At 64.1% G+C, this 55,765-nt stretch carries 52 protein-coding genes, 2 pseudogenes and 1 other annotated feature (2 of these 55 running past the window's edge); of the genes and pseudogenes, 23 read left to right on the plus strand and 31 right to left on the minus strand.

Features of this window, described 5'->3' with window-relative positions; all coding sequences use genetic code 11:
- The 3 genes and pseudogenes from ACPYIS_RS04940 to ACPYIS_RS04950 all read right to left on the minus strand — a co-directional run.
- A protein-coding gene (locus tag ACPYIS_RS04940) for an IS256 family transposase (RefSeq protein WP_425973930.1) crosses the window boundary here: on the minus strand, positions 1–577 show its start. It extends 725 nt beyond the left edge of the window; 577 of the gene's 1,302 nt are visible here — the first part of the coding sequence; its start codon is at positions 575–577; its stop codon lies off the left edge, out of view.
- Positions 578–609: 32 nt separating this feature from the next.
- Positions 610–1,170 carry a helix-turn-helix domain-containing protein gene (locus tag ACPYIS_RS04945; protein WP_425973932.1) on the minus strand — a complete coding sequence of 187 codons (561 nt, stop codon included), beginning with the start codon at positions 1,168–1,170 and terminating at the stop codon, positions 610–612.
- A gap of 264 nt (positions 1,171–1,434) precedes the next feature.
- Positions 1,435–1,710 (minus strand): annotated as a pseudogene (locus tag ACPYIS_RS04950) (transposase); the annotation flags it as partial.
- 186 nt (positions 1,711–1,896) lie between these two features.
- Here ACPYIS_RS04950 and phnC point away from each other — a divergent pair.
- The 7 genes from phnC to ACPYIS_RS04985 all read left to right on the plus strand — a co-directional run bounded on the left by phnC (position 1,897) and on the right by ACPYIS_RS04985 (position 7,417).
- Positions 1,897–2,739 (plus strand): phosphonate ABC transporter ATP-binding protein, encoded by an 843-nt coding sequence (gene phnC / locus ACPYIS_RS04955; RefSeq protein ID WP_424859873.1) that lies wholly within the window; start codon positions 1,897–1,899, stop codon positions 2,737–2,739.
- A complete protein-coding gene (gene phnD / locus ACPYIS_RS04960) occupies positions 2,733–3,611 on the plus strand; it encodes a phosphate/phosphite/phosphonate ABC transporter substrate-binding protein (protein ID WP_424859872.1) in 879 nt (292 codons plus the stop codon). The genes phnC and phnD overlap by 7 nt, the downstream gene beginning before the upstream one ends.
- Positions 3,608–4,408, plus strand: coding sequence for a phosphonate ABC transporter, permease protein PhnE (phnE, locus tag ACPYIS_RS04965; protein WP_424859871.1), 801 nt, complete (start codon positions 3,608–3,610; stop codon positions 4,406–4,408). The genes phnD and phnE overlap by 4 nt, the downstream gene beginning before the upstream one ends.
- A 17-nt stretch (positions 4,409–4,425) precedes the next feature.
- On the plus strand, positions 4,426–5,406 hold the full coding sequence (locus tag ACPYIS_RS04970) for a phosphonate dehydrogenase (RefSeq protein ID WP_424859870.1): 981 nt from the start codon (positions 4,426–4,428) through the stop codon (positions 5,404–5,406).
- A gap of 436 nt (positions 5,407–5,842) precedes the next feature.
- Positions 5,843–6,238, plus strand: a complete 396-nt coding sequence (locus ACPYIS_RS04975) for a lysozyme (RefSeq protein WP_424859869.1) — start codon at positions 5,843–5,845, stop codon at positions 6,236–6,238.
- An 81-nt stretch (positions 6,239–6,319) separates the two neighbouring features.
- Positions 6,320–6,655: a helix-turn-helix domain-containing protein gene (locus ACPYIS_RS04980; protein WP_019562218.1), complete on the plus strand. Its 336-nt coding sequence runs from the start codon at positions 6,320–6,322 to the stop codon at positions 6,653–6,655.
- A gap of 15 nt (positions 6,656–6,670) precedes the next feature.
- The gene (locus tag ACPYIS_RS04985; RefSeq protein ID WP_019562217.1) at positions 6,671–7,417 is read left to right on the plus strand and encodes a DUF5131 family protein; all 747 of its coding nucleotides are present in this window, start codon (positions 6,671–6,673) and stop codon (positions 7,415–7,417) included.
- Here ACPYIS_RS04985 and ACPYIS_RS04990 read toward each other — a convergent pair.
- The 13 genes from ACPYIS_RS04990 to ACPYIS_RS05050 form a co-directional block, all read right to left on the minus strand.
- Complete coding sequence (locus ACPYIS_RS04990; protein ID WP_424859868.1) at positions 7,414–8,241, minus strand: three-Cys-motif partner protein TcmP; 828 nt, start codon at positions 8,239–8,241, stop codon at positions 7,414–7,416. The genes ACPYIS_RS04985 and ACPYIS_RS04990 overlap by 4 nt on opposite strands.
- A 95-nt stretch (positions 8,242–8,336) precedes the next feature.
- Positions 8,337–8,936 (minus strand): hypothetical protein, encoded by a 600-nt coding sequence (locus ACPYIS_RS04995; protein WP_425973937.1) that lies wholly within the window; start codon positions 8,934–8,936, stop codon positions 8,337–8,339.
- 161 nt (positions 8,937–9,097) lie between these two features.
- Positions 9,098–10,111: an IS5 family transposase gene (locus ACPYIS_RS05000; RefSeq protein WP_424895004.1), complete on the minus strand. Its 1,014-nt coding sequence runs from the start codon at positions 10,109–10,111 to the stop codon at positions 9,098–9,100.
- Positions 10,045–13,299: a CusA/CzcA family heavy metal efflux RND transporter gene (locus ACPYIS_RS05005; protein ID WP_424859866.1), complete on the minus strand. Its 3,255-nt coding sequence runs from the start codon at positions 13,297–13,299 to the stop codon at positions 10,045–10,047. The genes ACPYIS_RS05000 and ACPYIS_RS05005 overlap by 67 nt, the downstream gene beginning before the upstream one ends.
- A 16-nt stretch (positions 13,300–13,315) precedes the next feature.
- Positions 13,316–14,914: an efflux RND transporter periplasmic adaptor subunit gene (locus ACPYIS_RS05010; protein WP_424859865.1), complete on the minus strand. Its 1,599-nt coding sequence runs from the start codon at positions 14,912–14,914 to the stop codon at positions 13,316–13,318.
- 2 nt (positions 14,915–14,916) lie between these two features.
- Positions 14,917–16,242 (minus strand): TolC family protein, encoded by a 1,326-nt coding sequence (locus ACPYIS_RS05015; protein WP_424895002.1) that lies wholly within the window; start codon positions 16,240–16,242, stop codon positions 14,917–14,919.
- A 167-nt stretch (positions 16,243–16,409) separates the two neighbouring features.
- Positions 16,410–16,763 carry a hypothetical protein gene (locus ACPYIS_RS05020; RefSeq protein ID WP_424895001.1) on the minus strand — a complete coding sequence of 118 codons (354 nt, stop codon included), beginning with the start codon at positions 16,761–16,763 and terminating at the stop codon, positions 16,410–16,412.
- Positions 16,764–16,954: 191 nt separating this feature from the next.
- Complete coding sequence (locus ACPYIS_RS05025; RefSeq protein WP_424859298.1) at positions 16,955–18,031, minus strand: IS5 family transposase; 1,077 nt, start codon at positions 18,029–18,031, stop codon at positions 16,955–16,957.
- A 252-nt stretch (positions 18,032–18,283) separates the two neighbouring features.
- Complete coding sequence (gene acnA, locus ACPYIS_RS05030; RefSeq protein WP_133599423.1) at positions 18,284–21,037, minus strand: aconitate hydratase AcnA; 2,754 nt, start codon at positions 21,035–21,037, stop codon at positions 18,284–18,286.
- A 127-nt stretch (positions 21,038–21,164) separates the two neighbouring features.
- Positions 21,165–21,764 (minus strand): high frequency lysogenization protein HflD, encoded by a 600-nt coding sequence (gene hflD / locus ACPYIS_RS05035; RefSeq protein ID WP_144326907.1) that lies wholly within the window; start codon positions 21,762–21,764, stop codon positions 21,165–21,167.
- A gap of 26 nt (positions 21,765–21,790) precedes the next feature.
- Positions 21,791–22,909, minus strand: coding sequence for a tRNA 2-thiouridine(34) synthase MnmA (gene mnmA, locus ACPYIS_RS05040; RefSeq protein WP_424894999.1), 1,119 nt, complete (start codon positions 22,907–22,909; stop codon positions 21,791–21,793).
- Positions 22,906–23,382, minus strand: coding sequence for an NUDIX hydrolase (locus tag ACPYIS_RS05045; protein ID WP_146472744.1), 477 nt, complete (start codon positions 23,380–23,382; stop codon positions 22,906–22,908). The genes mnmA and ACPYIS_RS05045 overlap by 4 nt, the downstream gene beginning before the upstream one ends.
- Before the next feature lies 1 nt (position 23,383).
- Entirely contained in the window at positions 23,384–23,860 is a 477-nt protein-coding gene (locus tag ACPYIS_RS05050) for a hypothetical protein (RefSeq protein ID WP_144326904.1), read from the minus strand.
- Positions 23,861–23,965: 105 nt separating this feature from the next.
- Between ACPYIS_RS05050 and clpS the strand changes: the two genes are divergently transcribed.
- Positions 23,966–24,286 carry an ATP-dependent Clp protease adapter ClpS gene (gene clpS, locus ACPYIS_RS05055; RefSeq protein WP_144326903.1) on the plus strand — a complete coding sequence of 107 codons (321 nt, stop codon included), beginning with the start codon at positions 23,966–23,968 and terminating at the stop codon, positions 24,284–24,286.
- Positions 24,287–24,359: 73 nt separating this feature from the next.
- On the opposite strand, the pseudogene ACPYIS_RS05060 reads toward clpS, so the two are convergent.
- From ACPYIS_RS05060 to ACPYIS_RS05075, 4 genes and pseudogenes are all read right to left on the minus strand, one after another.
- A pseudogene (locus ACPYIS_RS05060) lies at positions 24,360–25,117 on the minus strand (IS5 family transposase).
- A gap of 33 nt (positions 25,118–25,150) precedes the next feature.
- The gene (locus ACPYIS_RS05065) at positions 25,151–26,701 is read right to left on the minus strand and encodes an ATP-binding protein (protein WP_144326966.1); all 1,551 of its coding nucleotides are present in this window, start codon (positions 26,699–26,701) and stop codon (positions 25,151–25,153) included.
- Between the two features lie 810 nt (positions 26,702–27,511).
- A complete protein-coding gene (locus tag ACPYIS_RS05070) occupies positions 27,512–27,709 on the minus strand; it encodes a helix-turn-helix domain-containing protein (RefSeq protein WP_424859856.1) in 198 nt (65 codons plus the stop codon).
- 159 nt (positions 27,710–27,868) lie between these two features.
- Positions 27,869–29,040 (minus strand): IS3 family transposase gene (locus tag ACPYIS_RS05075; protein WP_424859250.1). Its coding sequence is split into 2 segments (ribosomal slippage): positions 27,869–28,785 and positions 28,785–29,040, totalling 1,173 coding nucleotides; the frame shifts between segments, so codons are not numbered across the junction.
- Between the two features lie 261 nt (positions 29,041–29,301).
- Between ACPYIS_RS05075 and ACPYIS_RS05080 the strand changes: the two genes are divergently transcribed.
- The 3 genes from ACPYIS_RS05080 to ACPYIS_RS05090 all read left to right on the plus strand — a co-directional run bounded on the left by ACPYIS_RS05080 (position 29,302) and on the right by ACPYIS_RS05090 (position 30,292).
- Positions 29,302–29,634 (plus strand): type II toxin-antitoxin system RelE/ParE family toxin, encoded by a 333-nt coding sequence (locus ACPYIS_RS05080; protein WP_424859855.1) that lies wholly within the window; start codon positions 29,302–29,304, stop codon positions 29,632–29,634.
- Entirely contained in the window at positions 29,615–29,935 is a 321-nt protein-coding gene (locus ACPYIS_RS05085) for a helix-turn-helix domain-containing protein (RefSeq protein ID WP_217086332.1), read from the plus strand. The genes ACPYIS_RS05080 and ACPYIS_RS05085 overlap by 20 nt, the downstream gene beginning before the upstream one ends.
- Before the next feature lie 120 nt (positions 29,936–30,055).
- A complete protein-coding gene (locus ACPYIS_RS05090; RefSeq protein ID WP_409786069.1) occupies positions 30,056–30,292 on the plus strand; it encodes a hypothetical protein in 237 nt (78 codons plus the stop codon).
- A gap of 155 nt (positions 30,293–30,447) precedes the next feature.
- Here ACPYIS_RS05090 and ACPYIS_RS05095 read toward each other — a convergent pair whose 3' ends face one another.
- Together ACPYIS_RS05095 and ACPYIS_RS05100 are read right to left on the minus strand one after the other, a co-directional pair.
- Positions 30,448–30,771, minus strand: a complete 324-nt coding sequence (locus ACPYIS_RS05095; RefSeq protein WP_425973942.1) for a PD-(D/E)XK nuclease domain-containing protein — start codon at positions 30,769–30,771, stop codon at positions 30,448–30,450.
- A gap of 11 nt (positions 30,772–30,782) precedes the next feature.
- A protein-coding gene (locus ACPYIS_RS05100) for an IS3 family transposase (protein WP_424859250.1) occupies positions 30,783–31,954 on the minus strand; the annotation gives its coding sequence in 2 pieces (ribosomal slippage) (positions 30,783–31,699 and positions 31,699–31,954; 1,173 coding nt in all).
- Between the two features lie 238 nt (positions 31,955–32,192).
- On the opposite strand from ACPYIS_RS05100, the gene ACPYIS_RS05105 reads away from it, so the two are divergent.
- The 3 genes from ACPYIS_RS05105 to istB all read left to right on the plus strand — a co-directional run bounded on the left by ACPYIS_RS05105 (position 32,193) and on the right by istB (position 35,963).
- Positions 32,193–33,427, plus strand: a protein-coding gene (locus ACPYIS_RS05105; RefSeq protein WP_425973944.1) for an IS3 family transposase whose coding sequence is annotated in 2 segments (ribosomal slippage) — positions 32,193–32,484 and positions 32,484–33,427 — 1,236 coding nt in all. Because the reading frame shifts where the segments join, the coding sequence is not laid out codon by codon here.
- Positions 32,471–32,587 (plus strand) — a sequence feature (AL1L pseudoknot). (Overlaps the previous gene by 117 nt.)
- A 149-nt stretch (positions 33,428–33,576) precedes the next feature.
- Positions 33,577–35,199: an IS21 family transposase gene (gene istA, locus ACPYIS_RS05110; protein WP_425973945.1), complete on the plus strand. Its 1,623-nt coding sequence runs from the start codon at positions 33,577–33,579 to the stop codon at positions 35,197–35,199.
- Complete coding sequence (istB, locus tag ACPYIS_RS05115) at positions 35,196–35,963, plus strand: IS21-like element helper ATPase IstB (RefSeq protein WP_425973946.1); 768 nt, start codon at positions 35,196–35,198, stop codon at positions 35,961–35,963. Before istA ends, istB begins: the two co-directional genes overlap by 4 nt.
- On the opposite strand, the gene ACPYIS_RS05120 is transcribed toward istB, so the two are convergent.
- The gene (locus tag ACPYIS_RS05120) at positions 35,906–36,871 is read right to left on the minus strand and encodes an IS481 family transposase (protein ID WP_424859323.1); all 966 of its coding nucleotides are present in this window, start codon (positions 36,869–36,871) and stop codon (positions 35,906–35,908) included. The genes istB and ACPYIS_RS05120 overlap by 58 nt on opposite strands.
- A 134-nt stretch (positions 36,872–37,005) precedes the next feature.
- Entirely contained in the window at positions 37,006–38,277 is a 1,272-nt protein-coding gene (locus ACPYIS_RS05125) for an AAA family ATPase (RefSeq protein ID WP_425973947.1), read from the minus strand.
- 82 nt (positions 38,278–38,359) lie between these two features.
- Between ACPYIS_RS05125 and ACPYIS_RS05130 the strand changes: the two genes are divergently transcribed.
- From ACPYIS_RS05130 to ltrA (ACPYIS_RS05140), 3 genes are all read left to right on the plus strand, one after another.
- Positions 38,360–39,154, plus strand: a complete 795-nt coding sequence (locus ACPYIS_RS05130; protein ID WP_424859853.1) for an exodeoxyribonuclease III — start codon at positions 38,360–38,362, stop codon at positions 39,152–39,154.
- 211 nt (positions 39,155–39,365) lie between these two features.
- Positions 39,366–40,316: a porin gene (locus tag ACPYIS_RS05135; RefSeq protein ID WP_424859852.1), complete on the plus strand. Its 951-nt coding sequence runs from the start codon at positions 39,366–39,368 to the stop codon at positions 40,314–40,316.
- Between the two features lie 432 nt (positions 40,317–40,748).
- Positions 40,749–42,113, plus strand: coding sequence for a group II intron reverse transcriptase/maturase (ltrA, locus tag ACPYIS_RS05140; protein ID WP_424859842.1), 1,365 nt, complete (start codon positions 40,749–40,751; stop codon positions 42,111–42,113).
- Between the two features lie 192 nt (positions 42,114–42,305).
- Here ltrA (ACPYIS_RS05140) and ACPYIS_RS05145 read toward each other — a convergent pair whose 3' ends face one another.
- The 4 genes from ACPYIS_RS05145 to hppD form a co-directional block, all read right to left on the minus strand.
- The gene (locus ACPYIS_RS05145; protein ID WP_425973949.1) at positions 42,306–43,499 is read right to left on the minus strand and encodes a porin; all 1,194 of its coding nucleotides are present in this window, start codon (positions 43,497–43,499) and stop codon (positions 42,306–42,308) included.
- 276 nt (positions 43,500–43,775) lie between these two features.
- Entirely contained in the window at positions 43,776–44,675 is a 900-nt protein-coding gene (gene phhA / locus ACPYIS_RS05150) for a phenylalanine 4-monooxygenase (protein WP_424894990.1), read from the minus strand.
- Complete coding sequence (locus ACPYIS_RS05155) at positions 44,659–44,976, minus strand: 4a-hydroxytetrahydrobiopterin dehydratase (RefSeq protein ID WP_144326637.1); 318 nt, start codon at positions 44,974–44,976, stop codon at positions 44,659–44,661. The genes phhA and ACPYIS_RS05155 overlap by 17 nt, the downstream gene beginning before the upstream one ends.
- 22 nt (positions 44,977–44,998) lie before the next feature.
- Positions 44,999–46,102, minus strand: a complete 1,104-nt coding sequence (gene hppD / locus ACPYIS_RS05160; protein WP_424894991.1) for a 4-hydroxyphenylpyruvate dioxygenase — start codon at positions 46,100–46,102, stop codon at positions 44,999–45,001.
- A 209-nt stretch (positions 46,103–46,311) separates the two neighbouring features.
- Here hppD and ACPYIS_RS05165 point away from each other — a divergent pair, with 209 nt between their 5' ends.
- Complete coding sequence (locus ACPYIS_RS05165; RefSeq protein ID WP_424859847.1) at positions 46,312–46,794, plus strand: Lrp/AsnC family transcriptional regulator; 483 nt, start codon at positions 46,312–46,314, stop codon at positions 46,792–46,794.
- A 9-nt stretch (positions 46,795–46,803) separates the two neighbouring features.
- Here the strand turns inward: ACPYIS_RS05165 and ACPYIS_RS05170 are convergent, their stop codons facing one another.
- Positions 46,804–47,583, minus strand: coding sequence for an SDR family oxidoreductase (locus ACPYIS_RS05170; protein WP_424859846.1), 780 nt, complete (start codon positions 47,581–47,583; stop codon positions 46,804–46,806).
- 50 nt (positions 47,584–47,633) lie between these two features.
- Between ACPYIS_RS05170 and ACPYIS_RS05175 the strand changes: the two genes are divergently transcribed.
- A complete protein-coding gene (locus tag ACPYIS_RS05175) occupies positions 47,634–48,272 on the plus strand; it encodes an MBL fold metallo-hydrolase (RefSeq protein ID WP_424859845.1) in 639 nt (212 codons plus the stop codon).
- 22 nt (positions 48,273–48,294) lie between these two features.
- Here ACPYIS_RS05175 and ACPYIS_RS05180 read toward each other — a convergent pair whose 3' ends face one another.
- Positions 48,295–49,137, minus strand: coding sequence for a M48 family metallopeptidase (locus ACPYIS_RS05180; protein WP_424859844.1), 843 nt, complete (start codon positions 49,135–49,137; stop codon positions 48,295–48,297).
- Between the two features lie 112 nt (positions 49,138–49,249).
- On the opposite strand from ACPYIS_RS05180, the gene ACPYIS_RS05185 reads away from it, so the two are divergent.
- Both ACPYIS_RS05185 and ltrA (ACPYIS_RS05190) read left to right on the plus strand, forming a co-directional pair.
- Positions 49,250–50,836: an AmpG family muropeptide MFS transporter gene (locus ACPYIS_RS05185; protein ID WP_424859843.1), complete on the plus strand. Its 1,587-nt coding sequence runs from the start codon at positions 49,250–49,252 to the stop codon at positions 50,834–50,836.
- A gap of 635 nt (positions 50,837–51,471) precedes the next feature.
- The gene (gene ltrA / locus ACPYIS_RS05190; RefSeq protein WP_424859842.1) at positions 51,472–52,836 is read left to right on the plus strand and encodes a group II intron reverse transcriptase/maturase; all 1,365 of its coding nucleotides are present in this window, start codon (positions 51,472–51,474) and stop codon (positions 52,834–52,836) included.
- Positions 52,837–52,961: 125 nt separating this feature from the next.
- On the opposite strand, the gene ACPYIS_RS05195 is transcribed toward ltrA (ACPYIS_RS05190), so the two are convergent.
- Positions 52,962–53,405 (minus strand): acyl-CoA thioesterase, encoded by a 444-nt coding sequence (locus tag ACPYIS_RS05195; protein WP_299018663.1) that lies wholly within the window; start codon positions 53,403–53,405, stop codon positions 52,962–52,964.
- Between the two features lie 32 nt (positions 53,406–53,437).
- On the opposite strand from ACPYIS_RS05195, the gene ACPYIS_RS05200 reads away from it, so the two are divergent.
- Both ACPYIS_RS05200 and ACPYIS_RS05205 read left to right on the plus strand, forming a co-directional pair.
- Complete coding sequence (locus ACPYIS_RS05200; RefSeq protein ID WP_424859841.1) at positions 53,438–55,291, plus strand: ABCB family ABC transporter ATP-binding protein/permease; 1,854 nt, start codon at positions 53,438–53,440, stop codon at positions 55,289–55,291.
- 33 nt (positions 55,292–55,324) lie between these two features.
- Positions 55,325–55,765: the 5' end (the start) of a LysR substrate-binding domain-containing protein gene (locus tag ACPYIS_RS05205; protein WP_424859840.1), read on the plus strand. Its footprint extends 477 nt past the window's final position; only the first 441 of its 918 coding nucleotides appear in the window; its start codon is at positions 55,325–55,327; its stop codon lies beyond the right edge, outside the window.

Raw genomic sequence — 55,765 nt, forward strand, 5'->3', positions numbered from 1 at the left:
GATACACCGCCTTGTTGCGCACCACGCCGTCCTCGCGGATCTTCACCCGCAGGGCATCGAAGAACACCACCGGGTACATCGGCTCCAGCGGCCGGGCCTGCCAGGCCCCCACCTCGGCCATCACCGCGTCGGTGACGGCGCTGATGAACTCCGCTGACACCTCGATGGCGTACATCTCGGCCAGATGGCCCTGAATCTCGCGCACCGACATGCCGCGGGCATACATCGAGATGATCCGGTCGTCAAAGCCGGCAAACCGGCGCTCATGCTTCGGGATCAGCTGCGGTTCGAAGCTGCCGGCCCGGTCGCGGGGCACCTCGATCCGCAGCGGCCCGCCGTCGGTCAGCACGGTCTTGCCGCTGCGGCCGTTGCGATGGTTCCCGCAGCCGCCCTCGGGGCTGGCCAAGTGCACGCCCAGCTCAGCCCCCAAGGCGCGCTCGATCACGGCCTTCTTCAGCTTCTGGAACACGGCCTCGACGCCGGCGGCGTCCATCGGTCCGGGGATCAGCTTCTCAAGCAGCTCGTCGGGAAGAATGGCGTCCGGCTTCGCGGCGGGGGTGGTCTTCTTGCGTGGCATGGGGGCTCCTGGAAGTCGTCATGGTAGGCCCCTCACACAAAAATCCTGACACCCTCTCCGCCGAAGTGGGCGAACGCCGCCTCGATGCCAGCGAACCAGGCGCTTTGGCGCTCGTGGCGGAATGCGCAGGCAAACCCCTTGCGTGAGTAGCCCAGTGTGGCCACAAAGAGGAACACCCGTACCGACTCGCCGCCGATCATCACGCGCGTCTGCCCAAAGTCGATCTGCATTTGCTCACCCGGCGCGGTCTCGAAGCGGATCGTCGCACGGCGACTCGCTTCGAGTTCCTGGCGGAACCCTCGGCACGCGCGCTCGACCGTGCGCAGGCTCGTGTCGATCCCAAGCTCCTTGCTCAACTGCTGACGCACCACGTCGCAGTTACCCCGGTGCTGCAGGTAGCGCTCCCGCAGCCATGCTTCATGACCGACCAAAACGCCGGTGCGCTGTGGCCGCTTATACGGCACCGGCCCACCCGCGTTCAGATACCGCCGCACCGTGTTGCGCGCGACGCCCAACGTCCTGGCGATCCGCTTCGCGCCCCACCCCGACTGCCCCAAGCGAACGATCGTCGTGATCGCTTCCGGCTCCAACATCTCCTGCACTCCGCAAACCACACGGCGCACAGGATCTACCTCAATGTGCTTCGTTTCCAACGATGGCCTCCTTGCGAACGAGGGGGTCAGTTCCTCGTGTCGCTAGGGGGTCAATTTACGGTGTCGCCTGACACCTAGGGAAACGCTGATCAAGTTGCAGCAGGGGTAGCGATGCGGGCTGTACGGGCTTGGGCGGCACGATTTTGCTCGCTCTGGCGGCCCCTGCGGGCCCGTTTTCGGGCCACCTGGCCCGCATTGGGCGCACTATGGGCGCACCAACGCCGGCACGCGCCGCGCGGCCATATACAGATTGACCATCGCTAGCGCCGTGAAGACGCGGTTGGCGTTCTTGGCAAGTCCGCGGTAGCGCACCTTGACGAACCCCCACAGGCGCTTGAGCACGTGAAACGGGTGCTCCACGCGCGCCCGAGCGCGGCTCTTGGTGCGGTTGCGCAGCCGCTCGGCCTCGTCCTGCCCGTCGGGCTTGCGCACGCGCCGGTTGGTGAAGTCGCGCGCCTGGGGTGCTGCCGCCTTGATGAGCGTGAGTCCAGACATAGGTGTTATCTATAGATACCCCTATTTTTCGGGGTGCAAGTTTCATATTGATGTCACATTCCACGAATAAACTGCACGCATGCCTAGCCGTATCGAACTTCTTTCTGCGGCAAATGTGCGTCATAAGCGCTCTCGCGCTGCTCGCAGGCAGAAACTTGCAAAGGTAACAACATGAAGTTGGAGAAGGACCGAGACGTCGTTCTGAGTCTCAAGGGAGTTTCCGTCCGCTACGGTGACTCGACCGTGGCCTTGCACCCGACGAGTCTGGATGTGAAGCAGGGAGAGTTTTTGGTGCTTCTGGGCGCCTCGGGCGCAGGGAAGTCCACCTTGTTACGAAGCATCAATGGACTGGTGCTGCCCACAAAAGGCGAGGTATCGATACCTGGCCTGGCAGGTGGGGTAGTCAACGCAAAGACGCTGAGAGAGCACCGCAAGCGCTGTGGGATGGTTTTCCAGCAGCATCATCTGATTGGACGTCAGTCGGTCCTCAGGAATGTTCTGATGGGAAAGCTCGGTGACAGGGGTGCATTCGCTTCGCTATGGCCGTGGAGCAAGAAGGACAAGCTGGAGGCGCTCACAGTGATTGAGCGTGTCGGGCTGCTCGAAAAGGCGCTCTCCCGGGCTGATGCCTTGTCTGGGGGGGAGCAGCAGCGCGTAGGCATAGCTAGGGCGCTAATACAGAAGCCACGAATCCTGCTGGCCGATGAGCCTGTTGCCAGCCTGGACCCGGTAACCGCACATAGCGTGCTCACCTTGTTGCATGAGATCTGCAAGAAGGACCACCTCACCGCAATCGTGAGTCTTCACCAGGTGGAGCTCGCGCGCTCGTTTGCAGACCGAATCATTGGGCTCCGCCAGGGAGCTGTTGTATTCGAGGGTAGGGCAGAGCAGCTGAGTCCTGATGTTGTGCGGAACCTCTATGCAAAGCAGTCCAACGCTTCCAACACGAGTGCGTCCACTGATAGCCCCCGAACTCTTCAATCCAGTCAAACCAAGGAGCTCTTGCCATGCTGAATCGCCGTAACTTCTGTCTTGTTGTCAGCGCAGCTTCTTTTGCTGCACTCCTTCCTCTGTGGGCTCATGCGCAGGGAAAGGATCCATCAAAGCTTCGTGTCGCCCTTCTTCCAGATGAGAACGCTGCCAGCATCATCCAGAACGCGCAGCCTCTTAAGCGCTATCTTGAACAGCGGCTCAAGAAGGATGTTGAGATTGTGGTGACTACCGATTACTCCTCGATGATCGAGGCAATGCGGTTCGGTCGGATTGAGGTAGCGTACTTTGGACCGTTTTCGTACGTTTTGGCCAAATCTAAGGCGCCCGGGATTGAGCCCTTTGCGGTGGGCGTTGAACGTGGGTCGCCCACATACCAGTCGGTCTTCATCGCAACGGCCGGAGGGCCGGTGAAAACGCTTGAAGACGTGCGCGGCAAGCCCTTCGGATTTGGCGACCAGGCGTCCACATCAAGCCACCTTGTACCACGTGCACACCTGCTCAAGAAGTACAAGCTTGATGGTGAGAAGGACTATCGGCCAGTTCACCTTGGGGCACATGACGCGGTCGCACGTGCGGTGCAGTCGGGTCAGATTCCAGCCGGGGCTCTGTCCAAGCCGATTCTGGACAACCTCATCGCTCGAGGAAGCATTGATGCCACGAAGATTGTTCAGCTTGACCTTTCTGCTCCCATTCCAAACTATCCGGTCGTCATGCAGGGGGACCTCAAGCCTGAGCTCAAAGCTGCCATCCGCTCTGCCTTTCTGGACATGAAGGATGCTGAGGTGCTCAAGGCGTTTCGTGTCCAGGCGTTTGCCCCCACTGATGACGCTGCATATGACGTCCTTAGGGATACCGCAACCATCCTGAAGCTTGATTTGGGCCGTATGCAATGACCTCGGCTGCATTCGAGAACATCATCAGTCGCGACAAGCGGGAGCAGTTCATTGGACTGCGCAATACAGCGTTCGTCCTTCTGGTTTGCCTTGTAGCCCTGTACGTCACGGGGTTCTTCGATGCACAGCGGTTCATCGAAGGCGCCCCGGCTGTCAAGCAGCTCTTATCTGAGATGGTCCCTCCCAACTTCGACCGCTGGGAGCACTGGGTCATCCCGCTGAGGGACACCTTGGCGATGTCGATTGCCGGCACAGCACTGACTATCGTGCTTTCACTTCCGCTGGCGCTCCTGGCGGCTCCAAACACCACCCCCAATCCTTTGGTGGGAAGAGTGGCCAGAGTCATCCTGGCGGCATTCCGGTCTGTGCCTGAAATTATCCTGGGCATTCTGTTCGTCGCGGCCGTTGGTTTCGGCGCTCTGCCGGGTGTGCTGGCGTTGGCCCTGCATTCCACGGGCATGGTAGCCAAGTTCTACGCCGAAGCCATAGAGCACGTGGACCCGAAACCTCTGGAGGCCGCTAAGGCCGCGGGCGCAAGCCGGTTTCAGGTCATCACCCATGCTGTGTTACCGCAGGTTTTGCCCCAGTTGGCGGACATCACCATCTACCGATGGGAATATCACTTTCGCGCATCGGCAGTGATGGGCATCGTGGGTGCGGGCGGCATCGGCTTCGAGCTGATGGCAGCACTTCGCCTTGTCAAGTATGACGAGGTCTCAGCCATTTTGCTGTCCATCCTCATATGCGTGCTCGTGGTCGACGGCATTGGGTCGGCGCTTCGCAAACATCTGAAATAGAAAGAGAGAGGAAGGTAATGATGCCGAAAATTGTGGTGACGCAGCCCATCCATGAAGAGGTACTGGCGCGTCTTATGCAGGTTGGTGAAGTGGTGATGAATCCCGGTCCTGAGCCGTGGAGCGAGGCCGAGCTCCACCGTCATCTGAAGGATGCCGACGCAATGATGGCTTTCATGTCTGACTGGGTAGATCAGCGAACCCTGTTGCACGCTCCCAGGCTCAAGACCATCGCTTGCGCCCTGAAGGGGTATGACAACTTTGACCTGAGGGCTTGCGCACAAGCCGGGGTGACCGTCACCTTTGTTCCTGACCTCCTCACAGAGCCCACAGCCGAGCTGGCCATCGGATTGGCTATTGCTGCTGGCAGGAACGTGCTTCAGGGTGACGCCGCTACAAGAGCAGGCTACTCTGGGTGGAGGCCAGCTCTATACGGAACCGGGCTTCATGGGTCGGTGGCCAGCGTGATCGGTCTCGGAAAAGTTGGGCAGGCCATATTGGCGCGACTCGCGGGCTTTGGCTGCGCGCGGCTGCTTGGTGTAGACCCAAATGTGCGTCTAGATCAGGTCGAACTGGTCACGCTCGATGAGGCTTTCAGCACATCGGACTATGTGTTCCTGGCAGTGCCTCTTGTTAGCGATACGCGCCACCTGGTTGACTCCAGGGTGCTTCAACTATCGAAAAAGGGCCAGATCCTTGTAAACGTGGGTAGGGGGTCTGTGGTCGACGAAAGGGCGGTTGTCGATGCCTTGGCGAATGAGCAACTTGGCGCGTACGCCGCTGACGTCTATGAGATGGAAGATTGGCTACTTCCAGACAGACCTCGCGAAATTCATCCGGGATTGATCAACAACCCCAGAACAGTACTCACTCCCCACATCGGCTCGGCTGTGAGACGCGTACGGTTCGAAATTGAAATGCGGGCTGCTGAGAACCTAGTCCGCTCACTCAGGGGCGAGAGTTTGAGTGATGTTGCTGTCGAGGCCAGCGCGGCAGCATAGGTATGGTTGCTCGGCGGTTTGCACGCCAGCTGAAATGGGCGCGGCTTCAGAGCCTATGTCCTATGGCTGGGTGCAACCTGCCCGTGTGATGCCATTCTGCTCGCCAAGGGGAAATGACTTGAGTCATCATCGAAGTGGTTTAGCGATGATGTTCTCTGCACGGCGCAGCTCATGGGGTAAGCCCAAATGGGCGCATGGCAAACACCAGATACTTCGAGGGGTCAGGCTACAACACTGATCGTTCTTGGCCTCTGATAGTGGTTTCAACCCAGGACGTTTCAGCTGAGGTCATTACATTCGGGCACTTCGCAAAACCCCATTTCCGAGAGCTGAACCGAAATAAGGGCGCCCGCGTCACTCGGTTCGGGGTTCTCGGTGCCGCTCAGGCCCCGTCATCGCAGCCTTGGCGGGCGCCCGAGGCCCTGCAAAACGGCGTTTGCAGGCTGCAGCGGGCGCACCTCTGCCTTCATCGCGCACACCCGCACGGGTCATCGGCTACGGGCATCTGTGCGACCCGAAGCACCCGCCGATCACGGAAGGCGAGGCCGAGGCCTACCTCGCCCAGGATCTGAAGGTGGCGCTTGCTGCCACGTTGCGGTACTGCCCGGTGCTGGCCGCGGAGCCCGAGGGACGGCTGGCGGCCATTACAGACTTCACGTTCAACCTCGGCGCCGGGCGGCTGCAGACATCGACGCTGCGGCGGCGGGTCAATCAGCGGGACTGGTCAGCCGCCGCCGCTGAACTTCGCCGGTGGGTGTACGGCGGTGGCAGGGTGTTGCCAGGACTTGTTGCTCGACGGGAAGCCGAGGCGCGTCTTCTCGTGCACGGGTAACAGATCCGGGAGCAGGGACGTGCATGCATTATGTGCATTGACGTGATAAATTATGCTCTTGACGCATCAACGGCTAAGGCAATGGCGATCACCAGCGTGGGAGAACTGGTCAAAGCCGCCCGCAACGGGCGCAGCCAGAAAGAGTTCGCTGCCTTCCTGGGCGTGAAACAGTCCTCGGTGAGCCGCTACGAGAGCGGCAAGGCAAGCCCACCGATCCGAGTGATCGAGCAGTGCATGCAGCTGGTGCATGCGGCAAACGCGGAAGACGCCCCCACCGCCGACCAACTGGCAGAACGCATTCGCGCCGCCCTGGCGGACCCCGACCTGCGGCAGGCGCGCTTGGCGCTATCTCGGTTGGTGGATGCCTTTGTGTCCGAACACGCGCAGACTCGCGTTACGCGTGCTGCGCCTCAATGATCACTGGAGGCTGACGTGGCGACTCAATCGACCATCGAGTGGACTGAGCAGACGTGGAACCCAACCACCGGTTGCACCAAGGTTTCACCGGGGTGCAAGAACTGCTACGCGGAAGTGATGGCGCGCCGGCTCCACGCCATGGGCGCGCCCGGCTACGAGAACGGGTTCAAGCTCACGTTGCATGAGACCCGGCTCGAACAGCCCCTGCTGCGCAAAAAGCCGACAACGTACTTCGTCAACAGCATGAGCGATCTGTTCCACGAGGCCGTTCCGGACGCCTTCCTGGATCGTGTGTTCTCGATCATCGAGCGTACCCCTCACCACACGTACCAGATCCTCACCAAGCGCGCGGAACGGTTACCGGAGTACTTTGCTCGCCGTGCCTGCCCGAGAAATGTTTGGCTTGGAGTGTCGGTCGAAGACAAGAAGTACGGCGTTCCGCGCATCGCACACCTGCGCAAGGTAGATGCGCATATTCGATTCTTGTCCGTCGAGCCGCTGCTGGAAGACCTCGGACGAATCGACCTGCGCGACATTCACTGGGTCATCGTCGGTGGCGAGTCCGGGCACAAAGCCCGGCCGATGCGAGAAGAATGGGTGGCGAACGTACAGGCCCAGGCCGAGGCTGCTGGTGCGGCATTCTTTTTCAAGCAATGGGGCGGCTGGGGTGCCGACGGTGTCAAGCGCCACAAGAAGGCAAACGGCCGCATCTTCCGGGGCCGCACGTGGGACGAGTACCCGGAAGCGATGACTTGCGCTTAGAAGTCGAACTTACCCTGGCCTTCCACGTTGGACGCGGTTGCCCAGAACTTGTGTGCGAGCTCGTGTTTCGCTGCTAGCAACAACCAATACAGGGGCTGGTTCTTCCCGCCCTTGAGCAGCCTCATCTCGGTGGATGGCCACACCCCGAGGTCTGCTACCTTTCCTCGCCAATACTGGAGGACCTGTTGCCGCAACGCTTGCTGCGATTGGTCGCGGGCTACCTTGTCCCGCCATCCCGGCGCGAAGGAATCGAAGGCAGATTCATCGGCAATCGCGTAGGAAACCGCATTCCGCTGCAAGTCCATTTGACTGACGTGAATCAGCATGTCGATTCGCTTCAGGCTGGCCAACGCGACGATGATGTCGAAGCTCAGGTTGGCCAGGTCAAACGGATCAAGGAAGGCAAAATTCAGGCCGTAGGGATTCACCCGGGTGACGACCTCTTTCACGGCCTGTGCTGCAGCACCATCAATTTCAATGACTGGTGCATTCAACTGCCGCAGTCGTTCGGCGGCCGCCCGCCGCCGTTGTGCATCGAGGTCGGCAATGTAGATCTGCGTGAAGGGTGCTCCGCCTTCACAGCTTTTCTTCCACGCAGCAACAACGCCACCGTCAATCCAATCCCCAGTCTCCCGGACCTGGCACCTGCCTGGTCCGCAGAAGAGGTCGATGAACGTGGCGCCCCCTTTTCGATCACCGATGTACTTTGCTCGGGTTGCGCGGGAGATGTCGATGTACCGGCAAAGGTAGTCATGCTTCTCTTTGGCCCAGCTGCCCACCTCCTCAGCCGGCATCCCGTCGTCACCTTCGATCAACTTTCCCATCGATGATCACCTCGTCCCCTCTGGTTCTTCGATCTGGACCTGCTCTTACGGTGTCGGTCGATCTACGGTCTTGGGCCTGCTGGCTGCAGTGGGCATCACATCCCAATCTTGACGTTGTACCCAAGCGCTCGCAGTCCCTTACTCGTACGCATGTTCCTCGGCGGATACTCGTCAGGCCTGGCCCAGCCGACGATCTCGCCAAGACTGCTCAGACCGATATGAGGGATTGCCCAGTCGTCACTGCGAATGGCATTCCAAATGCGCTCTGCCACATGGCCACTTCCCCACACAACGTAGTTCAGCAGATCGAGCATCGTCTTGCCTTCGCGCGAGCGTTGCTTCCACAGCCACTCGCCGAACTTCTGCACCTTGTCGTCGCCAGCCTGCGGTCGGTCGGGCAAGCCCAAGTGCTCGTTTTCCTGCTTGATCGCGTGATCTCGGATCGCGTGCACCCGGGAAACGGCATCCACGAACTCCTGTTCGGTCAGTTTGAGAATGCGATCGCGTGCCAGCAGCTCGCGCAGCCGGGGCGACCACTCATAGATCGTGCGCTCTTCAAACGAGTGGTCGAAGTCGGCCTCGTGCCACCACTCCAGCGCGTCGCGCAGCGCCAGTTCCGGGTTCTTCGAGTTCCTGGCGAAGAACTCCTCGTAAGGATGACGGTTTCCATCCTTGACCTGCTTGTAGTAGGGCACTTCGCATAACCCCGTTTCCGAAGGCTGAACCGGCATGAGGGCGCCCGCGTCGTTCAGTTCGGGGTTCTCGGTGCCGCTCAGGCCCCGTCATCGCAGCCTTGGCGGGCGCCCGAGGCCCTGCAAAACGGCGTTTGCAGGCTGCAGCGGGCGCACCTCTGCCTTCATCGCGCACACCCGCACGGGTCATGGCGCACCAGCCAGACCAGCCGCTTGGCGTTGTACGCCGCGCACTTCAGCAGGATCGCCAGTTCGTTTCTCGCCAGCGTCATCGCCCGCACGCACTTGCCGCCCAACTGCTCGAGGCCGGCGAACACATGTTCGCCTCTGGCGCGGACGCGGTTGATCGCCTTGTTGCGCGCGTCCAGTCGCACGCGCCGCTCCTGCCCGGGCTTGGCACGCCGCGCGATGCCGTCGCGCAGCCCGTGGGCCTGCAGCAACTGGCGGTTGGTCTGCGCGTCGTAGCCTCGGTCGGCCAGCAGCCGCGCGCCGGTGTTGGCGCGGTCCAGCACCTCCTTGAGCGTCTGGCCGTCATCGACATTGGCCGGCGTGACCTTGACCCGGCGGATCAGCTTGTAGCGCGCGTCCGCGTTGGCGTGCACCTTGTAGCCGTAGAAGCTCTTGCCGTGCTTCTTGGTCCAGCGCGCGTCGCGGTCGGTGTGCTGCAGCCGCTTGGCATTCCAGCCCTCGGGCCTGCGGCCTTCGTTGAGCGCTTCGCGCTCGTCCTTGTTCGCCTGGGTGAGCGGTGCCTGCACGATGCTGGCATCCACGATCTGCCCGCCGCGCGGGATGTAGCCGTGCTGCTGCAACTGCAGGCTCACCGCCTCGAAGATGGCGCGCCCGCCCAGTCCCCCTTGGGCCAAGCGCTGCTTGAAACTCCACAGCGTGCGCGCATCGGGGATGTGCAGTGCTCCGTCCAGGCGGCAGAAGTGCGGCAAGCTCATGCGGTCCAGCACCTGGTACTCGCAGTCCTCGTCGCTGAGGTTGTACAGCGACTGGATGAACAGCAGCCGCACCATCACCTCGGTGGGGTACGGCGGGCGCCCGCCTTTGCTACGGTCAGCGCGAGGGCAGGCGGTGTCGACCCGGGCGGCAATGGCCGCGAAGTCGATCAGTTCGTCCATTGCTGCCAGGTTGGCGATGAAGCCGCCGAGCTTGGCTTGGCGCTGGTCCTGCACGAAGCCGCAGCCTGCGGATGTACCGGTTCGGCAGTGACATCCTCCATTTCCTCGTCTGGACGATGGGCCAGCCGATACAGAATCGGTAGCACCAGCAGCGTCAGCACGGTGGAAGACAAGATGCCTCCGATCACTACGGTAGCCAGCGGGCGTTGCACTTCCGCGCCTGTTCCCGTGGCAATCGCCATCGGGATGAAACCCAGCGACGCCACTAGGGCCGTCATCAGCACCGGCCGCAAGCGTGTCAGCGCGCCCTCGCGGATGGCTTCATCCAGCGGCGTTCCGTCCTCGCGCAAGCTGCGGATGTAGGAAATCATCACTAGGCCATTGAGCACGGCCACACCTGACAGCGCGATGAAGCCCACGGCAGCGGAAATCGACAGAGGAATGTCGCGCAGCCACAGCGCCAGAATGCCGCCGGTCAAGGCAAACGGAATACCGGTGAAGACCAGCAAACCATCCTTGACATTGCCGAACATTGCAAACAGCAATACGAAGACCAGAAGCAACGACACAGGGACGACGATTTGCAATCGCTGTGTCGCGGACTGCAGGTTTTCAAATGTGCCACCCCAGCTCGTCCAGTAGCCTGCGGGAATCTTGACCTGCGCCAAAGCAGCTTCAGCATCGGCCACAAAGGAACCGACATCACGGCCACGCACGTTGGCGCTGACCACGATGCGGCGCTTGCCGTTTTCCCGGCTGATCTGGTTGGGGCCGGGCGCCAGCTCGAAGCTCGCCACCTCGGCCAGTTGGATGAAGTTGGTTCGGCCCTCGCCGCCGCCCGCGCCACCCGTTGCGCGCGGCAGAGGAATCGGCAGGCGCTTCATGCTTTCCAAGTCATTACGCAAGGACTCGGGCAAGCGCACCAGAATGTCGAAGCGGCGGTCGCCCTCGAACAGCGTGCCGGCCTCGCGCCCACCGATGGCGGTGGCCACGGCGTCCTGGATGTCGGCCACGTTCAGCCCATAGCGCGCGGCTTTCTGGCGGTCGATGTTCACGGTCAGCATCGGCAAGCCGGTGGTCTGCTCCACCTTGACTTCGGAAGCGCCGGGAATCTTCTGCAGCATGGACGAGACCTCCTCGGCCGTCTTGTTCAAGACATCCATGTCGTCGCCAAAAATCTTCACCGCCACATCGCTGCGCACCCCCGAGATGAGTTCGTTGAATCGAAGTTGGATCGGCTGGGAGAATTCGTAGTTGTTACCCGGTATCTTGCCCACGACCTCCTGAATGGCCGCCAGCAATTCGTCGCGCGACTTGCGCGGCTCGGGCCACTCAGACATTGGCTTGAGCATGATGTAGCCGTCAGAAATGTTCGGTGGCATGGGGTCGGAGGCAATTTCCGCCGTTCCAGTGCGTGCAAATACACGGTCGATCTCTGGAAATTTGGCTTTCAGCGTTGCTTCCAGTTGCTGCTGCATCGCCACCGATTGCGACAAACTGGTGCCAGGAATGCGCAAGGCCTGAATGGCGAAGTCTCCTTCGTTCAAGCTGGGCACGAACTCACTGCCCATGCGCGTTGCGATCAAACCGCACAGCACCACTGCCACGGCTGCGGCAGCCAACACAACAGCCTTGGCCTCCATCACGCGATCCAGCAGCGGGCCATACCAGCGCTTGGCTTGCACCATCAAGAAGTTTTCCTTCTCGCTGACGCGGTTGCCAATGAACAGTGCGACCGCAGCCGGAATGAAGGTCACCGACAGGATCATGGCCCCCACGAGTGCAGCCACCACCGTGAACGCCATCGGGTGGAACATCTTCCCTTCCACCCCCGTCAGGGCGAAGATGGGCAGGTAGACCACCATGATGATGAGTTGCCCGAACAGCAGCGCGCGGCGTGATTCCTTCGATGCCAGGAACACCTCGTGAAAGCGTTCCGCCCGCGTCAACGGCCTGCCGTATTGAGCTTGCGCATGCGCGAGACGACGGACACAGTTCTCGACAATCACAACCGCACCGTCGATGATGATGCCGAAGTCCAGCGCCCCGAGGCTCATCAGATTGGCACTCACCTTGTTGGTCACCATCCCCGTGAAGGTGAACAGCATTGACAAGGGAATCACGGTCGCCGTGATGATGGCCGCTCGAATGTTGCCCAGGAATAGGAACAGGATCACGATCACCAGGATCGCACCTTCCAACAAATTCTTCTTCACCGTGCTGATGGCTTTATCCACCAACACGGTACGGTCGTAAACGGTGACCGCATGCACGCCTTCAGGCAGGCTGCGGTTGATTTCTTTCATTTTTTTGTCGACGGCCTGGGAAACCGTTCGGCTGTTTTGCCCGATGAGCATGAAGGCCGTGCCCAGCACCACTTCGCGCCCGTTGGCTGTGGCGGCACCCGTGCGCAGTTCACGCCCCAGCCCAACCTCGGCCACGTCACGCACCCGGATCGGCACACCACCGACGCTGCTGACGATCACGTTGCTGATGTCCTCCAAGGTTTTGACCTGACCGGGCGCTCGAATCAGATATTGCTCGCCACGCTTTTCGATATAGCCCGCGCCCACGTTGCCGTTGTTGCGCTCCAATGCCGTCACGATGTCCTGCAAGGTGACGCCCAGCGAGGTGAGGCGCTCAGGATTAGGGGCGATCTGGTATTCCTTGGAATAGCCGCCAATGGAGTTGATTTCTGTGACGCCGGGCACGTTGCGCAACTGTGGCTTGATGATCCAGTCCTGAATCTCGCGCAGATCGGTGGCCGTATAGGGTTGGCCATCAGGCTTCTTCGCACCATCCTTGGCTTCGACCGTCCACAGGTAGATCTCGCCCAAGCCGGTCGAAATCGGACCCATGGTCGGGGTAATTCCGGGGGGCAACTTGTCGCGCGCCTCCTGGATGCGTTCGTTGACCAATTGGCGCGCAAAGTAGATGTCGGTGCCATCCTTGAAGATCACAGTCACTTGCGACAGCCCGTAGCGGGACAAGGAACGGGTCTGCTCCAGATTGGGAAGACCCGCCATCGCGGTTTCAATCGGGTAAGTCACACGCTGCTCGATTTCCAGAGGGGAATATCCCGGCGCTTGGGTGTTAATCTGCACTTGGACGTTGGTGATGTCCGGCACTGCATCGATGGGGAGCTTCTGGTAGTTGAATACGCCGACGGCCGCCATACCGATGACTGCTAGCAACACCAACCATCGATGTTCGATGGCTGCTCGAATAAGTTTTTCAAACATGTGCGCGACTCCGGTATCAATGGGTGTGTTCGGCAGAGGCTTTGCCGAGCTCAGACTTCACGACAAAACTTCCTGCTGCCGCGTAGGGAGCCCCCGGCTTGAGTCCTTGCACCACCTCGACCCGCTTGCCATCACTGCGGCCCAACTGCACGGGCTGGGCAATGAAGCCTCCGTTCACTTTCAGGAACACCACGGGCTTGTCGCCCAAGGTCTGAATGGCGTCACTGGCCACAGTCACGGGTACTTCCGCCTCCGATGCAGTCACCTCCACACTGACAAACAGACCAGGACGCCAAACGCCCTTGGGGTTGGACAAAACCACGCGGGCCTTGGCCATGCGGGTTTGTTCGCCAATCAGCGACCCAACAAAGGTGATGACGCCAGTAGCGCTGGCATCGAATGCAGTTGCCTTGATGGTCACTTTTTCGCCGACTCTAACCAGCGGCAAGTCCTTGGCTGGCACGTTGATTTCAGCCCAAACCTGCCCCAGATCGGACACGGTAAACACGGCGGCGTCTTCCTTGACGGCTTCACCCAGGCTCAGATGCTTTTCAATCACCAAGCCGTCGAATGGCGCGCGCAGCTCGAAGCGATTGAGCCCCCCCGAAGATCCTGATGTCAGACCCAAGGCGGACAGCTTCTGCTGGGCGTTGGCCACGGCGACCTCTGCCTCGTGTAAGGCTTGCTTGGCTTGCAGGTAGTCCTGCTCGGCAGAGATCTTCTGCTCCCAGAGCCGCTTTTCACGCTCATACGTGGTCTTGGCCAAGGTCAATCGCTTTTGTGCTGTCTGCAACTCGCTGCGCAGCTCTGATGCCGCCGGGCTGGCGATGACGGCCAAAACTTGGCCTCGTCTGACCGCCTGCCCCAGACTGACCTGCACACTCTCGACCACCCCCGCAATGCGCGGAACAATGTGCGAAGTCCGGTCTTCATTCAGACGAATTTCGCCTGGCAATTGCAAAACAGACTTGATGCGCGCAGGACCTGCCGTGTCGATGCCAATGGATGCGGCCTTGATTTGTGCATCGCTAAGCTCGACCTTCCCTTCCTCTTGGTTCAGGACGAACATGAAGGACTCGGTGGCAGTCTGGGCAACGATGCTGATCTCGAACGCGTGTGGCTCGGGCACCACCTCACGGCTCACCAGGCTGTCCTTGTCAGGTGCAAAGTTGAGGGTCTGCGTCTCTCCGGTCAAGCGCGTGATGGTGGCGCTGACTTTGGCTGCATTGTTTGGAAGCGGCTTATCTTTGCTGAACAGCCAGATCCGCAGGCGTGGTTCGCCTCCGTCCTCGGCCAGCAAAGCCTCCAGCCCAAAATCTCCTTCCTTGAACAGCTTGCCGCCATGAGGCCCCTTGCTGGGGCCTTCGTGGTGCTCGCCGTCAGCGTGGCCTTTGTCATGATCGTGCCCATCGCCACTCGTCTTGCCGTGGTGCTCACCATCACTGTGCGCTTTCGCTTCAACGTGGCTGCCATGACCGTGGCCATCATCTTCCGCCGTCTTGCTTGTCTTGTTGCTCAGAATGGCGGTGCCAAGCACTACGCCAGTCACGGCAATTGCAGCGATGGCGACCAACTGCTTTTTGCTGATGTTCAGTTTTTTTGTGTCGATTTTCATATTCATTCCTGATTGGATGGCTTGTCGGCATTCGGGGTGGAGTCGCCGAGCACCCGGTCAATGTCCGCCGCCGCGCGATGCGCTTCGGCCAGTGCCTTGAGGTATTGGGACTTGGCGGCGAAGTAGGTGCGCTGCGCGTCTAGCACTTCGAGGAAGTTGAACTTGCCGTTCTCGAATCCGATGGTGGCTGCGTCGTAGGCACTCTTAGCCCCGGGGAGTACGTCCCGTTGCAAGACCTCGACTTCCCTGCGAATGGCGTCCAGCCGCTCGCGGGCTTGCATCACTTCAGTGCCGACTCGCACGTTCAACGCCTGGAGTTCGTCCCGGGCTTTGTCTTCGCGCTTCAGCGCTTCCAGCAAGTTGCCCTGATTGCGATCAAACAACGGCAACGGCACGGAGACGCCGAACAGCAGCTGATCACGCTGCAGCTCATTGGAGCGCTTCACTCCCAGGCTGAAGGTGACATCGGGTACCCGCTTGCTGCGCTCCAAATCGACCAGTGATCTGCGGCGTTCCACCTCTAGCTGCGCACGACGCAAGGTTGGCGAGACAGACAGGCGTTGCTGGACACTGTCGAAGCTTGGAACGGGCGGGAGCGCTTCAATATTGCCCGCGACGAGGGTGAAGCGAGGTGGATTGGCACCCAGCAAGCTGGCAAGACGTCCCCGAGCGTTGCGCAGCTCGCTTTGCGCCTGGGCGAGTTCAACGCGCACCCCGGCCTCAGCCACCCGGGCCTTTGATTCTTCGACGGGAGAAACCTTACCCGCTGCCACGCGCTTGGCAACCGCGTCGGTCGCTTTTCTCGCCAAATCGACACTGTCAAGAGCCAGTGCTACACGCTCCTGGGCTGCCAGCGTTTCGAAGAAGGCGGCGACCACAGCGGCGCGAATTTCGACGCGCCGCGTGTTCAGTTCTTCAACTGCGACGTCACGCCCTCGCTCTGCCGCGGCAATGCGGGCAGCGCGCTTGCCCCCCAGCTCGATGGGCAGATTGATCTGGACGCTTTGCGTGCGGGTTGGCGTGCGTTGGTCTTCGAGCGAGTACGCCAGCTCGGGATTAGGACGTACTCGTCCCTGAATTACCTGGCCCTCCACGGCCTCGATCTCCCGTTGGGCGACAGTCAGGTCAAGATTCGCCTCCAAAGCCAGCGCGACGGCCTTTTGCAGGGTCAGGGGCGTTGCTGCTTCAATCTGCTCTACGCCGTTGGCGCTCTGCCCAAGAGCTGGTGCCGTCGGCAATAACTGAGCGAAAGCCGTCCCCGTCATGAGCGCAAGGAGCAAGCCTGCCGCAACCGCCCTCGCGTTGTAATTGTGAATATCCTTCAGCATCCGATTCTCCAGTGATTTGAAATACACAAGGGAATCGGCGGGGGGGCGATCCAGATGATCGCCAGCAACGTCATCACATCAGCCGCGCGAAGCCGGCTGGATACCGTAGCGCGCCATGCGCGACGGCAGGGGTGAGGACGAAGGGAAAGGAACGCGCTCCCCGCCGATCAGGCGAGGACACGCCACTGAGGGCGCTCTAAACGTTCAGGTGGAGGCGCAGCAAGGTGCTCCGGGAGATACCCCGTAACCAGGGACGGGCTGACTGGCGACGCCAGCTTCACATCCCCTGACAAGACCGAGAAGCACCCGGCATGACAGGACGCGCAATCAGGATCGCCACCCAGGGTCTTGGCCGGATCAGGGCTGGCATCCTTGCCGTCGGCCGCCTTGTGCTGATGCGCATGGTGGCCGAAGTGCTTGGCCGCAGCTCCGGTTTCATGCTGGCAATAACTGGCCACTGCCGCCCAACTGAATTGAAGCGGCAAGAACACCAGCAAGACGAGGGCCAGCCATTTGCGCATAGGGGTAACAGTGTAGCAGCTACAGGGCACTTCGCAAAACCCCATTTCCGAGAGCTGAACCGGCATGAGGGCGCTCGCGTCGTTCAGTTCGGGGTTCTCGGTGCCGCTCAGGCCCCGTCATCGCAGCCTTGGCGGGCGCCCGAGGCCCTGCAGAACGGCGTTTGCAGGCTGCAGCGGGCGCACCTCTCCCTTCATCGCGCACACCCGCACGGGTCATGGCGCACCAGCCAGACCAGCCGCTTGGCGTTGTACGCCGCGCACTTCAGCAGGATCGCCAGTTCGTTTCTCGCCAGCGTCATCGCCCGCACGCACTTGCCGCCCAACTGCTCGAGGCCGGCGAACACATGTTCGCCTCTGGCGCGGACGCGGTTGATCGCCTTGTTGCGCGCGTCCAGTCGCACGCGCCGCTCCTGCCCGGGCTTGGCACGCCGCGCGATGCCGTCGCGCAGCCCGTGGGCCTGCAGCAACTGGCGGTTGGTCTGCGCGTCGTAGCCTCGGTCGGCCAGCAGCCGCGCGCCGGTGTTGGCGCGGTCCAGCACCTCCTTGAGCGTCTGGCCGTCATCGACATTGGCCGGCGTGACCTTGACCCGGCGGATCAGCTTGTAGCGCGCGTCCGCGTTGGCGTGCACCTTGTAGCCGTAGAAGCTCTTGCCGTGCTTCTTGGTCCAGCGCGCGTCGCGGTCGGTGTGCTGCAGCCGCTTGGCATTCCAGCCCTCGGGCCTGCGGCCTTCGTTGAGCGCTTCGCGCTCGTCCTTGTTCGCCTGGGTGAGCGGTGCCTGCACGATGCTGGCATCCACGATCTGCCCGCCGCGCGGGATGTAGCCGTGCTGCTGCAACTGCAGGCTCACCGCCTCGAAGATGGCGCGCCCGCCCAGCCCGCCTTGGGCCAAGCGCTGCTTGAAACTCCACAGCGTGCGCGCATCGGGGATGTGCAGTGCTGCGTCCAGGCGGCAGAAGTGCGGCAAGCTCATGCGGTCCAGCACCTGGTACTCGCAGTCCTCGTCGCTGAGGTTGTACAGCGACTGGATGAACAGCAGCCGCACCATCACCTCGGTGGGGTACGGCGGGCGCCCGCCTTTGCTACGGTCAGCGCGAGGGCAGGCGGTGTCGACCCGGGCGGCAATGGCCGCGAAGTCGATCAGTTCGTCCATTGCTGCCAGGTTGGCGATGAAGCCGCCGAGCTTGGCTTGGCGTTGGTCTTGCACGAACAGGTCAGCGCCGGGCTGAGAGCGCCAGAAGGACGAGGGCTTGATGCGCGGGGTGATCATGGGCGACATCATGCCGGCTCACTGGCGACAACGGTTAGGGAGGTTTCGAGAAGTGCCCTATGGCGTGACATGGCGCGACCGCCCGATCCGCAGCAGCTTAGGCGGCCTTCTTCGCGGCGAGCTGGCGCAGCACGTAATGCAGGATGCCGCCGTGGCGGGTGAGGGAGGGCCGCTTGCGCGGCACTGCCGCGCGGCCCTTCCGAACGCCCGCGCCGCTGGCGCGGGCGGGGCTTCCGCCCGATCCGCAGCGGCTTAGGCGGCCTTCTTCGCGGCGAGCTGGCGCAGCACGTAATGCAGGATGCCGCCGTGGCGGAAGTATTCGACTTCCTTCGGCGTCAGCAGCAGCACGCGCACCTCGAAGCGGACCTCGCCGCCGTCGGCCTTGCGGGCGATGACGGTGGCGGTCTTCGACTGGCCGTCGGCGAGGCCGACGATGTCGTAGGTCTCGGTGCCGTCGAGGCCGAGCGTCTGCGCGTTCTGGCCGTCGAGGAACTGCAGCGGCAACACGCCCATGCCGACCAGGTTGGAGCGGTGGATGCGCTCGAAACTCTCGGCGATCACCGCCTTCACGCCCAGCAGTTTGGTGCCCTTGGCCGCCCAGTCGCGCGAGGAGCCGGTGCCGTATTCCTTGCCGGCGATCACCACCAGCGGCACGCCGTCGGCCTTGTACTTCATCGCCGCGTCGTAGATCGCCAGCTTCTCGCGCGAGCCGTCCTTGCCGAAGTAGATCGTGTTGCCGCCTTCCTCGCCGCCCAGCATCAGGTTCTTGATGCGGATGTTGGCGAAGGTGCCGCGCACCATCACTTCGTCGTTGCCGCGGCGCGAGCCGTAGCTGTTGAAGTCGGCCGGCTGCACGCCGCGCGAGATCAGGTAGCGGCCCGCCGGCGAGTCCTTCTTGATGCTGCCGGCCGGGGAGATGTGGTCGGTGGTGATCGAGTCGCCGAACAGACCCAGCACGCGCGCGCCGTGCACGTCGTCGATGGTGCCGACGTTCATGCTCATGCCGTCGAAATAGGGCGGGTTCTTGATGTAGGTCGACGAGGCGTCCCACTTGTACGACTCGCCCTCCGGCGATTCGATCTGGTTCCAGCGGGTGTCGCCCTTGAACACGTCGGCGTAGTTCTTGGCGAACATCTCCGGGCCGATGGTCGCGGCGATGACGTCGCCGATCTCCTTGTTGCTCGGCCAGATGTCGCGCAGATAGACCGGCTTGCCGTCGGGCGTGTGCGCCAGCGGGTCCTTGCTCAGGTCGATGTCGACCGTGCCCGCGATCGCGTAGGCGACCACCAGCGGCGGCGAGGCGAGGTAGTTCATCTTCACCTCGGGGTGCACGCGGCCCTCGAAGTTGCGGTTGCCCGACAGCACCGAGGCGACCACGAGGTCGTTCTCGGCGATCGCGCGCGAGACCTCGTCCGGCAGCGGGCCGGAGTTGCCGATGCAGGTGGTGCAGCCGTAGGCGACCACGTAGAAGCCGAGCTTCTCCAGATCGTCGAGCACGCCGGCCTTCTTCAGGTAGTCGGTGACCACCCGCGAGCCCGGTGCGAGCGAGGTCTTGACCCACGGCTTGGCCTTCAGGCCCAGTCGCGCGGCGTTGCGCGCGAGCAGGCCGGCACCGAGCATCACCGCCGGGTTGGAGGTGTTGGTGCAGGAGGTGATCGCGGCGATCACCACCGAGCCGTCGGTGAGCTCGCAGTCCTGGTCCTGGATGCGCAGCTTCGAGATCGGACGGGCGGCCAGGTGCGCGGCCTGCGGCTGCGCACCGCCCTCGGCGGCCATGGTCTCGACCGCCGCCTTCGGCGTGCGCTTGGCGGTGAGGCCGGCGATCGCGTCGCGCGCGTTGGCCTGCATGTCCTGCAGCAGCACGCGGTCCTGCGGGCGCTTCGGGCCGGCCAGCGACGGCTTGACGTCGCCGAGGTCGAGATGCAGCACCGCGGAGTACTGCGCTTCCGCCTGGCCGGGCTCGTGCCACAGGCCCTGCGCCTTGGCGTAGGCCTCGACCAGCGCGATCTGCGCCTCCGGACGGCCGGACAGGCGCAGGTAGTTCAGCGCCTCGGCGTCGATCGGGAAGATGCCGCAGGTGGCGCCGTACTCGGGCGCCATGTTGGCGATGGTGGCGCGGTCGGCCAGCGGCAGGTGCTGCAGGCCGTCGCCGAAGAACTCGACGAACTTTCCGACCACACCGAGCTTGCGCAGCATCTGGGTGACGGTGAGCACGAGGTCGGTGGCGGTGGAGCCCTCCGGCAGCCGGCCGGTCAGCTTGAAGCCGACCACCTGCGGAATCAGCATCGACGAGGGCTGGCCGAGCATCGCCGCTTCCGCCTCGATGCCGCCGACGCCCCAGCCGAGCACGCCGATGCCGTTGATCATGGTGGTGTGCGAGTCGGTGCCGAACACGGTGTCCGGGAACGCCTGCAGCACGCCGTCCACTTCGCGCTCGACGACCACGCGCGCGAGGTACTCGAGGTTCACCTGGTGCACAATGCCGGTGTTGGGCGGCACCACCTTGAAGTTGCGGAACGCCTTCTGGCCCCAGCGCAGGAAGCTGTAGCGCTCCTTGTTGCGCTCGAACTCGATCTTGCCGTTGAGGTCGAGCGCGTCCGGACGGCCGAACACGTCGACCTGCACCGAGTGGTCGATCACCAGCTCGGACGGGATCAGCGGATTGATCTGGGCCGGGTTGCCGCCGAGCCGCGTCACCGCGTCGCGCATCGCGGCGAGGTCGACCACGCAGGGCACGCCGGTGAAGTCCTGCAGCACCACGCGGGCGGGCATGAACGCGATCTCGGTGTCCGGCTCCTTCAGCGGATCCCACTTCGCGACCGCCTCGATGTGCTCGGGCAGCACGGTGACGCCGTCCTCGTGCCGGAGCAGGTTCTCCAGCAGGATCTTCATCGAGTACGGCAGCTTCGCCAGATCGAATCGCTGGGCCAGTTTCGGCAGGCTGTAGTAGGTGTAGGTCTTGCCGTTGAGGTCGAGATGCGCGCGGGTGGCGAAGGAGTCGGCCATGTGGGGCTCCGTGGCTGCAGCGAGGAGGGGAGAATCCGCGCGGCGCGCGGAGACGGCGCCGGCGTCAGGCGCCCAATTATGCCGGAAATGGCGACCTTCCTGCAGCGATCGGCATGCCTGCGCGGTCTCAGCCGAGGTGCGCGCGCACCGCTTCCAGCAGCGCGCGGCGCCGCAGCGTGAGGTCCCACAGGCTGCCGCCGAGCTGCCGCCAGAGCATGGCCGAGCGCACGGCGGCGAGCAGCACCGCGCGCACCTCGGCGACCACCCCGGGCTGTCCGAGGTAATGCGGATTGCCCTGCACGAGCACGCGTGGACGCAGGTGGCTCAGGGTATCGGCGTAGAGCGCGCCGAGCGCGGACAGCACGTCCGGATGCGTGCCGCCGAGCTGCGCGGCGCGCGCGGTCTGCGCCTGCAGTCCCTCCCGGACCCGCCGCATCATGTCCTCGTCCTGCGCGAACCGCCGTTCCAGTTGCAGCACGGACAGGGCCAGACGCGGCAACTGCTCGTCCCGGCCGCGGCTTTCGAAGTAATCGCGAAGGAGCACCAGCCCGTCGCGCACGCGCTCGGCGCCGCCGTACACCGCGGCGGTGCTGGGCGCCTGGAAGCGGAACACCGAATCGATCGCGGTCGCCAGGGTGGCGGCGTGGGCCTGGCCGGTCTCGGCGATGCGGCGCACCTGGGCCAGCGCCTGGACGAGTCCGGCCAGCGCCAGCGCGCGCTCGGACATCGGTTGCGGTCGCGACGGGCCAGGCGTCATGCGGCATGTGCTCCCAAGCGTTGCTCCAGCGGAGCGTCGGTTCGTTCGATCACCGCCCCGCCGAGGCAGATCTCGCCGTCGTACAGCACGACCGACTGGCCGGGGGTGACCGCACGTTGCGGGCGGTCGAAGCGGACTTCAAGCCGGCCGTCGTCGTTCACCCGGACTTCGCAGGGCTCGTCCGCCTGGCGATAGCGGGTCTGGGTCGAGCAGCGGAACACGGACGCGGGCGGCTGGCCGGCGATCCAGTGCGCGGGCTCCGACCACAGGCGCCGCGAACGCAGGTACGGGCTGTCCGCGCCCTGGTCGACGTACAGCACGTTGCCTCGCACGTCCTTGCCGACCACGTACCACGGCGCCGCGGCATAGCCGCGCACGCCGCCGATGTTCAGCCCTTCGCGCTGGCCGAGGGTGAAGTAGAACACCCCCGGGTGCTCGCCGATGCGGTCGCCCGCCGGGGTGCGGATCTCGCCCGCGCGGGCGGGCAGGTAGCGCGACAGGAACTCGCGGAAGTCGCGTTCGCCGATGAAACAGATGCCGGTCGAGTCGCGCTTGGCCGCGGTCGGCAGACCGGCCTCGGCGGCGATGCGGCGCACCTCGCGCTTGAGCAGGCCGCCGAGCGGGAAGCGGGTGGCGGCCAGTTGCGCCTGGCCGAGCTGGTGCAGGAAGTAGCTCTGGTCCTTGCTGCGGTCGACCGCGCGCAGCAGCAGGTGGCGGTCGCCGCGGCGCTCCACCCGGGCGTAGTGCCCGGTGGCGATGAACCCGGCGCCGAGCGCGTGCGCGGCGTCGAGGAAATGCTTGAACTTGATCTCGCGGTTGCACAGCACGTCCGGATTGGGCGTGCGTCCGGCGGCGTACTCGGCGAGGAAATGCGCGAACACGCCGTCCCGGTATTCGCGCGAGAAATCGCGGAAGTGGATCGGAATGCCCAGGCGCCCGCACACCGCCACGGCGTCGCGGCGGTCGTCCTCGGCGCGGCAGTCGCCGCTGCCGTCGTCGGCCCAGTTGCTCATGAACAGGCCGGCGACGGGTTCGCCGGCGTCGCGCAGCAGCAGGGCGGCGACCGAGGAATCGACGCCGCCCGAGATGCCGACGATCGTGCGCACCCCGCTCATGCGAGGTGGCGAGCCAGGTGCAGCGGGTGGCGCTGCCCGCCCAGGAAGTCGGCGACCGCCTGCCAGACCAGCGGGCTGCGGTGGCGCGGGCGGGCATCGCGCAGCTCGGCGGGGGTCATCCACAGCGCGCGGACGATGCCCTCGTCGAGGGTGCGGACGGAGTCGTGCCGCACCGGCACCGCGGCGAAGGCGAACCGCAGGTAGTGCCGGCCGGGACCGTCCGGTCCGTCCGGCGCCTTCCACTGGTAGGCGCCGACGAACGCGGTGAGCTCGACCTCCCAGCCGGTTTCCTCGAGCGTCTCGCGGCGGGCCGCCTGCAGCAGGGTCTCGTCGGGTTCCAGGTGCCCGGCCGGCTGGTTCAGCACCAGCGCCCCGCGCACCGCCTCCTCGACCATCAGCAGCCGCCCGCCGTCCACGACGATCGTGGCGACGGTCACGTCCGGCTGCCAGAAGCGGCCCTCCCGGTAGCTCACCTCAGAACGCGTCCTTGCCGGGCGTCAGCTCGGCTTCCATCTGGTCGGCCGTGCGGAAGGCGGCTGCCATGGCGTCGTCGAGGGTCTCGGCATCGGCGTCGGCCGGGATCTTGACCACGAACACGCCGTACTTGTCCTGCTTCACCCAGCCGCCGAGCTTGCTGTCCTGGCTGTCGGCCAGCAGGCGGTTGGCCACCGCGGCCGGCAGGTCGGAGCCCTTGGATTCGTAGCCGGGCGACCAGATCTCGCGCACACGCACCGAGCCGAAGCTCTCCAAGGTCGACCGCACGAACACGAGCTGGGTACGGCCGTCGTCCAGTTCGAAGACGAGCTGGTAATCGCCGTCGTCGTCGATTTCGTACTGGTAATCAAGGGATTTGAGCTGGCGGCCGATGAGAGGGTCGGGCTCGGCGGCGGCGGCCGCCACCGGAGCGAGACAGAGGGTTGCGAGCACGGCAAGGACGACGGCAGGGCGCATGGCGGTGTCTCCGGTTGGCTGAACGATTGTGCGGGGAAACCGGGAGCCCGTCCACGCCGCTTGCGCGCACCGTCGGCCGCGCTCACGCTTCGTATACTGGTTCGCATGTCAAAGAAAACCGAGCACGAACATCACCACGGCGTACTCGTGGAGACCGGCAAGCCGGAGCTCGCGCGTCCGCCGCTGTACTCGGTGGTGCTGCTGAACGACGACTACACGCCGATGGACTTCGTGGTGGAAGTCCTGATGCGTTTCTTCCCGCTCAACATCGAACAGGCGACGCAGATCATGCTCCACGTGCACACGCGCGGTCGCGGCGTCTGCGGCGTGTTCACCCGCGAGATCGCAGAGTCGAAGGTGGCGCAGGTGAACGAATATTCAAGACTGCACCAGCACCCCCTGTTGTGCACCATGGAAAGGGCCTAAGAAGAGCCGTACGGCGGCGTCGGCTCCGGAGATGGAAAAGCGGACGGGTGCCCCCACCTAGGGCCTGTTAACACTATCGCAACGATTCGACGATCAGTGCGAAGTGGATGAAGGCCGCAAACATGACGTCGAGCTTGTCGAAGCGGCTGAAGATGCGGCGGAACCCTTTCAGACGGCGCAACAGGCGCTCGATTTCGTTGCGGCGCTTGTAGATCTCGGTGTTGTACGCCCATGGCTGGGCCCGCAGCGGATGCGGCGGCACGACCGGATCCAGGCCCAGATCCAGCGCGAGCTGCCGGATTTCATTGCCCTCGTAGGCGCGATCCATGACCAGATGGCAGCGCGCGGGCAGGGGTGGCAGGGCATGCAGCAGGGCGCGACCGGCTGGGGCATCGCCCGCCTGGCCCGGCGAAAGCGAGAAGGCTAACGCGCAGCGGGAATCCGCGGCAGCCATATGAATTTTGGTGGTCCAGCCTGCGCGGGAGCGGCCGATGGCCTGCGGGCCGTTTTTTTTCGTGCGCCGGTGCCGTCCGGGTGGACCTTGACGATCGTACTGTCCAGGCTGACCGCCTCCAGCCGCACCCGGAGCAGCTGTTCGGCCTGCATGCGCTCGAAGACCCGATCCAGGACCCCGGCCTTGGCCCACCGGTTCATCCGCGTGTAGATCGTGTGCCAGTTGCCGAACCGCTTGGGCAGGGCCCGCCACTTGCAGCCATTTTCGGCCACGAACAGGATCGCGTTGAGCACTTGAAGGTTGTCCAGCGACACATTGCCCCGCTGCCGCGGCAGGCAATCCTCGATACGCGCGAATTGCGCAGGCGTAAGTTCCATGCGCAGTATGTTAGCACGTAGTGTTAACAGGCCCTAGCGCGTCTCGACCTCGAACCCCACCACATTGCGCTGCTGGCGGCTGAACTCGATGCCGACCAGATGCAGCGGCCGGCCATCGGCGCGGTATTTGTCCGCATAAGCCTTGGCCCGCAGCTGCGCCAGCGCCTGCCCGGTGGCCTGGTCGGGCACCACCTTGAACTCGAACAGATAGATGCGCTCAGGGAGTTTCACGGTGAGGTCGATGCAGCCCTGGTTGGTGACGTCTTCGGCAATCAGCTCCAGGCCCAGCGCGGCCAAGTGGCTGTAGAAGACGCTGGCCCAGTAGCCCTCGTACTGCGTGATGGGGTTGTTGCGGTACCAGTCGTGCGGGATGGCGGCGTAGAGGCTTTCCAAGTGGTGGCGCAGGGCGCTGGCATCGGCGCGCTGCAGCGCTTCGCGCAGGAACCGCACCCCGGCGGCCCAGTCTCCATCCGGGGGCAACCAGGCGTGCAACAGCGCGTGGTTGAGCGCCGTACGCACTTCCTGGTTGGGCAGTCGCAGGTAATACTCGGGCAGGCCGGGGCCGCTTAGGCGCTCGGCAAACGTCAAATAACCCGTCTGCCACAGCAGGGCCTCCGCGCGCATGTGCTCCACATCAAAGGCCGACAGCAGTTCGTCGGTGGCAAACAGGCGCTCGAGCTTGGGCGTGAAGGTGCGGTGGCGGCGCAGCCACTCGACCAAAAAGGTCGGCGTGCCGGTCTCGAACCAGTAGGGGCGGAATTCGCGTTTGTCAAACAGCAGCAGCAGGTCGAACGGGTTGTAGACCGCCTCGCCCAGCCAGTTGTAGCCGTTGTACCAGTCGCGAATGGCTTGCCGGTCCAGCCCCTGCAGCTCCGGTGCGAAGACCGTATCGAGATCAGTCTCGGTGTAGCCACAAATGGCCGAGTAGGCCGCATCGACCGTGATGTCGTTGAGGTTGTTCAGCCCTGAGAAGATCGAGACCTTGCTGATTTTGGACACGCCGGTCAGAAACGCAAAGCGGATGTGCGCGTCGCTGTCTTTGATCACCGAGTACAGATTGCGCAGCCCCTCGCGCAGGGTTCGTGCCACTTCGGGGTCGCTCAAGTTGTCCAGGATCGGTTTGTCGTATTCATCGACCAGCACCACGGCACGCTGGCCATGGTGCGCGACCGCGCGCTCGATCAGGCGCTTGAAGCGCAGGTGCACGTCTTGCGGCGGTGGGGGTAGCTCCACCCCCAGGCGCTGCGCGTTGTCATCGAGCAGGGCGTGGATGTGTTCGTCCAGCCCCCGCCCGTCGTGCAGCCGCCCACCGCCAAAGCTCAAGCGGATCACCGGGTGCTTGCGGCTCCAGTCCCACTTGTCGTGTACGAACAGGCCGCGAAAGAGCGGCTCGTTGCCGGCGAAGAGCTCGGCCAGCGTGTCGAGAAAGAGGCTTTTGCCAAAGCGGCGCGGGCGCGAGAGGAAGTAGTACTTGCCACTGGCAGCCAGCCGGTGCGCAAACGCCGTCTTGTCGACGTAGTAGTAGCCCTCCTCGCGGATCTCGCGCAGGGTCTGGATGCCGATGGGGAGCTTTTGGCGTTGCACGCAGTGATTATGTCACCGCCCCTTGCCGCAGTGGGCGGTGCGCACTGAAGGGACGCAGTCCACCGAGAGATAGACGCGGGTGCGGCACCAGCAATGGCGCTCGGTCAAGAGAGGACAGAAACGCCACGTCCGAGCGGGAGGAAGAATTCTGTGCTGAGTGCGTGGCCCCCATGCGCGAGCTGCTCGGGTCGATCCGCTGGTGCACGACAAGCCTCATTCTCCCCACGGGCCCAGGGGCGGCGCGCCTGGGTCCGTGCGCTGACTGCTCCTCAAATCGTATCCCTCGTCCGAGGAAGCCAAAAAAGCGCGGCGAGCTTGTGGTCAGAGATGCAAAAAATATCGTTAACAAGAAACTGTGTCGTCAAATGACGTAAAGTTATTCACAAGGGATCTTTGCCTGCGATGTAGGGGCAGTGCAAGACGCTGAAAAATATAGATTAAAAGCACGCAGGGCCGTTGTACGTACATTGGTGTCACGTGTGTTGTTTGGCCTCCGAAGCCAAAGGTCGTGGGTTCGATCCCCGCCAGCCGCGCCAAATCAATGGGTTACGCGCATCCAACCGCTCCTGGCGAATACGCATGACGGAGTTGTGCAACCGGCGCAATGTGTCCGCGGAGGCTGCGCCGAAAAAAAGACTTGTGGTCCGGGTAAAGCGTGCCGCCAAACGCGTGGCCCATTCGTGGCCCAACCGTGGCCCGAGCAGGCTGGGACTGCTCTGATTTTCGACCATAGGCTCGATGGCCCATCGCTATCGCTAGATAGTGCGCCACCAGTAGCCGGGCGTCGCCTTCGGCATGCCGTCGTGTCGATCACGTACCCTCAGCAGCATTGTCGACGACTTCGAACAGGTCACCGACTTGGATGCCGAAGTAACGGCACAGGGCCTCGACTGCGGGAAGATCGACCCGCGTCGCCGTCTCGTGGTAGAGCAACGCCACGGTGTTGCGGTGCAAGCCCGTGTCTCGGGCGACGTCGCTGATCTTGAGCTTGCGCTTGCGCTCTCCCATCAGTCAGGACAAGTGGCACCTACGCCCAGGCTGGGCAGTGTTTCCCGTGGGTGACAGCGGTCACGATGGCATTGGCGCTCAAGGGGGGGCGGCGGGGGGGGGGTAATTTACCGGTTGGGTGACCTTGCCCGCGAGTTCCGGATCCCATAGCTGAGACCGTTACGCAGCCTGCCTTTTCTGGGCGGCAAGCCAAGCCCGTTCGAATTGCATCGGACTGACATAGCCCAACGACGAATGAAGCCGCCGGTGGTTGTAGAACGTCAGCCAGTCGACGATCTCGTCCATGGCGTCGCGCCGGGTCTTGAAGCGTTTGCCGTGCAGCCTGCCCACCTTGAGCGAGCCCCACAGGCTTTCCGTGGGCGCATTGTCCCAGCAGTTCCCCTTGCGACTCATCGAGCTGCGCATGCCGTAGCCGGTCAGCGCCTTCTGGAAGTCGGCACTGCAGTATTGGCTGCCGCGATCGCTGTGGCATATCAGTCCCGGCGGCGGATGGCGGCGGAACCAGGCCATGTGCAACGCGTCAATCACCAGCTCGCGCCGCATGTGCGGCTGCATCGACCAGCCCACGACCTGGCGGCTGAACAGGTCGATGATCACCGCCAGGTACAGCCAGCCCTCGTCGGTGGCCACATACGTGATGTCGCTCGTCCACACGGCGTTCGGCGTGGCCGGCTTGAACTGCCGATCCACAAGGTTCGGCGCCACCGGCAGCTTGTGGTTGCTGTCGGTCGTAGCCTTGAACTTGCGCTTGCCTCGGGCGCGGATGCCGTGCAGGCTCATGAGCTTGCGAACGCGCTCCTTACCCACCCGAATGCCGCGTGCCAGCAGTTCCTTCCAGATCCGCGGCCAGCCGTACTCGCCACGCGTTTCGGCATGGATCGCTCGGATATGAACCAGCAGAGCATCGTTGCTGATCCCACGTCGTGGTCGTGCCTGGCGCACACGGTGGTCGTGGTACCCACTGGGGCTCACCCCCAGAACTGCGCACGCCACCGACACGGGCCAGCGCTTGCGGTTACGCTCGATCCAGGCGTACTTCACCCCCGCTCCTTCGCGAAGTACGCCGTCGCTTTTCCCAGGATGTCGCGCTCCATCTTGACCCGCGCCAGCTCCGCGCGCAGCCTGGCGATCTCCATCTGCTCTGGGCTCACCGGCTTGCTTCCAGCCCCCGCCAGACGACCGTCTCGGTCCGCACGGATCCAGTTGTGCAGCGTCTGTTGCGCAATGCCCAGGATCTTCGCCGTCGCCGCCATGCTCTGGCCAGCCTTGACCAGCCTGACCGCTTCCAGCTTGAACTCCAGCGTGTAGCGCGCTCTCGTTGCCTTCGTCACTTCCGTTCTCCTTGCCTGTATTCAACCACTCAGCAAGGGATCCGGTTTCCAGGGGCAAGGTCAGGTCTTCTACAACGCCGAGCGTCCGCACCACACCCTCGGCCAGCAATCCCCGCTATCCTTCCTCCTGCAACATCAACCCGAGTGCCAAAGGTACTGGACTCATACATTGACTGGCAATCTATTGCACTAAGTGGTATACTTTTTATGAGAAGGGTATTCCGAACCCGCACCTTCACCCGCTGGATGGCGAAGTCCGGTTTGACCGACGAAGCCTTGTGGGAAGCCGTCGCCGAGATGAGTCAGGGCCTTGTCGACGCGGACTTAGGCGGCCATGTGGTCAAGAAGCGGGTTGCACTGGCTGGCCAGGGCAAGCGGGGCGGAGCGAGGACCATCGTGGCGACCAAGCTGGCTGAGCGGTGGTTTTTTCTGTACGGGTTCGGCAAGAACGAGCGCGCCAACATCGACCAGGACGAATTGAAGGTGTTCCGGGAGATGGCAAAGGAACTGTTGGGTTTCGATGATCGGCAACTGGCGACCGCTCTGATGGCGGGCGAGATCGTGGAGGTGTGTCATGGCAACGACGAAACGTAAGAGTCGAATTCTGGATGAAATGCACGAGACCGCGCGTGGGCTGTACAGCGCAGGACTGATCAGCAAGCGCCGTATGGGCGAGTTCGATGCGCTGTGCCATCTCGATGTCCACGAGATGCCCCCGCAAAAGATCAAGTCCCTGCGTGAGCGGGCGCGTATCAGCCAGGCCGTGCTCGCCGCCGTGCTGAACACCAGCCTGTCAACGGTGCAAAAGTGGGAGGTGGGTGACAAGAAGCCCAGTGGTCCGTCCTTGAAACTTCTCAACCTGATCGAACGCAAGGGGCTTGAAGCCGTGCTGTAGGCTAAACCAGATGGGCGCGCTGTGCTTCGCGAAAGGGCCGGGAAGGATGGCATTCGTAGTGCGCGATAACGAGCATAAGCTCAGAAATCTTTGGCACTCCTATGAATCAGGAGGAGTGCCATGCAAATCCACCCCGTTCTTGAAATTCTTCGTTTCTTCGACAAGCACGGACTGGCCGCGACCCGTGACGCCTTCGGTGTCTCGCGCCGCACGCTCTACCGCTGGAAGGCCACCCTCAAAGCCCAAGGCGGCAACCCGGCTTCCCTGGCAGCGAAGTCCTGCGCGCCCAAAAAGCGCCGAACCCCCAAGACCGACCCCAGGCTGGTGATGGAGATCCGCCGCCTGCGCACGCTATAACCCAATCTCGGCAAGACCAAACTCCACGTGCTCCTTGGCCCTAGGTGCGCCAGGCATGGCATCGCGCGACCCACTGTCTCCACCATTGGCCGCATCATCGCGAAAGCGCCCGACAAGATGCGGCATGCGCCCAGCCGCGCCAACCCCAAGACACGTCAACCGCCCGTCTCGGCCTCGAACCCCACCACCCGTCGGCTCTCCTTGCTGAACTCGATGCCCACCAGGTGGATGGGCACGCGCGCAGCGCGGTACTTGGCGGCGTAGTCTTTGGTTTTCAGTTGCGCGAGGGCCTTGCCTTCCGGTTCGAGCTCGACCACTTTGAACTCGAACAGGTAGATGCGCTCCGGGAGCTTCACCGTCAGATCGATGCGGCCCTGGCTCGTGACGTCTTCGGCGATCAAATCCAGCCCGAGCGCTGCGATGTGGCTGTAGAAGACGCTGGCCCAGTAGTGACCTTGCCCGCGAGTTCCGGATCCCATAGCTGAGACCGTTACGCAGCCTGCCTTTTCTGGGCGGCAAGCCAAGCCCGTTCGAATTGCATCGGACTGACATAGCCCAACGACGAATGAAGCCGCCGGTGGTTGTAGAACGTCAGCCAGTCGACGATCTCGTCCATGGCGTCGCGCCGGGTCTTGAAGCGTTTGCCGTGCAGCCTGCCCACCTTGAGCGAGCCCCACAGGCTTTCCGTGGGCGCATTGTCCCAGCAGTTCCCCTTGCGACTCATCGAGCTGCGCATGCCGTAGCCGGTCAGCGCCTTCTGGAAGTCGGCACTGCAGTATTGGCTGCCGCGATCGCTGTGGCATATCAGTCCCGGCGGCGGATGGCGGCGGAACCAGGCCATGTGCAACGCGTCAATCACCAGCTCGCGCCGCATGTGCGGCTGCATCGACCAGCCCACGACCTGGCGGCTGAACAGGTCGATGATCACCGCCAGGTACAGCCAGCCCTCGTCGGTGGCCACATACGTGATGTCGCTCGTCCACACGGCGTTCGGCGTGGCCGGCTTGAACTGCCGATCCACAAGGTTCGGCGCCACCGGCAGCTTGTGGTTGCTGTCGGTCGTAGCCTTGAACTTGCGCTTGCCTCGGGCGCGGATGCCGTGCAGGCTCATGAGCTTGCGAACGCGCTCCTTACCCACCCGAATGCCGCGTGCCAGCAGTTCCTTCCAGATCCGCGGCCAGCCGTACTCGCCACGCGTTTCGGCATGGATCGCTCGGATATGAACCAGCAGAGCATCGTTGCTGATCCCACGTCGTGGTCGTGCCTGGCGCACACGGTGGTCGTGGTACCCACTGGGGCTCACCCCCAGAACTGCGCACGCCACCGACACGGGCCAGCGCTTGCGGTTACGCTCGATCCAGGCGTACTTCACCCCCGCTCCTTCGCGAAGTACGCCGTCGCTTTTCCCAGGATGTCGCGCTCCATCTTGACCCGCGCCAGCTCCGCGCGCAGCCTGGCGATCTCCATCTGCTCTGGGCTCACCGGCTTGCTTCCAGCCCCCGCCAGACGACCGTCTCGGTCCGCACGGATCCAGTTGTGCAGCGTCTGTTGCGCAATGCCCAGGATCTTCGCCGTCGCCGCCATGCTCTGGCCAGCCTTGACCAGCCTGACCGCTTCCAGCTTGAACTCCAGCGTGTAGCGCGCTCTCGTTGCCTTCGTCACTTCCGTTCTCCTTGCCTGTATTCAACCACTCAGCAAGGGATCCGGTTTCCAGGGGCAAGGTCATAGCCCTCGTACTGCGCGATCGGGTTGTTGCGGTACCAGTCGTGCGGGATGGCGGCGTAGAGGCTGTCGATATGGGTTCTGACCCCGGCGGCCACCCAAAGTGCCCCACTTATGGCCACCCAAACTGAACCGCCCCGGGAATTGAGGAGGCTCCAACTCTTGAGAAGATGGAGCCATGAACAAGACATCGAAGTTCTCACCCGAGGTCCGCGAGCGCGCCGTGCGCATGGTGCAAGAGCACCGGGGCGACTACCCTTCGCTGTGGGCGGCCGTTGAATCGATAGCACCCAAGATTGGCTGCGTTCCGCAGACGCTGCTCGAATGGGTCAAGCGCCAGGAAGTCGATGCCGGCCAGCGCGAGGGACTGACCAGCGGCGAGCGCGAGCGACTGCGGCAACTGGAACGCGAGAACCGGGAACTGCGCCGGGCCAACGACATCCTCAAGGCTGCCAGCGCGTTTTTCGCCCAGGCGGAGCTCGACCGCCGTTTGAAGAACTGAAGCGCTTCGTCGACCAGCACCGCCATCTGTACGGGGTCGAGCCCATCTGCCGCGTGTTGCAGATGGCCCCGTCGTGCTACCGACGCCATGCCGCCCGCCGACGGCAGCCGCAACTGCGCAGCCAGCGGGCCCAGCGCGATGAGGCCCTGATGGCCGACATCCAGCGCGTGTGGCACGCCAACTGGCAGGTCTACGGTGCCGACAAGGTCTGGCTGCAACTCAACCGCGAGGGCATCGAGGTCGCGCGCTGCACGGTCGAGCGCCTGATGCGTGTCATGGGACTGCAGGGAGCACGCCGTGGCAAGACGGTGCGCACCACGGTGCCCGACAAGGCAGCGCCGTGCCCGCTGGACCGTGTCAACCGGGTCTTTCACGCCAGTCAGCCCAACGAGTTGTGGGTGTCGGACTTCACCTACGTCAGCACGTGGCAGGGCTGGCTCTACGTGGCCTTCGTCATCGACGTGTACGCCCGGCGCATCGTGGGCTGGCGGGTCAGTCGCACCATGCAGACCGACTTTGTGCTCGATGCGCTGGAGCAAGCGCTCTATGAGCGGCGACCCGCTGCCAACGCCTTGGTTCATCACAGCGACAGGGGGTCGCAGTACCTCTCCATTCGCTACACCGAGCGACTAGCCGAGGCCGGCATCCAACCCTCGGTCGGCAGCCGGGGCGACAGCTATGACAACGCGCTGGCCGAGACCATCAACGGGCTGTACAAGGCCGAGTTGATTCACCGCCGGGGACCCTGGAAGACCAGGGAATCCGTGGAACTGGCCACCCTGCAGTGGGTGCACTGGTTCAACCACACCCGACTGCTCACGCCGATTGGAGGCATCCCGCTGGCAGAAGCTGAGGCAAACTACTGGAGGCAACTCGCCGTCAGCGACACCTCGATGGAGGCGTCAACTTAAACCCAACAGCCTCCTCGATTCCCGGGGCGGTTCAAACTGCTCCACCCGGCCAGGGGTGACCTGATGCATTGATTGGTGTCTGTCGGTCATCCAATAACCTACAGGCAGGACGTTACTTTCACCCCCTCACCACCGAGGGGACCACTGGAGTGAACGTCTTGAAGCCACACTTGCAAACCACCATCTGGACGCTGTTGCAGGCCAACGCCAGCCAGCGAGAGATCGAACGGGTGACGGGCATTTCCCGCCACACTATCCGCGCCTACCAACAGCGCTTCGCCGCCGAACAGTCAAACTGCCCCGGGGTGGCCACCGGCTCTGAGGCCGTGGCCAGTCAAATTGCCCCACCCCGGCCACCGGCCTCTCTGTCGGCGGCCACCTCCCTGTGCGAACCCCACCGTGAGTTCATCGATGCCCAGCTACGGCTTGGACGCAACGCCATGGCCATCTACCAGGACCTGGTCGACCATCACGGCTTTGCCGGTCAGTACAACTCGGTCAAACGCTTCGTGGCCAAGCTGCGCCACAAGGTGCCCGAACAGTTCGACCGCCTGTCCTTCCTGCCCGGCGAGGAGATGCAGGTCGACTACGGCGAAGGCGCCCCTACCCGAGTAGCGGGCTCTGAGCGGTACCGCAAGCCGCGTCTGTTCGTGGCCACGCTGCGCTACTCGCGGGCCAGCTTTCGTTGCGTGGTCTGGAAGTCCAGCCAACGGGTCTGGGCTGAGCTGCATGAACGGGCCTTTCGGCACTTCGGTGGCTGCCCCCAGTACGTGGTCCTCGACAACCTCAAGGAAGGTGTGCTCACCCCGGACCTCTACGAGCCCGAGCTCAACAAGGTCTACGCCGCCACCCTGGGGCACTACGGCGTGGTGGCGGACCCGGCCCGGGTACGTGATCCCAACCGCAAGGGCACGGTCGAGCATGCCATCGGACACACGCAATCCACGGCCTTGAAGGGCCGGCGCTTTGAGTCCCTTGAGGCCCAGAACGAATTCCTGGCGCACTGGGAGCGCAACTGGGCGGCCAAGCGCATCCACGGTACCGAGCGCCGCCAGGTGCAGGCCATGTTCGAGGAGGAGCGCGCCCACCTCAAGGCGCTGCCGTTGCTGGGCATGCAGTATTTCGACGAGGTCGAGCGCACGGTCTGCGATGACAGCTGCGTGCGGGTGCAGCACTGCAGCTATGCCGCGCGGCCGGCGGCCATCGGGTCGAAGGTGTTGGTGCGCATTTACGTCCAGCGTCTGGAGATCCGGGACATCCGAACGGGCAAGCTGCTACGCACCCATGCCAAGGCCGAGCGCCCCGGTACCGTGGTGCTGCCCCAGGACGAACGGGTCTTCAATCCTTCGCGCGAGACCCGTCTGATCTTGCGCCAGGCCAGCGAGATTGGCGAGCATGCGGCCCGGCTGTGCCAGCTTCTCTTTGCCATCGAAGGCAGGGTCGGCCAACGCAAGCTGTGGGGCATCGTCGGCTTGGTTCGACGTTACCCCGCGCACTGCGTTAACGCCGCCTGCGCCCAGGCGCTCGAGCAAGGCATCTACAGCTACAAACGGGTGCAGGGCCTGACCGAATCCCTCTTTGCCGAGGCGCTGGCTGCGATTGAAGCGCAGGCCAGTGCCAGTAGCACCACCACGGTGGCGGCAGCCGGGTTGACCCAGCAGCACGAGCTGATCCGGGAGGCCGAGGAATACGGTGATCTGTTTGCACAGGCCGCGGCCACCGCTGTTTGCACCATGGTGGCCACTGCCAGCACGCAAAGGAGCCGGTCATGAACATGGTGGAGATCGAACGCGCCCTGCGCGAGTTGCGCCTCTCAGGGATCGCCGAGACCCTGTCGACCCGGGTGATGCAGGCCCAGGCCAGCCAGGAGCCCTTCCTGGAGACCTTGGGCGCCATGCTGCAAGACGAGCTCGACCGGCGCCGCACGCGCCTGCTGGAGCGTCGCTTCAAACGCTCGGGCCTCGACGAGAAGGTCACCCTGGCCGACTTCGACTGGCGATTCAACCCGAAGCTGCCACGGGCCGCCTGCTTCGAGTTGCACACCCTCAAATTCATCGCCGAAGGCGCCAACGCGCTGATCGTGGGCAAGCCCGGCACGGGCAAGAGCCACCTGGCCAAGGCGGTGGCCTACCAGGCCACACTGGCCGGCCACGACGTGCGCTACCTCGAGGCCGACACCGAGTTTGCCCGCTACGCGTTGGGCAATCCCACAGAGCGCAGCGAATTGCTCAAGGCGTGGGTGGAGCCGGATTTGCTGGTTCTGGATGATCTGTTCCTGACGCGGCGCATCAGTGAGCACGCCGCAGAGGTCTTGCAGACCGTCGTGCACCAGCGTTACAAGCTTCGCCGTGCCATCGTGGTGACCTCCAACCGCGTGGTGCAGGACTGGGGCCGATATCTGGGCGACGCCACCATGGCCACCACCATACTGGACAGACTCATGCACCGCTGCGCGATGCTGGAGTTCGAGGGCAAGAGTTACCTGTCAGGTCCCGGACGATTACGTGGTTTGAAGATGAAAAGATCGGGGCGTTGAGCGTACCACTTTTTCAAGGCCTCCAGAGGTGTTATGTGTCCGATTGCCTTCTGGGGTAAATGATGGTTGTACAGCCAAACATAACGGGTCAAGGTAGTCTCGAGGTCCTCGGCGCTGTTGAAGTGATGGGTGGCAAGGACCTCGGCAATACGGCCGTTGAAGCGTTCGACCATGCCATTGGTCTGAGGGTGTCTGGGCTTGGTGAGGCGATGCTCGATGCCAAGGGCCTGGCAGAGCTGATCGAACTCGTGCTTCCCGGACGGTGCGCGCGCGCCTGAGGCGAAGAGGCGATCCGTGAACTCCTTGCCGTTGTCGGTGAGGATGTGCGTGATTCTGACCGGGCAGGTCTTGTGCAAGGCCTTCAGGAAGCTTCTGGCCGCGGCTGCGGTCTTGTTTGGCTTAATCTGGATGAAGACCCAACGGGTGGCGCGGTCAATGGCGACGAAGAGATAACGCCTCTGATGTTCGTCGGGCATCTGCGGCAGGTACTTGACGTCGATGTGCAGGTAGCCCGGCATGTAGGTCTTGAATGGCTTGGAAGCAGGCGCATCCTTGGCTTCACTGGGCAGTTGGGATAGGCCATGGCGCTTGAGCAGACGATACAGCCCAGAACGTGAGGCCCGGGGGTTGATGAACTCCCGTGTGACCACCAGCAGATCGTCAAGGGGTAGCTGGAGGGTCTTGCGCAGCTCCACCACCAAAAGCTCCTGCGCCGGGGTGAGCGTCGTCTGCAAACGATGCGCGGTATGCGGGCGATCTTCCACAAAGTCCCGACGCTTCCAGCGGCGGATGGTGTCTTCGGATACGCCCAACTCGGCTGCCAAGGCCGCAACCGACAAGGACGAGGACTGGATGTAGGCGCGGGTGGCGGGGGTTGTGGTGGCGTTTTTGTGTAGGCGAATAATCATGGTTGAGCGCTCCGGAGGTTGTCGATCAGCTCTCGCATCACTGCGCGACTAACGAAGAGTGCACGACGCGAAGGATCTATGCAATCGTCCGGAACCCTACAGTTACCGCCTCAAGGAGGCCGCCGCTCGCATCGTCAACAGCCCTGAACCGTCATAATCCAGCTGTCCTGCCTGGAGCAGTTTGACCGGCCATAAGTGGAGCATTTTGGGGTGGCCATCGGGGTTCTGAGGCCCGATAGGTCACCCGCGTGCAGCACGTCGTAGAGCCGACTGATCGCCCGTCCCGCCGCCGACGGCGCACCCACCAGCGCCTTGACCAGCGCGTCGTTGAGGGCGCTTTCGACCTCCAGGTTGGGGTAGCCCAAGGTGTATTCGATGCGCGCACCGATGCGGCGCTGGCTGCGAAACGTCAGATAGCCGGTCTGCCACAGCAGCGCCTCGGTGGTCATGCCCTCGACATCGAAGCTGTTGAGCAGCTCGTCATCCGCCCGCAGCGACGCCAGCTCCGGGGTGAAGCAGCCGCGCTGCGTCAACACGTCGATGAGGAACGTCGGCGTGCCCGTCTCGAACCAGTAGGGGCGAAAGACACGTTCCTGAAAAAGCAGCAACAGATCGAAGGGGTTGTAGACCGAATCCCCCAACCAGTTGTAGCCGTTGTACCAGTCGCGGATCGCCTGGCGGTCGAGTCCTTCCAGTTCCGGCGCGAAGACGGTATCGACATCCGCTTCCGTATAGCCACAGATGGCCGAGTATTCCGCCGAGACGGTGATGTCGCGCAGGTTGTTGAGCCCCGAGAAGATCGAGACCTTGCTGAACTTGGAAACCCCGGTCAGAAACGCGAACCGGATGTGGGCGTCCTGATCCTTGATGACGGAGTACAGGTTGCGCAAGCCCTCGCGCATGGCGCGCGCCACCTCCGGCTCGGTTAGGTTGTCCAGGATGGGTTTGTCGTATTCATCGACCAAAACGACGGCGCGCTGGCCAAACCGCTTTTCCCCGGCCTGGATGAGGTTGGCAAAGCAGCCGGCGATGTCGTCCACATTGGGGCATGTGATGCCCAGCCGTTCGCGGTTTTGCTCCAGGTTCCAACGGATGCGCTGATCGAGTTCTGCCCGACTCTGTACCCTCCCCCCGCCGAAGCTGATCCGAATGACGGGATGTTTCTTCCCCCAATCCCACTTGTCGTGGCAGTACAGCCCGCGAAAGAGCGGCTCGTTGCCGGCGAAGAGTTCGGCGAGCGTGTCCAAAAAGAGCGATTTGCCGAAGCGCCGCGGGCGCGAGAGGAAGTAGTACTTGCCTGTGGTGGCCAGCCGGTGCGCAAACGCGGTCTTGTCGACGTAGTAGTAGCCCCCTTCGCGGATGTCGCGGAAGGTCTGGATGCCGATGGGCAGCTTCTTGCGCTTCATGGCGCTGATTATGGGGCGCAAAGGCCGTGCAGCACCCACCTGCCCGAGCCGCCCACCCGCGTTCAGGCATGATAGGCGCCCTATGTGGCGCATCACCACCCTCAACCTCAACGGCATCCGCTCGGCCGTGGCCAAGGGCCTGCCCGACTGGGTCGCCGCCACCGCCCCCGACTTGCTGTGCGTGCAAGAACTCAAGGCACAGGCCGCCGACATGGCGGGTCGTTATGACACCCTGGCGGGGTTGCGCGGGTATTTTCATTTCGCCAAGAGAAAGGGCTACTCGGGTGTGGGCATCTACACCCGGCACGAGCCCAGCGACGTCATCACCGGCATCGGCGTGCCAGAGTTCGACGACGAAGGGCGCTGGATCGAGCTGCGCTTCGACACCCCCGCGCGGCGGCTGAGCGTGGTCAGCGTCTATTTCCCCAGTGGCTCGTCGGGCGAGGAGCGGCAGCAAGCCAAATTTCGCTTTCTGGACCAGGTGGCGCCGGTGCTGGCGCGCCTGGCGCAAGGGCGCGAGGCGCTGGTGTGCGGCGACATCAACATCGCCCACACCGAGCGCGACTTGAAAAACTGGCGCAGCAACCAAAAAAACAGCGGCTTTTTGCCCGAGGAGCGCGCTTGGATGACCGGGCTACTGGGCAGCGGCGCCTGGGTGGACGTGTACCGCCGCCTGTACCCCGACGCCGAAGGCGAGGGCTACACCTGGTGGAGCCACCGCGGCCAGGCCTGGGCCAACAACGTGGGCTGGCGCATCGACTACCAGTTGGCCACGCCGGCGCTGGCCGAGCGCGCGCGCAGCGCGCAGGTGTATAAGGCGCAGCGCTTCAGCGACCATGCACCGTTGACGGTGGGGTACGAGGGGCCGCTGTGGTGAGCGGGCGGCTTGGGGCTTGCCTGGTGCGGTCCTTGGGTGTGCGTTTGGGGTCGAGTGTTGCGTGGTTGCAACGTTTTGCCCCTTTTTCGGGGCTTACCTATCCCCACGTTGGCCCACTTCTGGTGCAATACGGGGCAGCTTCCCCACGGAGGCCGGTCGGGTCTGCCCCGGCCCCTGTTCCAAACCCTGGACAACTCTTGGAGAGATTTCGATGAAAAAGACCCTCATTGCCCTGGCTACCTTGGCCGCTGCCGGAGCCGCCTTCGCCCAGTCGTCGGTCACCCTGTATGGTGTGGCGGATATCGGTTTGCAAGACACCAATGCCCCGGGCAGCAAGCTGCAACTGAACAGCTCGGCCACGATGAACAACGGCAACTCCCGTTGGGGCATCCGTGGTACGGAAGATCTGGGTGGCGGCCTGAAGGCGGGCTTCAACTTTGAAGCGGGTCTGTCGCTCGACGACGGTAAGACGGGCCAAAGCGGTGGCGGTGGCAACTACTTCTCGCGCGCTGCCTACATGACCCTGGCAGGTGGCTTCGGCGAGCTGAGCCTGGGTCGTCGTCTGAACCCGGCGTACTACACCGCTGAGGCTTGGGCACTGACCGGCTATGCCAACTACTTGGCCGGCTTTAGTCAGTTCGGCGCTGCGGTGCGCGGCTTTCGCTACAGCGACATGATCATGTACACCTCGCCGTCGTTCAGCGGGCTGACCGTGCAGTTCGGTCATGTGCTCAAGGGTGACGCCGGTGTGGGCGCGATCAACGATCTGTCGTTGCGCTATGCGCAAGGCCCGCTGTCGGTGGCGTTCGACTATAACAAACAATCCAACGTGCCGGGCAGCAACAAGCACCTCGGCGCCAGCTACGACTTCGGCGGCTTCAAGCTGGCCGGTGCGTGGGCCGATCCAGCGGGTGTTGCGAAGGGCTTTGTGATTGGCGGTACCGTCAAGCTCGGCACCGTGTCGCTGTTGGCGGAATTCGCGCGTGATACGAACGCCGACGACACCGACTTCCTGCTGGAAGCCAAGTACCCGCTGTCCAAGCGCACCTTCGCTTACGCCGCTTACCTGCAGGACGGCAAGAAGAAGAACGGTGCGTTCAATGCTGCCACTGTCGGCAAGAATGTCAACGGCTTCGGTCTGGGCATCCGCCACAACTTCTGATCGACGGTCGTCTGACGGCTGAGAAACCCGCTGCTTCGGCAGCGGGTTTTTTGTGTGCGCCCGGCACGGGCGCACTCTTGTGGGTGAAAGTCCCACCGTAAGTTGATCACAGCGAACGAAGCGAAGCGCAACTGCATGAGGGCGACCGAGTGTGGGGAGGAAGCGTGGAGCGAAACTGCGAGCCGATGGACAAGAACCGGATAGAAGGCGCTGCCGAGCAGGGCGAGCGGGCATGAATCCGCGAAGCTCTCGTGATCAAGGCGAAGCGGCGTAAATCCGGCGGTTGTGCAGTGAAGGAGTGCGTTCTTACCCGGGGAGATCTCGCCTTATGCCTGAAAGGGCGACGTGGTGACACGGAGCGAGAAGTCAGCAGAGGCCATAGTAGCTGCCAGTCGTGGGCGAAGGGCCGAACGAGAAGGAGTGCTTGAGACCATGTCGATGCTGGAAGCAAGGCGTCAGAAGTCTGCGCAAGCAGAGCGGGCGGGGGTAGCGCACGGTGAAGCCGGGCGGGAACCTGTCAGCGACGAAGCGGCCGGCCCGCGACGGGACACCGAGAGCACAGGGCCGGGACTGCTGCAAGCGGTTCTGGCGAGAGAGAACCTGCGGCGAGCATGGAAGAGAGTCAAAGCCAACAAAGGCGCAGCCGGCGTGGATGGGCTGGACATTGACCAGACCGCCCGCCATCTGGTGACGGCGTGGCCATTGATTCGGGAACAACTGCTGCAGGGGAGGTACCGGCCCAGTCCGGTACGACGGGTAACGATCCCGAAGCCGGACGGTGGCGAGCGCGAGCTCGGCATTCCGACGGTCACGGATCGGCTGATCCAGCAAGCACTGCTGCAAGTGCTGCAACCGCTACTTGACCCGACATTCAGCGAGTGCAGCTACGGCTTCCGGCCGGGCCGACGAGCCCACGACGCGATACTGGCGGCGCAGGGCTACATCCAGTCCGGACGGAAGATCGTGGTTGATGTCGATCTGGAGAAATTCTTTGATCGAGTCAACCACGACATCCTCATCGACCGCCTACGCAAACGCATCGACGATGCTGGAATCATTCGGCTGATACGGGCGTACCTGAACAGCGGCATCATGAGCGATGGCGTAGTGTTTGAGCGGTATCAAGGCACGCCGCAAGGTGGGCCGCTGTCGCCGCTGCTGGCGAATGTGATGCTGGACGAAGTGGATAAGGTACTGGAGAAGCACGGCCACTGCTTTGCGCGCTATGCCGACGACTGCAACGTCTATGTCCGTAGTCGGAAAGCTGGCGAACGGGTCATGGCGCTGCTGCGCAAGTGTTACGGCAAGCTGAGGCTCAAGATCAATGAAGCCAAGAGTGCGGTGGCCAGCGTCAAGGGAAGGAAGTTCTTGGGCTACAGCTTCTGGTTTGGCAAGGAGGGCGTCAAGCGCAGGGTGGCCGACAAGCCGATGGCGACGTTCAAGCAGCGGGTGAGGCAACTGACCCGGCGCTCAGGCGGACGCAGCATGGCGGAGGTCATTGAGCGACTGAAACCTTATCTGTTGGGATGGAAAGCCTACTTTGGGCTGGCGCAAACACCGGGCGTCTGGCGATCGCTGGACGAATGGCTGCGCCACCGACTACGGGCGATCCACCTCAAGCACTGGAAGCGGGGTAGCACGATCTACCGGGAACTGCTCAACCTAGGCGCGTCCGAACACGTGGCAAAGCGGGTGGCAGGCAATTCCCGCTGCTGGTGGCGGAATAGCGCGGGCGAGCTCAACCGGGTGCTGACCATTGCCTACTTCGACAAACTTGGCGTTCCCCGTCTCTCATGACCTCAACTTCTCGAACCGCCCGGTGCGGACCCGCATGCCGGGTGGTGTGGGAGGGGCCCGGTCAGGTATCCTGACCGCCCCTATCTCGATGTGCGCCCGGCACGGGCGCACATAAAAAACAACCTCCCGAAGGAGGTTGTTTGAAATCGTGGCGGGCCCACAAGGACCCTTCCCCTGTCCACTCAATACGCGTTAGAAGCGATGGCGGACACCCACGGTGATGCCGGTACGGCTGCGTGCACCGCTCGCCGCATCCAGCACGACCGCGCTGCCGCCGCTGATGCTGGTGTGGTCCACGCCGAAGTAGGCATCGGTGCGCTTGCTGAAGGCATAGTCCACCACGGCCACGTAGAAGTTGGCGTTGCCGTTGGAAGCACCCGTGGCCGAGCCCGACTGCTTACCGCGGAAGTAGTGCGCGCCCAGGTTGAGCTGAGGAGTCAGCTGATAGCCCACGCCCACCTTGAACAGCTGGCGCTTGTTGGCGTCGCCCGGCTGGAAGCCGCCATTGGTCTGGCCGGCCCAGAATTGCCCCAGAATCCGTCCGTCGACGGTATTACGGAAACCCTGGATCGGGTTGGTCACCTTAGCGTATTTCGCCTTGTTCAGGCCATAGCCTGTACTGAAGTACCACGGACCCGTGCGGTACGAACCGCCCAGAGTCCAGGCGTCTACGTCGGTGCCGCCTGGCAGCGTCGTGCGCATGTAGCCGCCGCCGACGGCAAACCCGCTCGCGGAGTAGCGCAGGTAGCCGCCAACCGTCTTCCAGGCGCCACCACCCAGGGTGCCTGCAACGAAGGCAGGCACTTGCGCCTGCGAGGCAGGCAGGCCAGCTTCCAATGCCTTGGTGTCGTTGTTCTCGTCAAACGAATATTGCAGCGAGCCTACGAAGCTGCGGTCCGGCGTTGCGAAGGTGTACTTCAGCATGTTGCTGGTACGCGCGCCCATGGCCATTCCCAACTCAGGCTTGTAGGCTTCCATGTAGGGGGAGTACGGGAACGAAGCGTAGGTGCTGGTCACCACGTCGAACAGGACGTTCCACTGACGTCCGGCAGTCAGGCGGCCATAAGGGCCTTGCAGACCCAGATAGGACAGTTGGAAGAAGGGGGTGGAAACACTGCCGTCATCGGCATTGAGACGGTTTTCCAGCACCACCAGGGCCTTGGACCCGCTACCCAGGTCCTCCTCCACATTGATACCCCAGCGGCTTTGCGACATGCCGCCACCGATCATCCTCGTCAGGCCATCCTTGCCGGCACCTTCGTTGTTGGTGTGGCGCACGGCGGCATCCACGATACCCCACAGCTCCACCTTGCTGGTACCGGCGGACTGGGCCATTGCCACGCCCGCGCCGCACAGCGCCAGGGCAGCCACAATTTTCTTTTGCATACGACAGACTCCTCTTGGATTGAAGTTGTGCGCGAAAAACGATGGGGCGGTATGGCCCGGTCGGCATACTGCAGCCCGGTCGGCATACTGCAACGTTATGGTAGTCAATGGCGCCCTAGAAGCGAACGATCGTTAGAAAAAATTCGTGATTTTCGCCACAGGGGTTTTCCCTTGGTTGCCAGCGCGGCGCACAGGTTACCAAGGCTTTTCCGCGGTCCGTGGTTTTGGCGTGGCTGTTGCTGGCTCGGCCTCGGCGAGCGCCCCGAGAGTTGTGAATCAGCGATCCTGAAGCTCAAGCGCGCGCTGTCGGTGGTAGCGCCCGTCGCCCCGCGTAATCACCGTATCCTGCGGCAGCACCGCGTCGGCGCTCAGAGTGTCCAAACGGCTCACTTGTTCGTACAGCGGGGCGAAGTCGATCTCGGCCAGCCGCAGCAGGTCGTCCAGGTGGTCGAGCACAAAGTAGGTCTGCTGAAAGTCGTCGATGCGGTAGCGGGTGCGCATCACCCGCGCCAGATCGAAGCCCAGGCGGTGGGGCGAGGGGGATTCCAGGCAAAAGCGGCTCTCGGACGCAGACGACACGATGCCTGCGCCGTAGATGCGCAGCGCGCCGCTTTCTCGCACCAGGCCAAACTCCACCGTGTACCAGTACACGCGGGCCAGCATGTCCAGCGCACCCAGGCGCTGCGCACGCAGGCCGCCGTGCCCGTAGGCCTGGATGAAGTCGGCCATGACCGGGTGCATCAGCATCGGCACATGGCCAAACACGTCGTGGAAGACGTCGGGCTCCTGGAGATAGTCCAACTGGTCGGCGCGGCGGATGAACTGCCCGGCGGGAAAGCGCCGGTGGGCCAGGTGCTCGAAAAAGACGTCGTCCGGCACCAGCCCCGGCACGGCGACCACCTGCCAGCCGGTGTGGCGCATCAGCACCTCGGACAGGCGCTCGAAGTCCGGGATGCGGTCGGGCTCGATGGGCAGGCGGCGCATGCCGTCGACGAAGGCGTCGCACGCCCGGCCGGGCAGCAGCGCCATCTGGCGTCGGTACAGCGTGGCCCAGGTGGCGTGTTCCTGCGGGGTGTAGGCGGACCAGTTTTGCGGGATGGTCCAGTCCGGGCTGTCCGGGCGGCCGGCCTCGCCGGCGGCCAGGCCGTGCAGGACGGTGTCAGCGGTTGCGCTCATCGATCGCCCCCATGGCCGGGGCGGTGGCATCGACCCAGTGCGCAAACGCGATGTCGCGCTCGGTCAGCCCCCCGGCATCGTGCGTGGAAAACAGGATGTCCACCCGGTTGTAGACGTTGAACCACTCCGGATGGTGGTCGCGGCGCTCGGCCTCCAGGGCGGCGCGTGTCATGAAGCCGAAGGCCGCGTTGAAGTCCGCAAAGCGCAGCGTCCGGCGGATGGCGTGCCGTTCGGCGTCGAACGTCCAGGCGGGCAATTGGGCGAGAGCGGCTTGCAGGGCGGGGCCTTCGAGCTTGGTCATGGTGGTTTTCCTTCTGTGGGGATCAGGCTGCGGCGGTCTCGACCTTGAGCGTGCCGCGTCGGATCTGGTCGCGTTCCAGGCTTTCGAAAAGGGCCTTGAAGTTGCCTTCGCCAAAGCCCTCGTCGTTCTTGCGCTGGATGAATTCGAAGAACACCGGCCCGAGCAGCGGCTGGCTGAAGATCTGCAGCAGCAGGCGCTTGTCACCACCCGCGGTGGAGCCGTCCAGCAGAATGCCGCGGGCCTGCAGCTCGGCCACCGGCTCGCCGTGGCCCGGCAGGCGTTCTTCCAACATGTCGTAGTAAATGTCGTTGGGCGCGCTCATCAGCGGCACGCCGGCCATCTGCAGGGCGTCCACGCTGGCCAGCAGGTCGTCCGTCAGCAGGGCGATGTGCTGGATGCCCTCGCCGTTGAACTGCATCAGGAATTCTTCGATCTGGCCGTTGCCACCGGAGCCGCCTTCCTCATTGAGCGGAATGCGGATGAGGCCGTCGGGCGCGGTCATTGCGCGGCTCTTGAGGCCCGTGTACTCACCCTGGATGTCGAAGTAGCGGATCTCGCGGAAGTTGAACAGGCGCTCGTAAAACTGTGCCCAGTAGGCCATGCGCCCGCGGTAGACGTTGTGCGTGAGGTGGTCGATGATTTTGAACCCATGCCCCACGGGGTGGCGGCTGGCCGGGTCCTCGAAGCCGGGCAGGAACTCGAAGTCGATGTCGTAGATGCTCTTGCCGTCCTCGTAGCGGTCGATCAGGTACAGCGGCGCGCCGCCAATGCCTTTGATCGCCGGCAGGCGCAGCTCCATCGGGCCGGTGGGGATGTCGATGGGTTGCGCGCCCAGCTCCAGCGCGCGGTAGTAGGCCTTGTGGGCGTCCTTCACGCGGAAGGCCAAGCCACAGGCGCTGGGGCCGTGTTCCTGCGCGAAGTAGTACGCCAGGCTTTTGGGCTCGCGGTTGAGGATGAAGTTGATGCCGCCCTGGCGCCAGAGCTCGACGTCTTTGGAGCGGTGGCGCGCCACGAGGGTGAAGCCCAGGGCTTGAAACAGCGGTTCGAGCACGTTGGGGCGGGGCGAGGCGAATTCGACGAATTCGAAGCCGCACAAGCCCATGGGGTTGTCGAACGGGGTGGTCATGGCAACACTCCAATAGCAATGATCATGGGGTAGAGCATATGCCTGCAATGGCGCAATGGGTTTGCATCGTGCTGCCGGAAAAACCCGAAGATTTGTAAGATTCTTGTGCGTTTATCGTAATTAACGAGAGAAAATTACGCCCAGCCGCGCTTTGCCTGCGGTGCTGGTGCGCGCCGTGCCCCGGCGCAACCGTTCGTCTGGAGTCCGTCATGTCCGCAGCCGTACCGCCCGCTGTGCTCGATGCAGTAGACCGTCGCATGTTGACCCGTCTGCAAGAGGACGGGCGCATTACCAACCAGGCGCTGGCCGAGGCGGTGCACCTGTCGCCGGCGCAGTGCAACCGGCGCCACCGCCGGCTGGAAGAGCTGGGCCTGATTCGCCGCTACGAGGCGCGGCTGGACGCGCCGCGACTGGGGCTGGGGGTGACGGCTTTCGTGCACGTGACCATGGAGCGTGGCCACATCCGCGAAGTGGAGAAGTTTCGCGAGCGGGTGCGCGCCATGACACAGGTGCAGGAGTGCTATGCCGTCACCGGCGACTTCGACTACGTGCTCAAGGTGGTGGCGCGTGACCTCAAAAGCTTGTCGGATTTTTTGCTGGGCACGCTGGCGCAGCTGCCCGGGGTCAATGGGGTGCGCTCCAGCGTGTGCCTGGACGAGATCAAGTGCACCAGCGCGCTGCCGCTGGACTAGCCCCCCAGGCTAGCCGCGGCCGACGAAGGGCATCTGCGTGGCCAGCACGGTGGTGAACAGCACGTTGGCTTGCAGCGGCAGGCGCGCCATGGTCATGAAGGTTTGAACCACCGCGTCCATGTCCATGCGCGCCTCGGGGCGGATGCTGCCGTCGGCCTGCAGCACGCCGGCAGCCATGGCCTCGGTCATGTCGCTGGCCACATTGCCGATGTCGATCTGGCCCACGGCGATGTGAAAGGCGCGGCCGTCGAGTGCGGCGGCTTTGGTCAAGCCGGTGATGGCGTGCTTGGTGGCGGTGTAGGCGATGGAGCCCGGGCGCGGCGTGTGGGCCGAGATGGAGCCGTTGTTGATGATGCGCCCGCCCTGTGGGCGTTGTTCGCGCATGAGGGCGAAGGCCGCGCGCAGACAGTAGAACATGCCATCGAGGTTGGTGCGCACGGCGCGCTGCCAGTCCTCCAGCGCCACCGCGTCGGGCGTGGCGGTGGGTGTGAAGATGCCGGCGTTGTTGAACAACAGGTCCAATCGTCCATGGGCAGCGCGCACGGCGTCGAAGACGGCCTGTACCTGAGCGGGGTCGCCGACGTCGGCCGCGTGCGCGTGGGCCCGCGCGAGCGAGCCCGGCTGGGTCGCGTCGGCGAGTACCGCGGTCTCGTGCAGGGCGGGCACGCGCCGGCCCACGAGCCAGACGGTCCAGCCGTCATGCAACAGTGCGATGGCGCAAGCGCGGCCGATGCCGCTACCTGCGCCGGTGACGAGGGCGATGCCCTGAGGGGAAAGACCCGTGTTCATGGAGCGATTGTCGCGCACACGGGCGCGCATGCGGGCACAATGACGCCACCATGCTGCGCTACCAGACGATACCCGTTACGCCCTTTGCCCAAAACTGTTCGCTCGTGTGGTGCGACGCCACGCGGCAGGCCGCCGTCATCGACCCCGGCGGCGACCTGGACACGGTGCTCGCCACCGCCGAACGACTGGGGTTGGATCTGCGCCAGATTTGGCTGACCCATGCGCACATCGACCATGCGGGCGGTGCGGGTGAATTGGCCGAGCGGCTGGGCGTACCCATCGTCGGCCCGCATCCGGGGGATCAGTTCTGGATCGACGGGCTGCCGCAGCAAAGCCAGATGTTTGGTTTCCCGCCGGCGCGCGCGTTCACGCCCACGCGCTGGCTGTTCGATGGCGACACGGTGACGGTGGGCGAATGCACGCTGCAGGTGCGGCACTGCCCGGGGCACACGCCGGGGCACGTGGTGTTTCATTCGCCCGAGGCGCGGCGTGCTTTCGTGGGGGACGTGCTGTTTGCGGGCAGCATCGGCCGCACCGACTTCCCTGGGGGCGACTACCAGCAGCTGATCGACAGCATCACGCAGCGGCTGTGGCCCATGGGGGACGACACGGTGTTCATCCCGGGCCACGGGCCGGAGAGTACGTTCGGCCGCGAGCGGCGTACGAATCCGTTCGTGGGCGGCACGTGAGCCGGCGCGGGGCAGCGCAGCGTCAACCGGCGCGGCGCGCTTGTTCGTACAGGGCCTCGACCTTGGGGATGTTGGCCTCCAGCTCGCGGATGCGGTTGGGTCCGCTGGGGTGGGTGGACAGAAACTCCAGTCCGTTGTTGCCCGAGGCGGCGGCCATCTTTTGCCACAGCGTGACGCTGGCGCGCGGGTCGTAGGCGCCGCGCGCGGCCAGCTCCAGCCCGACCAGGTCGGCTTCGACCTCGTCTTCGCGGCTGAACTTCAGGCTCAGCAACTGCGTGCCCAAGTCGGCCGCCAGCCGGCCCAGGTCGCCCAAGCCCAGTAACTGCGCGCCCAGCGACAGGCCCAGGCCGGTGGCCTGCGTTTTGGCGATGCGCTCGCGCGCGTGTTCGCGCAGAGCGTGCGCCATTTCGTGCCCCATGACCATGGCCGCCTCGTCGTCCGCCAGGCGTAGCTGGTCCAGGATACCGGTGAAAAACGCGATCTTGCCGCCCGGCATGCAAAAAGCATTGATCTGGCGGCTGCCGATGAGGTTGACCTCCCAGCGCCATTGGCGCGCGCGCTCGTTCCAGGGCAGCGCGTGCGGAATGAGCTGGCGCGCAATGGCGCGCAGCCGCCGCAGTTGGGGGTGGTCGTCCGGCGCGAGCGCCCCCTGGGCGCGGGCTTGCGCCAACATTTGTGCGTACTGCTGCGCGGCCGCTGCCTCGAGCTGTTGCGCGGGCACGAGCGAGCGCAGCTTGGACGGTGGCCCCACTTGCACTTGTCCCCATGCGGGAGCCAGGGCGGTGGCGCCGGCCGCAGCGGCGGCAGCACGCAGAAAGCCGCGGCGTGCGGCCAATGGAATCCGGGCGTTGCACATCCAGCACATGGTGCCATCATAGGCACAATCGCAAGGGGGCGGTGTAAGCGGTTTGTGTCATCGGTAACGGTTGCATCGCTGCTCTCCACGCCCCTCGTTGCCATCCATCACTGTCCCGTCCATGCCCACGCCCCCCGCTGCGTCACCACGTCCCGAAGCGCCACGTTCCGCTCCTGCGTGGTGGCGCGTATTGTGGGACTGGCGCGTCGCCGCCATGGTGGCGCTGGGCTTTTCGGCGGGGTTGCCGCTGTTGCTGATTTTTTCGTCGCTGTCGCTGTGGCTGGGCGAGGCCGGGGTGGAGCGGCGCGCGGTGACGTTTTTCAGTTGGGCGGCGCTGGCGTATTCGTTCAAATTCATCTGGGCGCCGCTGGTGGATCGGCTGCCGCTGCCGGGGCTGTCGGCACGACTCGGGCGGCGCCGCGCGTGGCTGCTGGCCGCACAGTTGGGGGTGGTGGTGGCCATTCTGGGCATGGCGGCCACCGACCCGGCCGCGGGGCCAGCGGCGTTGGCGCGCATGGCAGGGTTTGCCGTGCTGCTTGGCTTCATGTCGGCGACGCAGGACATCGTCATCGACGCTTACCGCATCGAAATCGCGGCTGCCGAGCAACAGGGCGTGCTGTCGTCGGCGTACATCGCGGGCTACCGCATCGGCATGGTGGTGGCGGGGGCGGGCGTGCTGTTTTTGGCCGCGGCGTGGGGGTCTGCCAAGGGCGCCTACGACTACGGTGCCTGGTCGGCCGCCTATGGGGTGGCGGCGCTCGCCATGGCCACGGGGCTGGTCACCACGCTGCTGGTGCCGGAGCCGCGTGCGTCGGCAGCCGTGGCGAGCGCCCCGGCGGGCGAGCACGCCTGGCTGCTGGGGGTGTTTGCCTGCGCGGTCGCGGCGTTCGTGGCGGTGTTTTGGGGTGTGGGCCACGTGTGGGCGGCGTGGGGGTGGGCGGCCCCGGGGCCGCTGGCCGCGCTCGCGTTGGAGGGGCTGCGCCTGGCGCTGGCGCTGGCGGCGGCCTTCGGCGCGGGGGCGGTGCTGGTGCGTGCTGGGCTGGCCAGCCGCGCCGCGGCGCGCCAGACTTGGGTCGAGCCGGTGCAGGCGTTTTTCGAGCGCCATGGCTGGGTCGATGCAGCGTTGCTGCTCGCCTTGATCGGTTTGTACCGTATCTCGGACATCGTGCTGGGGGTCATCTCCAACGTGTTTTATCAAGACCTGGGCTTTTCCAAGCCGGACATCGCCACCGCGGTCAAGACGTTCGGGGTAGTGGTGAGCATCGCCGGCGGTTTTTTGGGCGGGTTACTGGCGCTGCGGCTGGGGGTGCTGCGCGCGTTGTGGTGGGGGGCGTTGCTGTCGGCGCTGACCAATCTGGCGTTCGTGGCGCTGGCGTTGGCTGGGCCACAGCGGCCGCTGCTGTACGCCGTGGTGGCGGCGGACAACCTGGCGGCGGGTTTTGCCAGTGCGGCGTTCGTGGCCTTTTTGTCCAGCCTGACGCAGGTGCGCTTTACGGCGGTGCAGTACGCCATCTTCAGCTCGCTCATGACGCTGCTGCCCAAGGCGCTGGGCGGCTACTCGGGCGCCATGGTGGACGCGCTGGGCTACCCGGGCTTTTTCGTGCTGACCGCGGCGCTGGGGCTGCCGGTGCTGGCGCTGGTGAGCGGGATCGCGCGCCGCGTGGCGCAGCGCGAGCAGGCGCATCTGGCCTCGGCCTCCCCCAAATAGGGGAGCCGGTAAATGCCATTTTTGGCAGATAATGCCAAACGTTCGCTGTCACGTGTCCACAAAGGCCCCTAAAACGAAGCTCACAAGAGGGGCGTCGGTGGCTCGGCATGGCCGCGGTTTACACCGCGGTCGTGCCGGCCCCGTCACCAGCGTAAACGACGCGTTTGCCTGGGGTGTCGGGTGGCGGCGAGTGCCAGTCCCAACGACGTCCTGATGGACTTTGCCGCCACGGTGCACCACCGAGGCGGCTTTTTTCTGTGCGCCCGGCACGGGCGCACTCTTGTGGGTGAAAGTCCCACCGTAAGTTGATCACAGCGAACGAAGCGAAGCGCAACTGCATGAGGGCGACCGAGTGTGGGGAGGAAGCGTGGAGCGAAACTGCGAGCCGATGGACAAGAACCGGATAGAAGGCGCTGCCGAGCAGGGCGAGCGGGCATGAATCCGCGAAGCTCTCGTGATCAAGGCGAAGCGGCGTAAATCCGGCGGTTGTGCAGTGAAGGAGTGCGTTCTTACCCGGGGAGATCTCGCCTTATGCCTGAAAGGGCGACGTGGTGACACGGAGCGAGAAGTCAGCAGAGGCCATAGTAGCTGCCAGTCGTGGGCGAAGGGCCGAACGAGAAGGAGTGCTTGAGACCATGTCGATGCTGGAAGCAAGGCGTCAGAAGTCTGCGCAAGCAGAGCGGGCGGGGGTAGCGCACGGTGAAGCCGGGCGGGAACCTGTCAGCGACGAAGCGGCCGGCCCGCGACGGGACACCGAGAGCACAGGGCCGGGACTGCTGCAAGCGGTTCTGGCGAGAGAGAACCTGCGGCGAGCATGGAAGAGAGTCAAAGCCAACAAAGGCGCAGCCGGCGTGGATGGGCTGGACATTGACCAGACCGCCCGCCATCTGGTGACGGCGTGGCCATTGATTCGGGAACAACTGCTGCAGGGGAGGTACCGGCCCAGTCCGGTACGACGGGTAACGATCCCGAAGCCGGACGGTGGCGAGCGCGAGCTCGGCATTCCGACGGTCACGGATCGGCTGATCCAGCAAGCACTGCTGCAAGTGCTGCAACCGCTACTTGACCCGACATTCAGCGAGTGCAGCTACGGCTTCCGGCCGGGCCGACGAGCCCACGACGCGATACTGGCGGCGCAGGGCTACATCCAGTCCGGACGGAAGATCGTGGTTGATGTCGATCTGGAGAAATTCTTTGATCGAGTCAACCACGACATCCTCATCGACCGCCTACGCAAACGCATCGACGATGCTGGAATCATTCGGCTGATACGGGCGTACCTGAACAGCGGCATCATGAGCGATGGCGTAGTGTTTGAGCGGTATCAAGGCACGCCGCAAGGTGGGCCGCTGTCGCCGCTGCTGGCGAATGTGATGCTGGACGAAGTGGATAAGGTACTGGAGAAGCACGGCCACTGCTTTGCGCGCTATGCCGACGACTGCAACGTCTATGTCCGTAGTCGGAAAGCTGGCGAACGGGTCATGGCGCTGCTGCGCAAGTGTTACGGCAAGCTGAGGCTCAAGATCAATGAAGCCAAGAGTGCGGTGGCCAGCGTCAAGGGAAGGAAGTTCTTGGGCTACAGCTTCTGGTTTGGCAAGGAGGGCGTCAAGCGCAGGGTGGCCGACAAGCCGATGGCGACGTTCAAGCAGCGGGTGAGGCAACTGACCCGGCGCTCAGGCGGACGCAGCATGGCGGAGGTCATTGAGCGACTGAAACCTTATCTGTTGGGATGGAAAGCCTACTTTGGGCTGGCGCAAACACCGGGCGTCTGGCGATCGCTGGACGAATGGCTGCGCCACCGACTACGGGCGATCCACCTCAAGCACTGGAAGCGGGGTAGCACGATCTACCGGGAACTGCTCAACCTAGGCGCGTCCGAACACGTGGCAAAGCGGGTGGCAGGCAATTCCCGCTGCTGGTGGCGGAATAGCGCGGGCGAGCTCAACCGGGTGCTGACCATTGCCTACTTCGACAAACTTGGCGTTCCCCGTCTCTCATGACCTCAACTTCTCGAACCGCCCGGTGCGGACCCGCATGCCGGGTGGTGTGGGAGGGGCCCGGTCAGGTATCCTGACCGCCCCTATCCCGATTGTCTGGAAGGGTCGAGCGGACGGGGTGACGGGTGTCAGGCCCCGGTGGCCGGACGCGGCACCGGGCGCGGTCGACCGTTTTCGTCGATGGCGACGTAGGTTAGCGTCGCTTCCGTCACCTTGACGCAGGTGTACTGCGGCCGCTGGCGCTCGGCCCACACCTCGACCTGGACCGTGATCGAGGTGTTGCCGATGCGCACGATGGAGCCGTAAAAGCTCAGCAGGTCGCCCACCTTGACCGGTTGCTTGAACAAAAACTGGTTGACGGCGACGGTGGCGAAACGCCCGCCCATGTGCCGGGCGGGCAGGACGGAGCCGGCCAGGTCCACCTGCGCCATCACCCAGCCACCAAAGATGTCGCCGTTGGCATTGACGTCGGCGGGCATGGGGATCACGCGCAGCACCAGTTCTTTGTCCTGGGGTAGCCCATTCGGGGGCGCCGGGATGGTTGGGGTTGGGGGTACGATGGCGTCTGTCATACACGGAATTGTCGACGATGCGCGAGCGAGCCATGCCGTCGTCAGCCGCGGCGCGGCTGCCGGCCCCCGCCCCTACCCCCGGGCGCAGCGATGCCCAGACGCTGCGCCGCCTGCTGCCCTACCTGTGGACATACCGCTGGCGGGTGGCGGTGGCGCTGCTGTTGATGGTGGCGGCCAAGCTGGCGACCGTCGGGGTGCCGCTGCTGCTCAAGGCGCTGGTCGATGCGCTCACGCCGCTGCCTGGACTGTCGGCCGAAGCCACCGCGGCGCTGGTGGTGCCGGTGGGGTTGCTGCTGGCGTATGGCGGGCTGCGGCTGGGCACGACGCTGCTGGCCGAGCTGCGCGAGCTGGTTTTCCTCAAGGCCACCGAGGGTGCCACGCGCACCATCGCGTTGCAGGTGTTCGAGCATCTGCATGCGCTGAGCCTGCGCTTTCATCTGGAGCGCCAGACCGGGGCACTGACGCGTGACATCGAGCGCGGCACGCGCGCGGTGCAGTCGCTCGTGTCGTACTCGCTCTACAGCGTGGTGCCCACGCTGGTCGAGGTGGCGCTGGTGCTGGCCATTTTGGGCCTGCGCTTCGAGGCGTGGTACGTCTGGACCACGCTGGCCGCGTTGCTGGCCTATGTGGTCTTTACCGTGCAGGTGACGCAGTGGCGCACCCACATCCGTCGCCAGATGAACGAGCTGGAGTCCGCCAGCCAAGCGCGCGCCATCGACGCGCTGCTCAATTACGAGACGGTCAAATACTTCGACAACGAGGCGTGGGAGGCACGCCGCTATGCCGACAGCCTGGAGCGCTTGCGCCGCGCGCGGGTGCGCACGCAGGCGTCGCTGTCGCTGCTCAACGTGGGCCAGCAGCTCATCATCGCGGTGGCGTTGGTGGCCATGCTCTGGCGCGCCACGGTCGGTGTCACCGAGGGGCGGCTGACCCTGGGCGACCTGGTGATGATCAACGCGTTCATGATCCAGCTCTACATGCCGCTCAATTTTTTGGGGGTGCTCTACCGCGAGATCCGCCAGAGCTTGACCGACCTGGGCCGCATGTTCGACTTGCTGGAGCGCGAGTGCGAGGTGTGCGACGCTCCGGATGCCCGCCCGTTGGTGCTGACGCGTGCGCCCGAGGTGCGCTTCGAAGCGGTGCACTTCGGCTACGAGCCGCAGCGCGAGATTTTGCATGGCGTGGACTTCGTGATCCCGGCCGGCCGCACGGTGGCGGTGGTGGGGCCGTCGGGTTCGGGCAAATCGACGCTGGCGCGGCTGCTCTACCGGTTTTATGACGTAGGCCGCCCCGGTGACGATGCCGCGGCGCGGGCGGCGGCGGGGCGCATCACCGTCGATGGCCACGACATCCGCACCCTCACGCAAGCCAGTCTGCGGCGCGCGATCGGTATCGTGCCGCAGGATACGGTGCTGTTCAACGACACCATCGAGTACAACATCCGCTACGGTCGGCCCGACGCTTCGTTCGACGAGGTGCGCGAGGCCGCGCGCTCGGCGCAGTTGCTCGACTTCATTGAGCGCCTGCCGCAGGGCTGGCAGACGGTGGTGGGCGAGCGCGGGCTGAAGCTGTCGGGTGGCGAGAAGCAGCGTGTCGCCATCGCGCGCACGCTGCTGAAGAACCCCCCAATTCTGATTTTGGACGAGGCCACGTCGGCGCTCGACTCGGCTAACGAGCGCGCCATCCAGGCCGAGCTGCGCCGGCTGGCCAGCGATCGCACCACGCTCGTGATCGCGCACCGCCTGTCGACCGTGGTCGATGCGCACGAAATCCTGGTGCTGGAGCACGGGCGCATCGTCGAGCGCGGCCGCCACGCCGACTTGCTGGCGCAGGGCGGCCGTTACGCCCAGATGTGGGCGCTGCAGCAAAGCGGTGCCCTCGACTGACCCGCCAGCCCCCCGCGTTGGAGAGCATGCCCCATGGAAACCAAATGGTTGGAGGATTTCGTCAGTCTGGCCGAGACGCGCAGCTTCAGCCGCTCGGCCCAGTTGCGCCACGTCACGCAGCCGGCGTTTTCGCGCCGCATCCAGTCGCTGGAGGCTTGGGCCGGTGTCGATCTGGTGGACCGCACCTGTTACCCCACGCGCCTGACCGAGGCGGGTCAAACCCTGTACGCGCAGGCGATCGAGCTGCTGCAGACGCTGCACACCACGCGCGCGCTGCTGCGACAGCACACCGCGGTGGCCAAGGACACGATCGAATTCGCCGTGCCGCACACGCTGGCGTTCACCTTTTTCCCCAGCTGGCTGTCGCGGCTGCGCACCGTATTGGGGCCGATCAAGACACGGCTGGTGGCGCTCAACGTGCATGACGCGGTGCTGCGCCTGACCGAGGGCGGCTGCGACCTGCTGCTGGCCTAT

This window comes from Tepidimonas sp. HKU78, assembly GCF_049860815.1.
GTDB lineage: Bacteria > Pseudomonadota > Gammaproteobacteria > Burkholderiales > Burkholderiaceae_C > Tepidimonas.

What these genes read in the sequence shown, in the direction of transcription:
- ACPYIS_RS04945 (WP_425973932.1), bottom strand. Translation starts at nt 1,170, where the DNA reads ATGTTGGAGCCGGAAGCGATCACGACGATCGTTCGCTTGGGGCAGTCG.
- phnC (WP_424859873.1), top strand. Translation starts at nt 1,897, where the DNA reads ATGAAGTTGGAGAAGGACCGAGACGTCGTTCTGAGTCTCAAGGGAGTT.
- phnD (WP_424859872.1), top strand. Translation starts at nt 2,733, where the DNA reads ATGCTGAATCGCCGTAACTTCTGTCTTGTTGTCAGCGCAGCTTCTTTT.
- phnE (WP_424859871.1), top strand. Translation starts at nt 3,608, where the DNA reads ATGACCTCGGCTGCATTCGAGAACATCATCAGTCGCGACAAGCGGGAG.
- ACPYIS_RS04970 (WP_424859870.1), top strand. Translation starts at nt 4,426, where the DNA reads ATGATGCCGAAAATTGTGGTGACGCAGCCCATCCATGAAGAGGTACTG.
- ACPYIS_RS04980 (WP_019562218.1), top strand. Translation starts at nt 6,320, where the DNA reads ATGGCGATCACCAGCGTGGGAGAACTGGTCAAAGCCGCCCGCAACGGG.
- ACPYIS_RS04990 (WP_424859868.1), bottom strand. Translation starts at nt 8,241, where the DNA reads ATGGGAAAGTTGATCGAAGGTGACGACGGGATGCCGGCTGAGGAGGTG.
- ACPYIS_RS05005 (WP_424859866.1), bottom strand. Translation starts at nt 13,299, where the DNA reads ATGTTTGAAAAACTTATTCGAGCAGCCATCGAACATCGATGGTTGGTG.
- ACPYIS_RS05010 (WP_424859865.1), bottom strand. Translation starts at nt 14,914, where the DNA reads ATGAAAATCGACACAAAAAAACTGAACATCAGCAAAAAGCAGTTGGTC.
- ACPYIS_RS05015 (WP_424895002.1), bottom strand. Translation starts at nt 16,242, where the DNA reads ATGCTGAAGGATATTCACAATTACAACGCGAGGGCGGTTGCGGCAGGC.
- ACPYIS_RS05020 (WP_424895001.1), bottom strand. Translation starts at nt 16,763, where the DNA reads ATGCGCAAATGGCTGGCCCTCGTCTTGCTGGTGTTCTTGCCGCTTCAA.
- ACPYIS_RS05025 (WP_424859298.1), bottom strand. Translation starts at nt 18,031, where the DNA reads ATGATCACCCCGCGCATCAAGCCCTCGTCCTTCTGGCGCTCTCAGCCC.
- acnA (WP_133599423.1), bottom strand. Translation starts at nt 21,037, where the DNA reads ATGGCCGACTCCTTCGCCACCCGCGCGCATCTCGACCTCAACGGCAAG.
- hflD (WP_144326907.1), bottom strand. Translation starts at nt 21,764, where the DNA reads ATGTCCGAGCGCGCGCTGGCGCTGGCCGGACTCGTCCAGGCGCTGGCC.
- mnmA (WP_424894999.1), bottom strand. Translation starts at nt 22,909, where the DNA reads ATGAGCGGGGTGCGCACGATCGTCGGCATCTCGGGCGGCGTCGATTCC.
- ACPYIS_RS05050 (WP_144326904.1), bottom strand. Translation starts at nt 23,860, where the DNA reads ATGCGCCCTGCCGTCGTCCTTGCCGTGCTCGCAACCCTCTGTCTCGCT.
- clpS (WP_144326903.1), top strand. Translation starts at nt 23,966, where the DNA reads ATGTCAAAGAAAACCGAGCACGAACATCACCACGGCGTACTCGTGGAG.
- ACPYIS_RS05070 (WP_424859856.1), bottom strand. Translation starts at nt 27,709, where the DNA reads ATGGGAGAGCGCAAGCGCAAGCTCAAGATCAGCGACGTCGCCCGAGAC.
- ACPYIS_RS05085 (WP_217086332.1), top strand. Translation starts at nt 29,615, where the DNA reads ATGGCAACGACGAAACGTAAGAGTCGAATTCTGGATGAAATGCACGAG.
- ACPYIS_RS05090 (WP_409786069.1), top strand. Translation starts at nt 30,056, where the DNA reads ATGCAAATCCACCCCGTTCTTGAAATTCTTCGTTTCTTCGACAAGCAC.
- ACPYIS_RS05095 (WP_425973942.1), bottom strand. Translation starts at nt 30,771, where the DNA reads ATGGGATCCGGAACTCGCGGGCAAGGTCACTACTGGGCCAGCGTCTTC.
- istB (WP_425973946.1), top strand. Translation starts at nt 35,196, where the DNA reads ATGAACATGGTGGAGATCGAACGCGCCCTGCGCGAGTTGCGCCTCTCA.
- ACPYIS_RS05120 (WP_424859323.1), bottom strand. Translation starts at nt 36,871, where the DNA reads ATGATTATTCGCCTACACAAAAACGCCACCACAACCCCCGCCACCCGC.
- ACPYIS_RS05125 (WP_425973947.1), bottom strand. Translation starts at nt 38,277, where the DNA reads ATGAAGCGCAAGAAGCTGCCCATCGGCATCCAGACCTTCCGCGACATC.
- ACPYIS_RS05130 (WP_424859853.1), top strand. Translation starts at nt 38,360, where the DNA reads ATGTGGCGCATCACCACCCTCAACCTCAACGGCATCCGCTCGGCCGTG.
- ACPYIS_RS05135 (WP_424859852.1), top strand. Translation starts at nt 39,366, where the DNA reads ATGAAAAAGACCCTCATTGCCCTGGCTACCTTGGCCGCTGCCGGAGCC.
- ltrA (WP_424859842.1), top strand. Translation starts at nt 40,749, where the DNA reads ATGTCGATGCTGGAAGCAAGGCGTCAGAAGTCTGCGCAAGCAGAGCGG.
- ACPYIS_RS05145 (WP_425973949.1), bottom strand. Translation starts at nt 43,499, where the DNA reads ATGCAAAAGAAAATTGTGGCTGCCCTGGCGCTGTGCGGCGCGGGCGTG.
- phhA (WP_424894990.1), bottom strand. Translation starts at nt 44,675, where the DNA reads ATGAGCGCAACCGCTGACACCGTCCTGCACGGCCTGGCCGCCGGCGAG.
- ACPYIS_RS05155 (WP_144326637.1), bottom strand. Translation starts at nt 44,976, where the DNA reads ATGACCAAGCTCGAAGGCCCCGCCCTGCAAGCCGCTCTCGCCCAATTG.
- hppD (WP_424894991.1), bottom strand. Translation starts at nt 46,102, where the DNA reads ATGACCACCCCGTTCGACAACCCCATGGGCTTGTGCGGCTTCGAATTC.
- ACPYIS_RS05165 (WP_424859847.1), top strand. Translation starts at nt 46,312, where the DNA reads ATGTCCGCAGCCGTACCGCCCGCTGTGCTCGATGCAGTAGACCGTCGC.
- ACPYIS_RS05170 (WP_424859846.1), bottom strand. Translation starts at nt 47,583, where the DNA reads ATGAACACGGGTCTTTCCCCTCAGGGCATCGCCCTCGTCACCGGCGCA.
- ACPYIS_RS05175 (WP_424859845.1), top strand. Translation starts at nt 47,634, where the DNA reads ATGCTGCGCTACCAGACGATACCCGTTACGCCCTTTGCCCAAAACTGT.
- ACPYIS_RS05180 (WP_424859844.1), bottom strand. Translation starts at nt 49,137, where the DNA reads ATGTGCTGGATGTGCAACGCCCGGATTCCATTGGCCGCACGCCGCGGC.
- ACPYIS_RS05185 (WP_424859843.1), top strand. Translation starts at nt 49,250, where the DNA reads ATGCCCACGCCCCCCGCTGCGTCACCACGTCCCGAAGCGCCACGTTCC.
- ltrA (WP_424859842.1), top strand. Translation starts at nt 51,472, where the DNA reads ATGTCGATGCTGGAAGCAAGGCGTCAGAAGTCTGCGCAAGCAGAGCGG.
- ACPYIS_RS05195 (WP_299018663.1), bottom strand. Translation starts at nt 53,405, where the DNA reads ATGACAGACGCCATCGTACCCCCAACCCCAACCATCCCGGCGCCCCCG.
- ACPYIS_RS05200 (WP_424859841.1), top strand. Translation starts at nt 53,438, where the DNA reads ATGCCGTCGTCAGCCGCGGCGCGGCTGCCGGCCCCCGCCCCTACCCCC.